Consider the following 52,069-nt stretch of genomic DNA (forward strand, 5'->3'; position numbering starts at 1 on the left):
GCGAGGGAGGTCAGCAGCAGCGGCAGGGCGGCCACCGCGGCGAAGGCGGTACGGCGGCGCGTGGTGCGGGGTGTGGCAGGCACGGGAGGTGTTCCTCTCGGAGGCCCGGGGGTGCGTACGTGCGGATCAGCGGTCCGGATACGCGGCCGGGCGGGCTTTTCGTCTTCGGCGGTGCGGGGCGCGCATGCGGTGCGCGTACGTCAGGCCGCACATCGGGCCACCCCGCCCTGGCCGCTGCCGAGGGCGCCGCTGCCCACGCGGCCGCCCTCCTTGGCGAACGTCGAGTAGATGTCGGGCATGGTCAGAAGTCCCAGCCCTCGTCGTCCTGCACGGCCTCCTCGCCACGGGAGGCGAAGGACTCGCCCGCCATGCCCGCCGCCAGGGTGGTGCCGTCGGCCGGGTCGATCAGGAGGAACGATCCGGTGCGTCGCGAGTCGGCGTACGCGTCCAGCGCCAGCGGCTCCGCGGTGCGCACGACGACCCGGCCGATGTCGTTGGCCACCAGCTGCCCCGGGTTCGGGTGCTGGGAGAGGTCGTCCAGCGTCAGCCGGGACGGGATCTCCTTCACGATCGCCTTGACCGTCCGCGTCGTGTGCTTGATCAGCACCCGGGCGCCCACGCTCAGCGGCTGGTCCGCCACGTGGCAGACCGTCGCCACGACGTCCTGCGTGGTGGCCGGCGCGCTCGCGGTCGGCGCGATCAGGTCGCCGCGCGAGATGTCGATGTCGTCCGCCAGCCGCAGCGTCACGGACTGCGGGGCCCAGGCGATGTCCACGCTCTCACCGAGCGCGTCGATGCCCGCGATCACGCTGGTCCGGCCCGACGGCAGCACGGTGACGGCCTCGCCCACGCGCAGCACGCCGGAGGCGATCTGGCCCGCGTAGCCGCGGTAGTCCGGGTGCTCGGCGGTCTGCGGCCGGATCACGTACTGCACCGGGAACCGGGCCGGGCAGGACGCCAGGTCGTGGCTGACCGGGACGGTCTCCAGGTGCTCCAGCACCGTCGGGCCGCCGTACCAGTCCATGTTGGCGGACGGGTCCACCACGTTGTCGCCGGCCAGCGCCGAGATCGGGATCGCGGTGATCTCCGGGACGCCCAGCTCGGTGGCGTACGAGGTGAACTCCTCGGCGATCTCCGCGAAGACCTCCTCCCGGTAGTCCACCAGGTCCATCTTGTTGACGGCCAGGACCACGTGCGGCACGCGCAGCAGGGCGGCCACCGCCGCGTGCCGGCGGGTCTGCTCGACCACGCCGTTGCGGGCGTCGACCAGGACCACGGCCAGCTCGGCGGTCGAGGCGCCGGTGACCATGTTCCGGGTGTACTGCACGTGCCCCGGCGTGTCGGCCAGGATGAACCGGCGGCGCGCGGTGGCGAAGTAGCGGTACGCCACGTCGATCGTGATGCCCTGCTCCCGCTCGGCCCGCAGGCCGTCGGTCAGCAGCGCCAGGTCGGGGGCGTCCTGGCCGCGGTCGGCGGACACCCGCTCCACGGCCTCCAGCTGGTCCTCCAGGACCGACTTGGAGTCGTGCAGCAGACGGCCGACCAGGGTGGACTTGCCGTCGTCGACGGAACCCGCGGTGGCGAAGCGCAGCAGCGTGGTCGTGCTGAGCTGCTCGGTGGTGCTGGTCATGGCTAGAAGTACCCTTCGCGCTTGCGGTCTTCCATCGCGGCCTCGGACAGCTTGTCGTCGGCGCGGGTCGCGCCCCGCTCGGTGAGGCGGGAGACGGCGATCTCGGCGATCACCGCGTCGAGCGTGGTGGCGTCGGAGTCGACGGCGCCGGTGCAGGACATGTCGCCGACGGTGCGGTAGCGGATGAGCCGCTTCTCCACCGTCTCGGTGTCCTTCGGGCCGCCCCACTCGCCGGCCGTGAGCCACATGCCGTTGCGCAGGAACACGTCCCGCTCGTGGGCGAAGTAGATCTCCGGCAGCTCGATGCCCTCGCGGTCGATGTACTGCCACACGTCCAGCTCGGTCCAGTTGGACAGCGGGAAGACGCGGACGTGCTCGCCGGGGGCGTGCCGGCCGTTGTAGAGCTGCCACAGCTCGGGGCGCTGGCGGCGCGGGTCCCACTGGGAGAACTCGTCGCGCAGCGAGAACACCCGCTCCTTGGCACGGGCCTTCTCCTCGTCGCGGCGGCCGCCGCCGAACACCGCGTCGAACTTCAGCTGCTGGATCGCCTCGGTCAGCGGGACGGTCTGCAGCGGGTTGCGGGTGCCGTCCGGGCGCTCCTTGAGCTTCCCGGCGTCGATGTACTCCTGCACCGAGGCCACGTGCAGCCGCAGGCCGTGCTCGGCCACGGTGCGGTCGCGGTACTCGATGACCTCGGGGAAGTTGTGGCCCGTGTCGACGTGCAGCAGTGCGAAGGGCACCGGAGCCGGCGCGAACGCCTTCAGCGCCAGGTGCAGCATGACGATCGAGTCCTTGCCGCCGGAGAACAGGATCACCGGCTTCTCGAACTCGCCCGCCACCTCGCGGAAGATGTGCACCGCCTCGGACTCGAGGGCGTCGAGGTGCGACAGCGCGTACGGCGCGTCCGCGTCGGCGGCGGTGTCATGCAAGTGCGCGGCGGTGGTCATGCTGCGTTCCCTTCGTTCGCTTCTCCGCCCGCGCGGCGCGCAGCTGCGGCTTTCGTGGTCGTCTGCGGCCCGGTGGCCGCGCGTGCGTCGCTCACGCGAGCCCTTTCTCAGCAAGCAGCGCGAACAGAGACGCCGCGGACTCCTGGACGGTCTGGGTGTGGGACTCGATGCGCAGGTCCGGGGACTGCGGCGCCTCGTACGGGTCGTCCACCCCGGTGAGGCCGGAGATCTGGCCCGCGGCCTGCTTGGCGTAGAGGCCCTTGACGTCGCGCTCGGAGCACACCTCGACCGGGGTGGCCACGTGCACTTCGAGGTAGCCGGTGCCGGCGGCGGCGTGCCGCTCGCGGACCGCCTCGCGGCTGTCGGCGTACGGGGCGATCACCGGGACGAGCGCCTTGACGCCGTTGCTCGCGAGGAGTTCGGCGACGAAGCCGATCCGCTGCACGTTGGTGTGGCGGTCCTCGCGGGTGAAGCCCAGCCCGGCGGAGAGGAACTCGCGGATCTCGTCGCCGTCGAGGACCTCCACCCGGTGGCCCTCGGCACGCAGCCGCTCGGCCAGCGCGTACGCGATGGTGGTCTTGCCGGCGCTCGGCAGACCGGTCAGCCACACCGTGGCCCCCTGGCCGGTCACGCTCATCTGGTTCTCCGTGGTGTCCGTAACGTCGGTCGTCATCAGCCGTGCAGCCCGCATTCGGTCTTGGTCCGGCCCGCCCAGCGGCCGGCCCGGGCGTCCTCGCCCGCCGCCACCCGGCGGGTGCAGGGGGCGCAGCCGACGGAGGCGTAGCCGTCCATGAGCAGCGGGTTGGTCAGGACGCCGTGCTCGGCCACATAGGCCTCGACGTCGTCCTGGGTCCAGCGGGCGATCGGCGAGATCTTGACCTTCTGCCGCTTCTCGTCCCAGCCGACCACCGGTGTGTTCGCCCGGGTCGGGGACTCGTCGCGGCGCAGGCCGGTGGCCCAGGCGTCGTAGCCGGCCAGGCCGTCTTCGAGGGGCTTGACCTTGCGCAGGGCGCAGCACAGGTCCGGGTCCCGGTCGTGCAGCTTCGGGCCGTACTCGGTGTCCTGCTCGGCGACGGTCTGCCGCGGGGTGAGGGTGATGACGTTGACGTCCATCACGGCCTCGACCGCGTCCCGGGTGCCGATGGTCTCCTCGAAGTGGTAGCCGGTGTCGAGGAAGACCACGTCCACGCCGGGGAAGGCCCGGGAGGCGAGGTGGGCGACCACGGCGTCCTCCATGGAGGAGGTCACGCAGAACTTCGCGCCGAAGGTGTCGGCGGCCCACTTCAGGATCTCCAGCGGGGCGGCGTCCTCCAGGTCGCGGCCCGCCTGCTCGGCCGTCCCCCGGAGTCCGGACTTCTGCTGAGGGCTCGTCATATCTCTTCCCCTCCGGTGCCGTTGGACTGAAAACCGCGGGCCAGCAGCCCGAGGTACTTCAGCTGGAAGGCCCGGTTGCAGGCCCGGCATTCCCAGGCGCCGTGGCCCTGCTCGCTCGGGAACAGGTCCTCGTCGCCGCAGTACGGGCAGTAGAACGGGGCGGCGCGCTCGCTCATGACAGGGCCTCGTCGCTGGCACGGCCGACCCAGGTGGCGAACCGCTCGCCGTCCTCGCGCTCGGCCTCGAAGCGCCGCACGACCCGCTCGACGTAGTCGGGCAGCCCCTCGGAGGTGACCTTCAGGCCGCGGACCTTGCGGCCGAAGCCGGCCTCCAGGCCCAGGGCGCCGCCCAGGTGCACCTGGAAGCCCTCCACCTGGTTGCCGTCGTCGTCCAGGACCAGCTGGCCCTTGAGGCCGATGTCGGCGACCTGGATGCGGGCGCAGGCGTTCGGGCAGCCGTTGATGTTGATGGTGAGCGGCTGGTCGAACTCCGGCAGGCGGCGCTCCAGCTCCTCGATGAGGGTCTGGCCGCGGCCCTTGGTGTCGACGATCGCGAGCTTGCAGAACTCGATGCCTGTGCAGGCCATCGTGCCGCGCCGGAACGGGGACGGATTGACCCGCAGGTCCAGCGACTCCAGGGCGGCGACCAGCGACTCGACCTGCGGCTCCTCGACGTCGAGCACGATCATCTTCTGCTCGGCGGTGGTGCGCACCCGGCCGGAGCCGTGCTGCTCGGCGATGTCCGCGATCTTGGTGAGCGTGGTGCCGTCCACCCGGCCGACGCGCGGCGCGAAGCCGACGTAGAAGCGGCCGTCCTTCTGGCGGTGCACGCCGACGTGGTCGCGCCAGGTCTGGACGGGCTGCTCGGGCGCGGGGCCGTCGGCCAGCTTCCGGCCGAGGTACTCGTCCTCCAGGACCCGGCGGAACTTCTCCGGGCCCCAGTCGGCGACGAGGAACTTCAGGCGGGCGCGGTTGCGCAGCCGGCGGTAGCCGTAGTCGCGGAAGACCGAGATGACGCCGGTGTAGACGTCCGGGACCTCCTCCAGGGAGACCCAGGCGCCGAGGCGGACGCCCAGCTTGGGGTTGGTGGAGAGGCCGCCGCCGACCCAGACGTCGAAGCCGGGGCCGTGCTCGGGGTGGTCGACGCCCACGAACGCCATGTCGTTGATCTCGTGCGCCACGTCGAGGAGCGGCGAGCCGGAGACCGCGGACTTGAACTTGCGGGGCAGGTTGGAGAAGTCCTTGTTGCCGACGATCCGGCGGTAGATCTCGTCGATGGCGGGCGTGCCGTCGATGATCTCGTCCTCGGCGATGCCGGCGACCGGCGAGCCGAGGACGACGCGCGGGGTGTCGCCGCAGGCCTCGGTGGTCGACAGGCCGACCGCCTCCAGGCGGTTCCAGATCTCCGGGACGTCCTCGATGCGGATCCAGTGGTACTGCACGTTCTGGCGGTCCGTGATGTCGGCGGTGCCGCGGGCGAACTCCTCGGAGATCTCGCCGATCACGCGCAGCTGCTCGGTGGTCAGCCGCCCGCCGTCGATGCGGACGCGGAGCATGAAGAACTCGTCGTCCAGCTCCTCGGGCTCCAGGATCGCGGTCTTGCCGCCGTCGATCCCGGGCCGGCGCTGCGTGTACAGGCCCCACCAGCGCATGCGTCCGCGCAGGTCGTTGGGGTCGATCGAGTCGAAACCGGCCTTGGAGTAGATCGTCTCAATGCGTGTCCGCACATTGAGACCGTCGTCGTCCTTCTTGAACTGCTCGTTTCCGTTGAGGGGCGTGAAGTGGCCTACGGCCCACTGGCCTTCGCCGCGGTGACGCGTGGTCTTGCGGCGCGTTGCAGCGGTCGGCTTCTCGGGGATGGCGGCCATGGCAATACGTCCTTCGGTGGCGGCTCAAGGCAGGGGCGGGGGAGTGCTGAGACAACCCCTGTACTGCGGTGACCTGCGAAGATGTGCTTGCAGGTGCGGCAAAGCGAGGCCCCCCGGCGGTGTGCGGGGCAGCTTGCGGCCTCAGGGGTTCGACGCGTCCGCGACGGCGGGGACGGCGAGGTGTGTGGCGGTGCTGGTTCCGTCAGCGCACGCGACAGATGGCGCTGGCCATGCGGCCGAGGTCGACGTGCCGCCGACTCACCAAGGCAATTCCAGCTCCATTCATGCCCGAAGCGTGGCATGCGGGTCTTGGAGGAGTCCACTAGTGTCCATCATGCGGACCAAAGCGTCTCGATGTGTGGGACGCTGTGGCGTGGGTCACTTTCCGTGGCGGCCGGGACGGCCGTGGCGTACGGGCGTTACGGGCGATTCCCGCCGGCCGGCGGAAGAGGGCGCGGGGCGGGGCCGGGCGGGGCCGGGCCGGCGCAGCCCGGGCCCGCGCCGCCCCGCCGCGCGGGGGCGTACGCCAGGAGGACGTCAGGCCCCGGGCCAGGGTCCCGGCGTCGGCGGCTGCGTCTTCTCCTCGGTCTCGGTCCGGAACACCCGGAAGCCCCGCCGCAGGTAGTTGTCCATCGCCGTCGGCCCGTCCCAGCTGCACGTGTGCAGCCAGACCCGCTTCGTCGGCTCCCGGTCCGGCCAGCGCTCCGCCAGGTCCCAGGCCCGCGCCGTGCCCACCGACAGCAGGTGCCCGCCGATCCGGCGGCCCCGGAACGCCGGCAGCAGCCCGAAGTACACGATCTCCACCGCGCCCTCCGGCTGCGCCTCCAGCTCGACGTACCCCGCCGGGGTGCCCCGGTCGTACGCCACCCACGTCTCCACCCCGGGCCGCTCCAGGTGCTCCCGCCACTGGGCGTACGTCAGCCCCAGCCGGTCCGTCCAGTGGATGTCGCCCCCCACCGACGCGTAGAGGAAGCGGCTGAACTCCGGCGAGGGGACCGCGGCCCGCTCGATCCGGATGTCGTCGCCGTCCGGCTCGACGGCGGGCCGCAGGTCCGCCGGCGAGGTCTGCTCCAGCGACCAGGTGGTGAGATCGGTGTCCATACCCGTCAGGGAATCACGACTCGCCGCCGCGCCCCAAGCGGGCCCTGATCACCGACGGCGCCTGCGAGTGCGGCAGCAGCTCCGCCGCCTCCCGCGGCACCCTGACCTCGACCTCCACCCCGTCCGCGAACCGGTACGGCCGGTGCGCCAGCACCCCCGCCAGATGCCGCCGGACCCGCGACAGCTCCGCCCGTACCGTCACCGTCCGGCCCGGGTCCCCGAACACCTCGGCGGCCAGCTGCGCCGCCGTCCGCCCGCCGGGGTGCTCGGCCAGCAGGAACAGCAGCTCCGCATGGCGCGGGCTCAGCTCCTGCCCCCAGCTGCCGGCCGCCCCGTGCACCGCGACCGACCAGCGGCGCGGCCCGGACAGGTCCAGCACCACCCGGCCCGCCACCGCCGCGGCGCCCGCCCCGTCCACCCGTATCAGCCAGCCGCCCGGCAGCGGCTCCGCCGTGCAGTGCCCCAGGTTCGGCAGCCACACCGGACCGGCGGCCATCTCCTTCGGCAGCGGCACGCGCTCCACCGGCGCCAGGCCCGCCACCGCCGCCGTCCAGCCGTGCGGGTCCACCACCAGCGCCCGCCCCGGCAGCCGCGCCAGCAGCGGCGCCGCCACCGCCCGCAGCCCGCCCAGCGCACCCAGGTGCCGGATCCGCAGCTCGCTCTCCGCCAGCCGGGCCACCGACGACACCCACGACAGCGTCGCCGGGTGCATCGTCGCCAGCGGGCCGCTCACGTCGATCACCCCGAGCAGACGTCCGTCCCGCGGATCGTGCACCGGGGCCCCCGCACAGGTCCACTCGTGGTGGCTGGAGACGAAGTGCTCCGCCGAGAACACCTGCACCGGCCGCCGGGTCACCAGCGCCGTCCCCACCCCGTTGGTGCCCACCACCGACTCGTCCCAGTGGGCCCCCACCTCGAACCCCAGCCGGTCCGCCTTCCGCAGGATCGACGCGTGCCCCTCCCGCCACAGCAGCCGCCCGTCGGCATCCGCGACCACCATGATGTGCAGGGCCTCGTCCAGTGCCGGCAGCAGCCCCTCCCGCAGCACCGGCAGCACCTCCCGCAGCGGCGACTCCCGCCGCCGCTGCTCGGTCTCCGCCACCGACAGCGTCCGCGACCGGGCGTCCACGTCCGGATGCACCCCGCCCGCCAGCATCCGCCGCCACGAGGCCGCGATCTCCGGCCGCGGTGCCGCGGGCGGCCGCCGGCCCGACAGCGCCGCCTCCCGCACCCCCTTCAGCAGACGCGCCGCCTGCCGGGTGTCCATGGCCGAAAGCTGTGTCAGGCCGAGCATGGAACTGGTCACCGGATCCTCCCCGTACGAACCGGACGTGCCGTGCCGCCGGACCCTCCCACCGGCCGGTGCCACACCCCTGGCACCACCGCGGGACGGAACCGGCCCCGACAAGTGCAACGCCTTGCAACCCTCGCCGACTCCCGGTCCGCCGACCGAAACTGTGCGGGCGCCGCACAGCGGCGCGCAGCTCCTCCTCGGGGCTCTCTGCGGCAGGGGTGGTGCCGAGTCGGCGCGGCGCCACCTCCGTCCGCACCGGGCCCGGATCCGGGGCCGCGGCGGTTGGGGCCGCCGTCAGCCAGGGATCCGCGCCCGCTCCACCACTGCCCCCAGGCCGAGCGTGTGCGGCAGCGTACCGAAGGCGCCGCCCCAGTCCCCGCCCAGCCGCGAGGCACAGAACGCGTCGGCCACCTCGGGCGGCGCCCAGCGCACCAGCAGCGCCCCCTGGAGCACCAGCGCCAGCCGCTCCACCACCCGCCGGGCGCGCGCCTCGATCCCCTCCAGGTCGGCGAGCTCCGCCAGCAGGTCCCGGATCGCCCGGTCCAGCCGGTGGTCGGCGCCCCTGGCCCGCCCCACCTCCTGCAGGTACGCGTGCAGCGCCATCGGCTCCCGCTGCAGCGCCCGCAGCGCATCCAGGGCCTGCACGTTGCCCGAGCCCTCCCAGATCGAGTTCACCGGCGACTCGCGCAGCAGCCGCGGCAGGCCCGACTCCTCCACGTACCCGTTGCCGCCCAGGCACTCCAGCGCCTCCGCCACCATCGGCGTGCACCGCTTCGTCACCCAGTACTTCGCCGCCGGCACCGCGAGCCGCAGGAAGGCCCGCTCCTCCGCCGTGTCCGCGTCGCAGGCCGCCGCCAGCCGCAGCATCAGCACGGTCGCCGCCTCCGACTCCACCGCAAGGTCCGCCAGCACGTTGCGCATCAGCGGCTTGTCGGCCAGCTTCCCGCCGAACGCACTGCGGTACGAGGTGTGGTGCACCGCCTGGGTCAGCGCCTGCCGCATCACCGCCGCCGAACCCGCCACGCAGTCCAGCCGGGTCGCCGCCACCATCTCGACGATGGTCCGCACCCCGCGGCCCTCCTCGCCGACCCGCTGCGCCCACGTACCGTCGAACTCCACCTCGGCCGACGCGTTCGACCGGTTGCCCAGCTTGTCCTTCAGCCGCTGGAGCAGGAACACGTTGCGGCTGCCGTCCGGCAGCACCCGCGGCACCAGGAAGCAGGTCGGCCGCCCCTCCCCGGTCCCGCCCGGGCCCACCGCCTGCGCCAGCACCAGGAACGCGTCCGACATCGGCGCCGAGCAGAACCACTTGTGACCCGTCAGCAGGTACTCGCCCGGCGCGTCCAGCGGCACCGCCCGCGTGGTGTTCGCCCGGACGTCGCTGCCGCCCTGCTTCTCGGTCATCGCCATCCCGAACAGCACCCCGGACTTCTGTGCGGGCGGCCGCAGCCCCTGTTCGTACACGTGCGACGTGAGCAGCGGCTCCCAGCGCGCCGCCAGCTCCGGATCGGCGCGCAGGGCGGGCACCGCCGCGTGGGTCATCGACACCGGGCAGCCGTGCCCGGCCTCGGCCTGCGACCACACGAAGAACCCGGCGGCGCGCCGCAGGTGGCCGTACTCGCGGCCCCACGCGTCGGTCAGCCCCGAGGACACCGCCTTGCCCAGCAGCCGGTGCCAGGCCGGGTGGAATTCCACTTCGTCGATGCGGTGCCCGTACCGGTCGTGCGTCCGCAGCTCCGGCGGGTGTGCGTTGGCGAGCGCCGCCCACTCCTGGACCTGGGCCGAGCCGGCGGCGTGGCCGAGCAGGCCGAGCTCTGCGGCCGATTCCGCTTGTACCTCGGCGGGTGCCCCGGCCAGATGCCGGGCCATGCCCTCGACGAGGACCCGGTCGTCGCCGTACACGTTGTGACCCGCCAGCGGCGGGGCCTGGTTGCTCACGGTATGGGTGGTGGCTGCCATGCCGATACGGTAAAGACGTGCAGCCAGCAAATGAAACACCCGAGCGTCCCCCCGGCATGCTCCACCGGGCCCGCTCCCTGTACCGCAACGTCTCGAAGCGCAAGATGGCCTGGCTGCTGCTCAAGGACACCGTCAACTCGTGCATCGAGTACCGGATCCTGGGCCTCGCCGCCGAGGCCGCCTTCTTCACCCTGCTGTCGCTGCCGCCGCTCTTCCTCGGCCTGCTCGGCCTCCTCGGCTACGTGGACAACTGGACCGACACCACCACCGTCGCCAGCATCGAGGAGAACATCCTGCGCGCGGTCGGCACCGTGCTCTCCGACCGCGGCGTCAACGACATCGCCAAGCCGCTCCTCGACGACGTCACCAGGCGCGGCCGCCCCGACATCATCTCCCTCGGCTTCGCGTTCGCCCTGTGGTCCGGCTCGCGCGCCGTCAACGTCTTCATCGACACCATCACCGTCATGTACGGGCTCGACGGGCAGCGCGGCATCGTCAAGACCCGGCTGCTGGCCTTCCTGCTGTACATCGTCGCCCTGCTGATCGGCGCTGTCGTGCTGCCGCTCATGGTGGCCGGGCCGGACGCCGTGGTCCGGCTGGTGCCCTGGGGGACCGAGGTGATCGCGGTGCTGTACTGGCCGACCGTCACCCTGCTGTCGATCGCCTTCCTCACCACCCTCTACCACGTGTCCGTGCCCGTGCGCTCGCCGTGGATCGAGGACGTGCCCGGGGCGCTGGTCGCCCTCGCCATGTGGGTGCTGGGCAGCTTCCTGCTGCGCCTCTACCTCACCAACACGGTCGAGGGCCCCACCATCTACGGCTCGCTGGCCGCGCCCGTCGCCGTCCTGCTGTGGATCGGCATCTCCGCCTTCGCCGTCCTCGTCGGTGCGGCCGTCAACGCGGCCATCGACCGGGTGTGGCCCTCGGTGGCCACCGCCGCCGCCCGCGAGGCCAACGAGCGGGTCCGCGAGGCCGAGGCCGCCCAGCTGGTCGCCCGCGCGGCCGCCTGGCGGGCCCTGGCCGAGGGCGAGTCCGAGGACGACGAGGACTCCGGCATGCCCTCCGAGTTCCCGGAGCGCTGGTCGAGGTTCCTGCCCCCGGACGACTACCAGTCGCGGCTCCGCAAGCACACGGAGCGGCACCCGCACTGAAGGGGAGGGCACCCGTTCAGCGGGGTGTACGCCGGTGCCCGGCCGGGCTCCGCGATTAATTCGGTGGCGCCCCGCGCGGCGCCCTCCGTACCATCCGAGACGCACGTCCCCGCGGACGGCGGTCCGGACCGACGGACCGCGCCGCGCGCACCGGAACCAGGAGGTGGGACTTCGATGACTGTCGCCACGCAGGGCACCGCCCGCATTCGAGCCTTCATCCCCGCTTCTTCCGTGGCTTCCGGCTGACACCGACCTGCGACACCCACCGCATCTCGCCGGGGCCGCCCTCCGAAGGGTTCCCCCTTGTCTCACGAGACGTTCGACCTCTCTGCTTCTGCTTCTGCTGCTTCCTCCGCCCCCTCCGACGCCCTCGCCCCCTACGGCTGGGACGCGCAGTGGGCTGCCGAGTTCGCCCCGTACGCCGCCCAGGGCCTGGTGCCCGGACGGGTGGTCCGGGTCGACCGCGGCCAGTGTGACGTGATCACGGCGGACGGGCCGGTCCGCGCCGACACCGCCTTCGTCACCCCGCACGACCCGCTGCGGGTCATCTGCACCGGCGACTGGGCGGCCGTCGATCCCGCCGGCAACCCGCGCTACGTCAAGGCGTACCTGCCGCGCCGTACCGCCTTCGTCCGCTCCACCTCCTCGAAGCGCTCCGAGGGCCAGGTCCTCGCGGCCAACGTGGACCACGCCGTCATCGCCGTGTCCCTGGCCGCCGAACTCGACCTGGGCCGCATCGAGCGCTTCCTCGCCCTCGCCTGGGAATCCGGGGCCCAGCCGATGGTCGTCCTGACCAAGTCGGACCTGGTGCCGGACCCGGCCGCCCTGTCGTACCTGGTCCAGGACGTCGAGCAGGCCGCGCCCGGCACGCAGGTCCTGCCCGTCTCCTCCCACAGCGGCGAGGGCATGGACGTGCTGGGCGCGATCCTGGGGGAGGGCACCAGCGTGCTGCTCGGCGTCTCCGGCGCCGGCAAGTCGACCCTGGCCAACGCCCTGCTCGGGGCGGACGCCATGGAGGTCCAGGAGATCCGCGAGGTCGACGGCAAGGGCCGGCACACCACGACCACCCGCAACCTGCTGCGGCTGCCGGGCGGCGGGGTCCTCATCGACACGCCCGGGCTGCGGGGGGTGGGGCTGTGGGACGCGGAGACCGGCGTCGGGCAGGTCTTCTCGGAGATCGAGGAGTACGCGGCGCAGTGCCGGTTCCACGACTGCGCGCACGAGGCGGAGCCGGGGTGCGCGGTGCTGGCCGCCCTGTCCTCCGGTGAACTGCCGGAGCGGCGCCTCGACAGCTACCGGAAGCTGCTGCGCGAGAACCAGCGCATCGTCGCCAAGACGGATGCGCGGCTCCGCGCGGAGATCCGCCGCGACTGGCGCCTCAAGTCGGCCGAAGGCCGCGCCAACCACGCCGCCAAACGAGGCCCCGTCCGCTGACCTCCGCCCCGCCGGCGCCCCAAGCGCCGGCGGGGCTTGAGGCGCCGTGCGGCCGGCAGTCGAAGTCCGGGCGGGGGAAAATCCAGCCCGTCCGGCGTTCGAGGACCGGGGTGCGGGGCGGAGCCCCGGGGCTTGGGCCTTGCCGGGTACGGAGGCGTGGGGGCCTCCGGGCAGGGGAACAACCACCCGCTCACCCCCACAGCACCGCCCCCAGCCACGCCCCGACCACCACCAGGCACCCGAACAGCTCCACCAGCACGCTCGTCCCCACCGCCCGCATCACCACCCGCGTCCCCGCCACCGCCTCCCCGTGTCCCCCCAGGCGCACCCGCTCACACAGATAGATCCCGCCCACGAACCCCGGCACCGCCCCCACCACCGGCAGCAGGAAGAACCCCAGCACCGCCCCCACCCCCGCGTAGACGGCCATCCGCCGGGTCACCCCGGTCCCCCGCAGCCGCCGCACCGGCAACTGCCACTTCACGACCTGCACCACCAGCAGCAGCCCGGTCGCCGACACGAGCAGCACCCACGCCAGCCCCGTCTTCTCGTGCAGCGACCACCACAGCAGGGCCGCCCACACCAGCAGCGTCCCCGGCACCCCCGGCACCATGACCCCCGCCACCCCGAGCAGCATGACGAGCCCCACCAGGAATTGCTGAGGCCCATCCACCACCCCAGCCTGACCCACGCCCCCACCCGCCGCGACTCCGACCGCCGTGGCAGCCCGCCCACTCCGCGGGCTCCGCCCCCCCGGCCCCGCCCCGCCCCAAGCGCCGGCGAGGCCGGAGTGGCCACGCCGGGCGATCCCGCCGGGCAGATCCAGCCCCGCCGGCGTTCGAGGCGCGGGGTCGGGGGCGGAGCCCCGAAGCCCGGCGCAGCCGGGGACTACCGGGCCACCCAGCCCCGCTCGTGAGCCTGCCAGCCCAACTGCAGCCGCGTCGTCACCCCGGTCACCTCCATCAGCCCCTTCACCCGGCGCTGAACCGTACGCAGCCCCAGATCCAGATGCTTCGCGACGCTCGCGTCCGTCATCCCCGCCAGCAGCAGCGACAGGATCTCCAGATCCGTCGCGTCCGGCGCCGGCGCGTCCTCCGCCACCACCCCCGCCGCCCCCAGCCGCAGCGGCAGCGCCTGCCGCCACACCGCCTCGAAGAGACCCATCAGGGACTCCAGCAGCCCGCTCGCGTGGACGACCAGCGCCGCCGGCTCCGCGTGCGCCCCGCGGGCCGTCAGCGGCACCATCGCCAGGCTGCGGTCCGCGATCACCAGCTTGGTCGGGACCTCGTCGACGACCCGTACCTGCTCGCCCCGGTTCAGCGCCGCCGACGCCTCCGTCAGCCCGTCCGGCAGCGACAGCACCTCCCGCTCGATCACCACCCGGAACTCCACCCCCCGGTGCGCGGCCTGCTCCTCCGCCTCGTTGTCCATCCCCGTGACCACCTGCGGCCGCCCGCTGACCAGCGCACACACCTCCTCCACGGCCCCCAGCTGGAGCTGCACGAAGCGGTGCGCCACCGCACTCGCCCCCGTGACCACCTCCACCAGGTCGTGCACCGCAGGCTCGGCGGCCTCCATCCGGTACTCCTCGGCCAGCAGCGCCGCCGCCAGCTCCGCCTGCTCCAGCTCGTGCCGCTGCTGCGTCAGCAGCGCCCCCAGCGCCACCCCCGGCGGCGCGGCCACCCACCGGCCCGGCCGGGCCGAGGACTGGGCCGCCAGCCCGTGCCGCTCCAGGTGCCGCAGCGCCCGCTCGGTCTGCCGCACCGGCAGCGTCAGCCGGTGCGCCAGATCCGGCACCTCCGCAGCCCCCAGCGCCACCAGAGCCCGGTAGGCCGACTCCTGCCCCTCGTCCAGCCCTATCGCACCCAACACCCGGACCACCCCATTCCGCACGTTCGCCTGGCGGGAAACGGCCACGGCGCAAACCCGCCGAGGACATCATCACCGCACCCCCCGCCCCTCTGCCAAGGTCGAGCCACCGCAGCACCAACATCCGCTGGCCAGAACCCATTTGTGCGGCTGCTTTGCCGTGCAATGAGCGCTTGGCCGGAATTCACCTGGGGAGAGCGATGCGCCCGATATCGCGCACGGCACTGGGGGCGGCGACAGCCGCGGTCCTCGCCGTCACGGCAGTCGCCCCGTCGTCGGCACAGCCGCACGGCGGGACGTCGGGGAAGAGACCACTCGTCGGCAGCGCGGCGGCCGGAAAGCAACCCTCCGGCCCCGTCACCGTGACCCTCGTCACCGGTGACCGGATCCTGGTCTCCACCGACGCCGCCGGCCGCACCGCCGCCACCGCCATGCCCCGCGCAGACGGCTCCCAGCCGCTCGTACAGACCCGCCGGACCGGCAAGGACCTGTACGTCTACCCCCAGGCCGCCACCGCGGCCCTCGCCGCCGGCCGGGTCGACGAGGAGCTCTTCAACGTCACCGGCCTCATCCGGCAGGGCTACGACGACGCGCACACCGGGAAGCTCCCGCTCATCGCCGTCTACGAGGACACCCCGGTCACCGCCCGCAGCGCCCCCGCCGCCCCGCGCGGCGCCGCCCGCACCCTGGTCCTGCCCTCCGTCGGCGGCACCGCCCTCAGCGCCGACAAGGCCCGCGCCGCCGACTTCTGGTCCGACGTCACCCGGCCCCGCGCCCGCGCCGCCGGGCAGCTGAAGAAGCTGTGGCTCGACGGCAAGGTGCAGGCCACCCTGGAACACTCCACCCGGCAGGTCAACGCCCCCGCCGCCTGGGCCGCCGGCCTCGACGGCACCGGCACCAAGGTCGCCGTCCTCGACACCGGCAGCGACCTCGGCCACCCCGACCTCAAGGGCCGGATCGCCGCCGCCGAGAACTTCACCGACTCCGACACCGCCGAGGACCGCCAGGGCCACGGCACCCACACCATCTCCACCGTCGGCGGCTCCGGCGCCGCGAGCGGCGGCGCGAAGAAGGGCGTCGCCCCGGGGGCGCAGCTCCTCAGCGGCAAGGTCCTCAACGACCACGGCCACGGCCAGGACTCATGGATCATCGCCGGCATGGAATGGGCCGTCGCCCAGCGGGCCGACGTCGTCTCCATGAGCCTCGGCAACCCGTCCGAGACCGACTGCACCGACCCGATGAGCACCGCCGCCGAGAAGCTCGCGCAGACCAGCGGCACCCTCTTCGTCATCGCCGCCGGCAACTCCGGCCCCGGCAACAACACCGTCTCCTCCCCGGGCTGCACCCCCGGCGTGCTGACCGTCGGCGCCGTCGACCGCGACGACACCACCGCCTCCTTCTCCAGCCGCGGCCCGGCCGGCCTCGCCCACACCCTCAAGCCGGAGATCACCGCCCCCGGCGTCGGGATCTCCGCGGCCGCCGCCGGCGGCCGGGGCGTGTACGCGTACCAGTCCATGTCCGGCACCTCGATGGCCACCCCGCACGTCGCCGGCGCCGCCGCCGTCGTCAAGCAGCGCCACCCCGACTGGACGCCGCAGCAGATCAAGGCGGCCCTCACCGGCTCCGCGCACACCGCGATCCCCGGCGACGTGCGCCAGACCGGCGCCGGGCGGCTCGACGTGAAGGCAGCCGCCCGCACCACCGTCACCGGCGCTCCCGCCGTCCAGGGCGGCACCCACCGCTGGCCCCAGCACAGCAGCGACCGCACCACCGTCGACCTCCCGTACACCAACCACGGCGCCCGGCCCGTCACCCTCCGGCTGGCCGTCGCCAAGGTCACCGGCAACGACGGCTCCGCCGTCCGCAGCCCGCTGGCCCGCCTCGGCCGCAGCACCGTCACCGTGCCCGCCGGCGCCACCGTCAAGGTCCCGCTGGCCCTCGACCCGGCCGCCCGCCTCGACCGCGCCCAGTACGGCGACGTCACCGGCCGGGTCCTCGCCACCGCGGACGGCGTGCGCGTCTCCACCCCCTTCGCCCTGTACGTCGAACCGCAGACGGTCACCCTGCGCGTCAAGCTGACCGACCGCGCGGGCAAGCCGGCCGCCGGCCCCTCGTCCGTCGACGTCATCGGCACCGACGACGCCTCCGGCGAGCGCCGCTTCAACGAGGGCGCCGCCGAGCAGGTCTACCGGATCCGACCCGGTGCGTACTTCCTCTCCGCGTTCGTCGCCACCCCCGACGCCGGCGAGGGCGCCGAGCTGATCGACTCGCTCACCTACCTCGGCCGCCCGCAGGTCGAGATCCGCAAGGACACGACCGTCGTCCTCGACGCCCGCACGGCGTCCCGGCTGCGGATCGCCGCCGACCGGCCCACCGAGGCCCGCTCCACCACCCTGTCCTTCGCCCGCAGCTGGGACGACACCTGGCTGCACTCCGGCACCGCCATGGGCGGCCGCACCATCCGCGGCTACTACGCCTCCGTCGACGGCCGCCCGGCCGACGGCGGGTTCGAGTTCGGCAGCCACTGGCGGGCCAGCGCACCGCAGATCGCCGCGCTGAAGGTGGCCGGCGGCCCGGTCCTGCACCCGCTGACCGCCTCCCTCGGCAGCGACAACCTCGACGGCACCGGCAGCGCCCCGCTCGTCGACGCCGGCACCGGCACCCCCGCCGAGCTGGCCGCGGCCGGCGCGAAGGGGGCCGCGGTCCTCGTCAAGGCGACGGACGGCGGCCTCGCCGGCCTTGCCCGCGACGCCAAGGCCGCCGGTGCCCGGGTCCTGATCGCGCACCGCGACGCCCCCGGCCGCTGGACCGGCTTCACCGGCTACGGCGGCGGTGCCCTGCCCGCCCTCACCATCGAGCGCACCGAGGCCCGCGAGGTCCTCGGCCGCCTCGCCACCGGCCCGGCCACCCTCACCTGGACGGCCACCGCCAACAGCCCGTACGTCTACAACCTCGCCCAGACCGAGACCGGCGCGGTGCGCGGCGACCGGACCTACCGGGTGCGCGACCGCGACCTGGCCGCCGTCCGCGCCCGCTACGGATCCATGGGCGTGGCCGCCGACTACGTCGACGTCGTCGGCGCCTACCGGCCGCTCGGCAACGCCGTGTTCTTCGGCGCGCTGGAGACCGTCGCCGCGCCCTCGCAGCGCACCGAGTACTACAGCGCCGGGGACACCTCCTGGGACCACCTGGTCTCGTCCAGCTTCCCCTGGGGCGAGTTCATGACCGACCGGCAGCGCACGTACGCCGGGGGCGAGCGGCGCAGCGAGCGCTGGTACGACGGCGTGATCGCCCCGGTCGCCGCGCGGGACAGCGCCGGCAGGCGGATGCTCGCCGCCGAACGCCAGGGCAACCTGATCGGCTTCGGCTCCGCGATGTGGGGCGACAGCGGCCACTACGCGCAGCAGGGCGGCTTCGGAGACATCGGCAACGTGGTCCTCACGCGGGACGGCGAGCAGATCGGCGAAAGCCCGTACCCGTCCGGCGTGTTCGAGGTGCCTGCCGAGCCGGGACGCTACGAACTCACCCAGTCCGTCATGAAGTTCGGCGCACCGGCCCGGGTCTGGAAGCGGTCCACCGCCGTGCGGACCACGTGGGCGTTCACCTCGCGGCTCGACGAGTCCGCGTACTCGCAGCCGCTGCCGGTCCTCTTCCCCGGCTACGCGCTCCCCGAGGACGGACTCAAGACGCTCGCGGCCGCCGACGGCCAGGTCATCGGACTGACCGTCACCGGCCACGGCGGGTACGCCCCGGCGCCGATCGCCGCCGCCCGGCTGTCGTACTCGTACGACGGCGAGCACTGGACCGCGGCGAAGGTCACCGAGCGCCACGGCCGGTGGACCGCGCTGGTCGACCACGCCGGCGCAGCCGGCAAGCAGGTGTCCCTCAAGGCCGAACTGACCGACAGGAACGGCGCATCCGTCACCCAGACGGTGGAACGCGCCTACGACGTGCGCTAGTCGCGTCCGCACAGGCGGATCCGCCGGGTGGCCTTCCCGTGGGGGGTGTGGCCGCCCGGCGGATCTTTTCTGCTGCATCACGGTGCCGCGGATTTTGCCGATGACCCGTTTTCACCCGCCCCGTGCGGCCGACAATAAGGGCATGAGTCAGCAGGAGGGCACGGACGACTGGTGGCAGCGCCTCTACGCGGACCCCGCCCCGGACCCCGCCCCACCCCCGGCCCCCCGCGAGCCCGCACCCCCGGACACGGTGGACACCCGCTTCGCCACCGCCGCCCGCCTCGTCTCCGACACCCCCCTCCCGCCCGAGCCGGACGGAGCCCCGGCCGATCCTCCGCCGCAGCCCGCGGCTGCGCCGGGCGCGGATCCCGTCGTCTCGTCCGCCGGGCAGGGCGTGCCCGGGCCGGTTGGAGGCCCGGCCGATCCGCCGGTGACCCCGCCGTCGTCCGCGGCTGCGCCGGGCGCGGATCCCGTCGCTACGTCCGCCGGGTATGGTCCACCCGCGCGGGGCGGCGTCCCAGCTGATCCGCCGGCGCCGGCTCCCGGCGTCGCGTCGACCGCTCCGCATGCGGGCCACGCCCTGCCCACGCCGGGCGCGGGTCCCGCCGGCTCGCCTCCCGGCTTCGGTCCGGCCGTGCCCGGCGACATCCACGCCGACCTGCCCGCGTCCCCGCCGGACGCAGAACCCGCAGGCCTGGACGCCGGGTTCGGCCCGCCCGTGCCCGGCGACATCCCCGCCGACCTGCCCGCGTCCCCGCCGCAGTCCGCGGCGGCGCTGGGTGTGGCTCCCGCCGGGTACGGCCGGCCCGCGCCGGGCGGCGTTCCCGTCGGCACCCCCGCACCCCCACCGCACCCCGCGGCGGCTCCCGCCGGGTACCGCCCGCCCCCGTCTGGCGGGGCCACTGCCGGCCGGGTCCCGCCCGGGGAGGGGAAGGTCCCCGCCGGTCCGCCGCGGTCGGCGGCCGCGCCCGGTGCCGGGAGCGCCCCGGCCGCGCCCACCGCTCCGCCACTGGTTCCGCCGCAGCCCGCTGCGCCCGTGGCCGGGTACGGCCCGCCTCCGGTGATGCCGGAGGCGACGGCCCGGCACGGCGCCGAGGACGCGCTGCGTGCGGCGGACCGAAGTGCCGCCGAGCCAGGGGCGGTTGCGCCGCGGAGCGCAGCCGCCGGAGATGCCGAGACGGTGGGGGACGCGTTGTCCGGACAGACGGTACCGGCGCCGGACGGGACGCCCGCCGGTCCGCCGCTTCCTCCGGCGGAGCGCGACGCGGACGGACCGGGCCCGCGGACCGCGACACTGCCCGACGGCGCCCTGGCCGTGGGCGGCACCGGGCAGGGCGCGCCGCCGGGACCGGCCGCTGACGGCCCGGCGGCCGTGCCCCGGCCGCCCGCGCCCCGCGCCGCCCCGGACGACGACCCCGCCGCATACCCGCGCGCCGCCCCGGAAGCCCGGCCCCTCATCCCCCCGCAGCAGGGCCCCGTCGCCGACGGGACCGGGTTCGCGTGGGGGCGGCTGAACCTGCCGCCGGCGGAGGCGGCCGGGCGGGGGGAGCGGTTCGACGTACGGCACCTGGGGGAGCGGCCGCCCACCTACGAAGGGGAGCCTGGGGCGCTGCCGTACGCCGATGCCGCGGACCTGGACGCCCTGGTCCCGGACACCGTCCTCGAAGGGGCCCGGCACGGTACGTACACCCTGCGGGCCGTGTCCGTGCGCGGGGACTCCGCCCGCTACCGCGGCGAGGCGCGCCGGGACTTCCTGCTCACCGCCCGCTTCGGCACCGGCGACGACGCCCTGGTGCTCATCGCCGCCGCCGGCGGGGACCGGGCCGCCGAAGGGGCCCGTGAGGCCGACGCCGAGCTGTGCAGGTGGATCGCCGGGGCCATCGGCCGCAGCCAGCAGCGGCTGGGCGCCGACATCCGGGCCGGCCGTCGCGACGACCTGCGGTCCGGGCTCCAGCGGCTCACCGACCGCGGCTACGGCCGGCTGCGCGCGGACGGCGCCCCGCAGCCCGCCGGGCTCCGCTGTCTGCTGCTGCCCATCGACCCGGAGTGCCGCACCCGCATCGCCTTCGGCACCGGTCAGGGCGGCCTGTTCCGGCTCCGTGACGGCACCTGGCAGGACCTGGAGAACCCGGCCTCCGCCGAGGACGCCTTCCGCTTCCGGGCTTCCGTGGCCCGGGCCGGCGACACCCTGCTCCTGTGCACCGGCGGCCTCGCCGCACCGATGCGCGAGGAGCCCGTGTTCCCGGCCGAACTCGCCACCCGCTGGGGCCCGGACTCCGACGTCCCGCCCGGCCTCGCCGCCTTCCTCGCGGACACCACCGTCCGCCTGAAGGGCTACGCCGACGACCGCACCGCAGTCGCCGTCTGGGAGACATAGACCGCCGGCCCGGCCACCGCCGGGTCCCCGTTGCCGGGTGGGAAATTTCCTCCCCCTCGTGCAGTACGGCCGCCCCGTCCGAGAAGTCCGGTCCGGCGGCCCGGCCCCCGGGGCCGGCCGGACCGCCCGCCGGCACCCGTCGCATCCCGGCCGCGCCCGCAAAGGCCCTGCTCCCGCGGGCGTCGCGGCCGTTCGAAGGGCCCCCGGCGCCCCGCCGGCGGCCGGTGCCGGGCCGGCTGCCCGGCCGCTGCTCCGGACCTCCGGCCCGGCCCGTGGAATGTGCCCAGGCCATAGGCCGCCCGCCGGCCACCGGCGGCGCGCCGTGACCCGGTCGTTACCGGCAGGAGTGGGCCCGCCCGAGCGGGGCATGCATCCCGTAGACCTGTTCGACCAAGGGGATGTGAGTCGCCGTGCGGGTGGGGGCGAAAGCCGGAAGCCAGCCAAGGAGAGCGCGACCGGCGGCACGGGAGCCGGCCGAGGGTGAGGGCACGGAAGTGGAGGGGGTGACGGGGAGTCGCGGGAAGCAGCCCGGCCGCCGGCTGAGCCGCTCGGTGCGGAAGGCCGACCTGCGGGCCGTGGGCGAGGTCCGCAGGGCGTTACGGGAACTCCTGCGGCACGGCGGCCGGTCCCCGTGCACCTCGGTGGCCGAGCTCCTGACCACGGAACTCGTCACCAACGCGCTGGTCCACACCGACCAGGGTGCCGAGGTCACCGCGAGCCTCGTCGGCTCCCGGCTCAGGGTGGAGGTCCGGGACTTCACGACCCGGCACCCCCGGCCCTACGTACCGTCCGCCGACGACGGTACGCACGGCAGGGGACTCCTCCTGGTCGAGTCGCTCGCCGAGGCCTGGGGCGTCAGCGCACTCGGCTCCGGCAAGGTCGTCTGGTTCGAACTGGACGGCTTCGGGCCCGGGTCGGACCACGAGCACCACAACGGCAGCGGCACGAGCTGACGTCCGGGCGTCGCCGGAGCAGCCGGCGACGCATCAGGGGTCCGGCCCGGGCGAGCACCCGGTCCGGACCCCTCTGGGCCGCACGCCTGCAGGATCAGCCGAACTGCTGCTCCAGATCCTTGAGTTTGCGCTCCAGCGAGTCGAGCCGCGGAATCGTCTGCGTGTCGTCCTCAGCGGTGAGGTCGACCGTCCGCGGCCCGTCCTGGCCGTTCCCGCCGACGGCCTGCAGGGAGGGCCGGCCGGGTGCCCCGGAGGCGGGCAGCGGTGAGAGATGGGGCAGTTGTCCCGACTCCGCTATGGCGGGCTCCGCGCCGACCGGCGCGGAGCCCGACCCCGAGGTGAGTTCCGGGATGTCCAGCTGCCGGGCCCGCTGCCGCCCGAACGCCCGGTGCTGGCGCCCCAGCGCCCTGATCCGGGCCCGGTCGAGCCGGTGCTGCTCGCGGCGCCGGTGCCGGTCCTGCTCCTTCTCCCGCTTGTCCTCGCGCACTTCCTCGACCGCCTCGTCGAGTGTCCGTACGCCCTCCAGCAGCATCAGCGACCAGGCACCGAACGTCTCGCGGGGGGCGCGCAGCCAGCGGACCATGCGGATCTGCGGCAGCGGCCGCGGGATCAGGCCCTGCTCGCGCAGTGCGGCCCGGCGGGTCTGCTTGAGCGCCCGGTCGAAGAGCACAGCCGCGGAGAGGGACATCCCGGCGAAGAACTGCGGGGCCCCGTCGTGGCCGATGCCGCGGGGCGCGTGCACCCAGTTGAACCAGGCCGCCGCCCCGGCGAACATCCACACCAGCAGGCGGGAGCCGAGGGCCGCGTCGCCGTGGCTGGCCTCGCGGACTGCGAGCACCGAACAGAACATGGCGGCGCCGTCGAGGCCGAAGGGGACCAGGTACTCCCAGCCGCCGGAGAGGTTGAGGTTCTGCCGGCCGAAGCCGACGAGTCCGTGGAACGAGAGCGCCGCCGCGACCGCGGCGCAGCAGAACAGCAGCACGTACGAGGCGGTCCCGTAGATCGCCTCCTTGCGGCGCCGGCGCTCCTCGCTGCGCTCCCAGCTGTCCTCCGCCGCCGCCTTCTCCCCCTCGCGCTTGCCGCGGGCCAGCACCGCCACTGCCGCAAGTACGCCCAGGATCAACAGGCTGCCGGGAAGCAGCCAGTCCAGCGATATGTCGGTCAGTCTCATCCGGTGTCCTTGCCTCGCGACTGCGGCTTTCCGGGCGCCATAGTGGCGGATCGGATCAGGGCCGCATGCGGGATTCGGGGCAAGAGGACGCCTTCGGGGGGCGGGGCCCTCCGGATAGGGTGATCTGTTCCGAACTGCTTCTCGAATGCTCGGAGTTGCGTTCGAATCGGGGTCGCCCGGGCGGGTGGCGTGAGACCCCGGAGGACTACGGGGTGGCGGCCGCGGACAGCCGTGCGATCCGGTCCGCGTCGCACGTGCGCGGGCAGGTGGTGCAGGTGTCCTCGGGGCGGACTGTGTAGAAGAAGCAGCAGCTGGCCCGGTCCCGGGTCGCCAGCTCCTCGCCCTGCGGCCCGGTCAGCTTCCGGAACGCCGCGCCGCCCGTGTACGGGGCGGTCGAGCCGGGCAGCAGCAGCTCCAGCTCCGCCATGGCCCGCTGCTCCTCGCCGAGCAGGTGCGCCACGTACCAGAGGCTCTCGGCGACCTCGTCGGTCACCATGCCCCACAGCGCCCGCCGGCCCCGCCGCATCCGCGGGCCGAATCCTTCCAGCACCGGTTCGAGGTGCCGGGACACCGCTGCCCGCACCTCGCCCCGCAGCGCCTCCTCGTCGGCGACCACCCGTGCCCGCGGGCTGTCCGCCAGCGGGTCGGAGGGCAGGCACGCGAAGGTCCCGGCGCGCACGGCCATCCGGCCGCGCACCCGGTGGAAGGCGACCGCGTCCACCGGCAGGTCCGGCACCCGCCGGTCCAGGAACCAGGGCACCGTCACCAGCAGGCAAGCCGGCCAGGCGTACCGGTGCAGGCCGAAGCCCGCCACCACGTCCGGCCGGGCCTGCCGCCCGTAGTCCGCCAGCACCTGGGCGTTGTCCCAGGCCAGGAAGGCGTCGAGGGCCGGGCCCCCGGCCGCCAGCTCGGCCGCGCCGACCCAGCCCGCACCGCACGGGAGGGAGGCGTCCGCCGGGAGTTCCACGACCCGCAGGCCCGAATAGACCCCGGCCATGCGTGCGTACGCGTCCGCCGCCGGAGAGCCGGCCGGGGCGGAGGTGACGGGGAGCAGAGCGGGGACGGTCATGGCAGGACCACCGAATCGCACGATCGTTAACAGGTTAGCCTTACCTTACCCGAATCCTGGCCGGTCCTATCAACGCCGTCCCATATCCTCGGAACGTGCACAGCGAAGCATCCGTCCCGGCCCAGAAGGTGGTCCGCCACTCCGTACGCGGTCAGGTCCTCGAAGCCCTGCGCGCGGCGCTGGTGGACGGCGACCTGGTGCCCGGCGAGATCTACTCGGGGCCGGCGCTGGGGGAGCGGTTCGGGGTCTCGGCGACACCCGTGCGCGAGGCCATGCAGCAGCTGGCCCTCGAGGGCGCCGTGGAATGCCTGCCGAACCGCGGCTTCCGGGTGATCGTACGGACCGCCCGCGAGCTCGCCGAGCTGGTCGAGGTCCGGGCCCTGCTGGAGGTCCCCGTCATGCTCCGGCTGGCGCGTACCGCCCCGGTCTCGGCCTGGACCGCCCTGCGGCCCGCCGCCGCGGCCACCGCGGCCGCCGCCGCGGCCGGGGACGTGCCCGGCTACGCGGAGTCCGACCGCGCGTTCCACCGCGCGGTGCTCTCCCTGGCGGGCAACGAGCAGCTCGTCCACGTCGCGGACGACCTGCACCGGCGCGCCCAGTGGCCCGCCCCCGGCGCCCCGCGGATCCGCCGGGCCGACCTGGTCGCGGACGCGGCGGAGCACTCCGCCCTGCTGGAGGCGCTGATCGCCCAGGACCTCCAGGTCGTGGAATCACTCGTACGGGAGCACTTCACGGGCGCGCCGCGCTGACCCGGGCCGCCGGGCGCCGCCCCGGGCATGCCGAACGGCCGTCCGGCCGGTCGGCCCCCGTACCGTCGACGGGACGGGGACCGGCAGGCCGGCGGCCGCCGACGCGCCGTGCTAACCGCGGCCTCACCCGCGCCTCACCACAGCGCCCGGTAGATCCGGGCCCACGGGCGCGGCCGCTCCGCCTCCCGGACCCCGGCTTCGGAGTACCGCCCGGTCAGCAGCGACCAGTCGCGGGTGGCCCGCATCCAGTCCTCCATGCAGCGCACCAGGGTGCGCACCGCCTCCTCGTCCTCGTCGGTCAGCCGGTACTCGTGGCACAGCTCGGGAATGCCGGCGGCGAGCGTCCGGAACTCGGCGACCCGGACGGCAACCATCCGGACCGCCTCCGCGGCGGCCTCCTCCGCCGTACAGCCGGTCGCGGACTGCAGCACCGGCACGATGTTGTGGAACTCGCCCGAGGCCAGCTCCTTGCCGAGGGAGGCCAGGTCGTTCGTGAGCGCCACCACCTCGCTGCTCAGATCGGCCATCCGGGTGAGCCGGGCCGAGCGCCGCACCTCCGCGGGCACCTCCAGCCCGGTCAGCCGCTCGACCAGGTCGAAGCAGGAGTCGGTGCCGATCGTCGCCCGGCGCACCGCCATGTACCGGGCCGGGGCCGGCGGGCCGGGCGCGTCCCGGTCCGCCGCCTCGCCCGCGTACCCGCCGATGAAGCGGGTCCAGCTGGCCCGGTGCCGTTGCCGCCACCCGGGTGACATGCCGACCACCGACCGCTCCCACAGCTCGCGGAAGGCGTCCTTGAGGGGGTCGGGCGGCCCGCTGCGCGGCCCGCCGTCCATGACCTCGACCGTGGCGGCGGCGATCTCCGCGACCCGCGCGGGATCCCGCCCCAGCGGACTGTCGAACTGGTCGTCGAAGACGAAGTACCAGCCCATCCAGTCCGTCATCAGGTCCAGCGAGGCGCCGGTCGCGAACGGGTACGCGCGCGCCGCGAGCTGGTCCAGCCGCAGCACGTCGTACGCCGCCAGGTCCCGCTCCGACAGCAGCGCGCGGTCGCGCATCCAGCCCAGGCTGCGCCGCCGGGCCCGGTCCGCGTCCGGACTCACCCGCTCCGGGAAGGGCAGGTCCAGTTCGTGGAGGTGTCCCCGGGTGTCCACCGGGTCCCTGCGTATCGTGCTCACCGCGCACGCAGCCGGATGCCGAGCCGGCGTGGCCGCAGGATGGTCGCCAGCCGGGCAGGGCGCAGGTCCGCCCCGGGAGCCACTTCCAGCCGCCAGCGGCTCACCGTGCTCGCCAGGGCCAGGGCCGTCTCGCCGAGTGCGAAGGTGTCGCCGATGCACTTGCGGGCCCCGCCGCCGAAGGCGGAGAACGCGCCGCGCGGCAGCCCCGCGGCCCGCTCCGGAAGCCACCGGTCCGGGTCGAAGGCGTCCGGCTCCGTGTACAGGTCGGCCCGCCGCTGGACCACGTACGGGCTGAAGACGACGGTGCTGCCGGCGGGGATCCGGCGGCCGGCGAGTTCGGCGCCCGCGGGGGCCGTCATCCGGGTCAGGAGCCAGCCCGCCGGGTACAGGCGCATCGTTTCGGTCAGCACCCGCTTGGTGAACTCCAGCCGCGGCACGTGCTCCCAGCGCGGTGATCCGCCGTCCAGGACCTCGTCCACCTCGGCCCGCAGCCGGTCCTGCGCCTCGGTGTCCTGGGCGAGCAGGAGGCAGGCCCAGGTGAGGGTGGCGGCCGAGGTCTCGGAGCTGGCGGCCAGCAGGGTCACCATCTGGTCGTGCAGCTCGGTGGGGGTGGGCTCACGGCCCATCCGGCCGCCGGAGGCGAGCACGACGGAGAGCACGTCGCCGTGGTCCTCGCCGGTCTCTCGGTAGTCGGCGATCAGTTCGTCGATGGCCCCGTGCAGGTCGGCGATGGCCTCGGCGTAGCGGCGCCGGCTCGGCGTGGGCAGCTTCTGGAGGGGGCCGGGCACCAGCATCCGGGCGAAGATGTTGCCGAGCATGACGTTGAACGACTGCTCGATCCGGTGGGCCGTCCCGGCGGCTATCTCCGTGGAGAACAGGGCGCGCACGGCCGTGCCCAGGGTGAACCGGTACCAGGTGCTGAAGGCGTCGATGACGCACCCGTCGTACCAGGACTCCTGCAGCGGGCCGAGCCGCTTCTCCATGGCTGCGCCGTACTGCGCCAGCCGGTCCGGGCGGAACGCCGGCTGGAGCAGGCGGCGTTGGGCCCGGTGCTCCGAATGCGGACAGCTGCCGAGGCCGTTGCCGAGGAAGTCCCGGGCCTTCTCGTAGAGCAGGCCGCCCTTGTCGAACGTGCGGTCGTCGGCCAGCACCTGGTGGAGCAGGTCCTGGTGGCAGGGGACGTACGCGGTCTGCGGGCCCAGCTTGATCTCGACCAGGTCGCCGTACCGGGGGAGTTCCGCGAGGAACTGCAGGGGACGGTGCAGCAATTGCCGTCCGTGTCCGACCAGGGGGAGCGCTCCGGGGGCGCTTCCCGCCGTGAACTGCGTCTTCACTGACATGCCTGGCAGGGTGCCCAACAGTCCCGCAGCCACAAACACTGATCTTGCGGCGCATGGGCGCCCGCGGAGGAGCACGGTGCACCCGAGCGCCCCCGGGCCCCCGGGGGCGCTCCCTGCCCGTCCGGCACCGGGCCGGACCGGCCCCGATGCCGGAACGTCCGGGTCCGCACGAGGCCGGACCGGCGCGCGGCAGGCGTCGCGCGCCGGTCCCGGACCGTCCCCGGTCAGGCCGTGGACGGCGACAGGCTCGCGGCCAGCCAGGTCGGCACGCCGCCCAGCAGGTGCACCAGCCGGCGGGCCTCGGCCCGCAGCCGGCCCGCCTCCGGCTCCTCCTCCGCCTCCGCGAGCGCGGCCAGCGCCGGTGCGGTCCCGATCAGGTAGCCCAGCTCCTCGCGCAGCCGCAGCGACTGGGTGAACCCCTTGCGGGCCTCGCCGAGTTCGCCGTTGCGCAGCGCCAGCCCGGCCAGGTGGCGCCAGGTGAAGGAGAGGAGCAGGGCGTCGCCCTGGGCCGCGGCCGCGGTGTGCGAGCGGTGGTAGGCGGCCCGGGCCGCCTGCGGGGAGCCCGCGATGTTCTCCGCGACCAGTCCGCGCCGGAAGTCGAGCAGCGCCCGGCGCGGCGAGGCCAGCGGGATCAGGGTGGCCGCCCGGCCGAGCGCGGACCGGGCCTCGTCGCCGCGGTCGCGCACGCCCAGGAGGGTCGCCGCGTACGCCAGGTAGCCGCGTTCGCAGGCCGCCTGGCCGCGCTCGTCGTCCGTACCCGCGGTGGCCTCGGCGGCCCGCAGGGCCTCCTCGGCCTCGGTCCAGCCCGCCTCCGTGTAGAGGCACCGCTCGATCAGCAGGGACGCCCGCTGGAGGGCGGGTCCCGGGGCGGCCGCGTGCGGCTCCAGGAGGGCCGCGGCATCCGTCCAGCAGCCGCGGGACCGCAGCCGCCATATCGCCCGCTGCAGGGGGTCGTCGCCCCCGGCCGTTCCGGTTTTCGACATGGCGGTGTCCGCCACATTGCCCTCCCCAAAGCGCGCCGTTGAGCCCTGGGGCGAATCCCAGCACACACCGGCGTGACGCGCCAAGGGGTCTGGTGAACCCTTTCACAAAGTCTGAATCAGACCATGTGATCATCCGTCAGGCGGTACCGGTTCCCCGTCAGCTCATACGCAGGGCGAGGAAGAAATCGAGCTTGTCCTCCAGCCGCGAGAGGTCCCGCGCCGTCAACTGCTCGATTCGCCCGACGCGGTAGCGCAGGGTGTTGACGTGCAGGTGCAGACGGGTCGCGCAGCGGGTCCACGAGCCGTCGCAGTCGAGGAACGCCTCCAGCGTCGGGATCAGCTCGGCGCGGTGGCGCCGGTCGTAGTCCCGCAGCGGGTCCAGCAGCCGCGCGGTGAACGCCCGGCGCACGTCGTCCGGCACGAACGGCAGCAGCAGCACGTGCGAGGCCAGCTCGTGGTGCCCGGCCGCACACACCCGGCCGGGGCGGGCCGCCGCCACCCGGCGGGCGTGCCGGGCCTCCTCCAGCGCACCGCGCAGCCCCTCCGCGGAGTGCACGGCCGCACTGACGCCCAGCGTCAGCCGCCCGTCGTCGGCCAGCCCGGCCGCCAGCGGCTCGCGTACGGTCGCCAGCAGCGCGTCCGCGTGCAGCGCGGCGGTCTCCGCCTCGCCCTCGCCGGCCAGCGCGGGCAGCGGCACCAGCGCGATCGCCTCGTCCCCGGAGTGCGCCACGGCGATCCGGTCCGAGGGCTCGGGACCCGAGACGCCCGGGTCGACCAGGATCTCCTCCAGCAGCGACTGGGCCACCGGGCCGCCGGGGATGTCCCCGCCGTCCCAGTCGACCCGCGCCACCACGACCTGCCAGTGCGGGGCCGTGCCCAGCCCCGGCAGCAGCACCGGGGCCGCCACCCGCAGGCGGGCCGCGATCTCGGCCGGGGGGGCACCCGTCTGGACCAGCTCCAGCACCTCCTGGGCCAGCCGGCGGCGCACCGTGCGGGCCGCGTCCCGGCGGTCCCGCTCCACCGCGATCAGCTGGGTCACGCCCTGCAGCAGGTCCAGTCGCTCGGCCGGCCAGTCGCCGGCGTCCGCCTCCACGGCCAGCAGCCAGTCCGACAGCACGCTCTCCCGGACGTCGCGCACCGCGGGGGCCGCTCCCCGCGCCTGTCCCTTGATCGGGAAGAGCGAGTACGTAATACCCTGGATGGAGATCCGGTGCGGCCCCCTGCGGCCGGTCCGGACCGCTGCCAGGTGCTCACTGGCGAGCGCCGCGCACACGCCCGGCGTCAGGGGCTCTCCGGCCCCGGCGATCTGCCTGCCCGTGGGGGACAGCACCCACGCGCGCAGATCGAGGTCGGTGGTGAGGAGATCGAGCACCACATCCGGACCGCCGCCGGCGGGACCCGAGGTCATGAGCCGCCGGTGCCGGTCCACGACGGCCGCGAGGTCGCCCGCGCGCTCCCCGGACACCTGCCGGACCACGTACTCGGTGATCGTGGCGAATGCAACGTCCTCGTTCACTGCGAACAGCGGCAGGCGGTTGCGGCGGCAGGCCGAAACGAGGTCGTCGGGAATGTCCCCCAGCTCCGCCTCGCCGGCCGCCAGACCCGCGACCCCCGCACTCGCGAGGATTCGTACGAACGGCTCGGAGTCGGCCGAATTCTTTCGCCAGGCGAGCCCCGTCAGCACCAATTCGCCGCCCGAGAGGTACCGGCTCGGGTCACGGAGGTCGGTCGTCATGACCCCGCGAACCGTGCGGTCGAGCTCCTCCTCGCCGCCCAGGAGCCGCAGGCCCAGTGCCTCGGTTTCCAGTAGTGCGCGCAGCCTCATGGGGTCGCCGCCGATCTGTCTCGATGTTGCCGTTGAAAATCGGAGAGGCTGCTCGGCCTCGCCTTTCATACGAATCTACAAGACAGGGGAGGTGCCCAGCCAACTCCTTCATGGTTTCGGTGACTGCACCCGAGGGACGCGCGGCTTGTGTACTGACTCCACACCGCGTTAACAGCACGTGAACGACCAGTCGAGGGCCTTTGGGCCTCCTGGCTTGAAGTGAACGACCCGATTAAGAAGAAGAGAGCCGACATGGACTTCCTTCGCCCCGCCAGCTGGGAGGAGGCGCTCGCCGCTAAGGCAGAGCACCCCACAGCTGTGCCGATTGCGGGTGGCACCGACATCATGGTCGAGATCAACTTCGACCACCGCCGTCCGGAGTACCTCCTTGACCTCAACCGCATCGAGCTGCTGCGGGAGTGGGAGGTAGGCGAGGAGGTCACCCGGATCGGTGCCTCCGTCCCATACACCCAGATCATCGAGAACCTCCGCGCCACGGTGCCGGGGCTCGCGCTCGCCTCGCACACGGTCGCGTCCCCGCAGATCCGCAACCGCGGCGGTGTCGGCGGCAACCTGGGCTGCGCCTCCCCGGCCGGCGACTCGCACCCGGCCCTGCTGGCCGCGGGCGCCGAGGTCGAGGTCGAGTCGGTGCGCGGCTCCCGCCTCATCCCGATCGACGAGTTCTACACCGGCGTCAAGCGCAACGCGCTGGCCCCGGACGAGCTCATCAAGACCGTGCACGTGAAGAACGCGGACGGCCCGCAGCAGTACTCCAAGGTCGGCACCCGCAACGCGATGGTCATCGCGGTGTGCGCCTTCGGCCTGGCCCTGCACCCGGAGACCCGTACGGTCCGCACCGGCATCGGCTCCGCCGCGCCGACCCCGATCCGGGCGAAGGCCGCCGAGGAGTTCCTGAACGCCGCACTCGAAGAGGGCGGTTTCTGGGACAACGGCAAGGTCGTCACGCCGTCGATCGCCAAGCAGTTCGGTGAGCTCGCCTCCGGCGCCTGCAACCCGATCGACGACGTCCGCGGCACGGCGAAGTACCGCCGTCACGCCGTCGGCATCATGGCTCGCCGCCAGCTCGTCTGGACGTGGGAGCAGTACCGCGCCGGCAACGGCCGCACGCTGGAAGGAGCTGCGTAACCATGCGCGTCAATTTCACTGTCAACGGCCGCCCGCAGGAAGCGGACGACGTGTGGGAGGGCGAGTCCCTTCTCTACGTGCTGCGCGAGCGCCTGGGCCTGCCCGGCTCCAAGAACGCCTGTGAGCAGGGCGAGTGCGGCTCCTGTACGGTCCGCCTCGACGGCGTGCCGGTCTGCTCCTGCCTGGTCGCGGCCGGCCAGGTCGAGGGCCGCGACGTCGTGACCGTCGAGGGCCTGGCGGACTTCGCCAAGCAGCGCGAGGAGCACGGCCACGCGTGCGGCACCGGAGCGTGCGGCGGCGCCCAGGGCGTCTCCACCGACGAGGCCAAGCAGTGGACGGCCAAGGGCACCGACTCCCAGACCGGCGAGGGCGTCGAACTCTCCCCGATCCAGCAGGCGTTCATCGACGCCGGCGCCGTCCAGTGCGGTTTCTGCACCCCGGGTCTGCTGGTCCAGGCCGACGCCCTGCTGGAGAGCAACGCGTCGCCGTCCGACCAGGACATCCGCGAGGCCCTGTCCGGCAACCTCTGCCGCTGCACGGGCTACGAGAAGATCCTCGACGCGGTCCGCCTGGCGGCCGCCCGTCAGGGAGAGGCGGTCTGATCATGGCCAACACCCGTACCACCCCTTCCGGTACGCCGACGAACGTCTCCCAGAAGCACAACCAGGGCGGCATCGGCGAGTCCACGCTCCGCCCGGACGGCACCCTCAAGGTCACCGGCGAGTTCGCGTACTCCTCGGACATGTGGCACGAGGACATGCTGTGGGGCCAGACCCTGCGCAGCACCGTCGCCCACGCCGAGATCGTCTCCATCGACATCTCCGAGGCGCTGGCCATGCCGGGCGTCTACTCGGTCCTGACGTACGACGACCTGCCGGCCGAGATGAAGAACTACGGCCTGGAGATCCAGGACACCCCGGTGCTCGCCAACGGCCGGGTACGCCACCACGGTGAGCCGGTCGCCCTCGTGGCCGCCGACCACCCGGAGACCGCCCGCCGCGCGGCCGCCAAGATCAAGATCGACTACCGCGAGCTGCCGGTCGTCACGGACGAGGCCTCCGCCCTCGCCCCCGACGCGCCGCTGATCCACGAGGGCCGCGACGACCACCACTCCGGTCACGTCCCGCACCCGAACATCGTGCACCGCCAGCCGATCATCCGCGGCAACGTGGAGGAGGCCCGCAAGCGGGCCGACGTGATCGTCGAGGGAGAGTACACCTTCGGCATGCAGGACCAGGCGTTCCTCGGTCCGGAGTCCGGCCTCGCCGTGCCGTGCGAGGACGGCGGCGTCGACCTCTACGTGGCCACCCAGTGGCTGCACTCGGACCTCAAGCAGATCGCCCCGGTCCTCGGCCTGCCCGAGGAGAAGGTCCGCATGACGCTCTCCGGCGTCGGCGGTGCCTTCGGCGGCCGCGAGGACATCTCGATGCAGATCCACGCCTGCCTGCTGGCCCTCGCGACCAACAAGCCGGTCAAGATCGTCTACAACCGGTTCGAGTCCTTCTTCGGTCACGTGCACCGCCACCCGGCGAAGCTCTACTACGAGCACGGCGCCACCAAGGACGGCAAGCTCACGCACATGAAGTGCAAGATCGTCCTGGACGGGGGCGCCTACGCGTCGGCCTCACCGGCGGTCGTCGGCAACGCCTCCTCCCTCTCCGTCGGCCCGTACGTCATCGACGACGTCGACATCGAGGCCGTGGCCCTCTACACGAACAACCCGCCCTGCGGCGCGATGCGCGGCTTCGGCGCCGTCCAGGCCTGCTTCGCGTACGAGGCCCAGATGGACAAGCTCGCCGCCAAGCTGGGCATCGACCCGGTCGAGTTCCGCCAGCTGAACGCCATGGAGATGGGCACGCTCATGCCCACCGGCCAGGTCGTCGACTCGCCCGCCCCGGTGGCCGAGCTGCTGCGCCGCATCAAGGCCCGCCCGCTGCCGCCCGAGCGCCAGTGGGAGACGGCCGGCGAGAGCGCGGACGTCCGCGCCCTGCCCGGCGGCCTGTCGAACACCACCCACGGCGAAGGCGTCGTCCGCGGCGTCGGCTACGCGGTCGGCATCAAGAACGTCGGCTTCTCCGAGGGCTTCGACGACTACTCCACCGCCCGGGTCCGCCTGGAGGCCATCGGCGGCGAGCCCGTCGCCATGGTCCACACGGCCATGGCGGAGGTCGGCCAGGGCGGTGTCACGGTGCACGCCCAGATCGCCCGTACCGAGCTGGGTGTCACCAACGTGACCATCCACCCGGCCGACACGCAGGTCGGTTCCGCCGGCTCCACCTCCGCCTCCCGGCAGACGTACATGACCGGTGGCGCCGTGAAGAACACCTGCGAGGCCGTCCGCGAGAAGCTCCTGGAGATCGGCCGCCGCAAGAACGGCTCCTACCACCCGGCGTGGGCCACCGCCGAGCTGCTCCTGGAGGGCGGCAAGGTCGTGACCGACGGCGGCGAGGTGCTGGCGGACATCGCCGACATCCTGGAGGGCGAGGCGATCGACCTGGAGCTGGAGTTCCGGCACCGGCCGACCGTCGCCTTCGACCTGGTCACCGGCCAGGGCGACGGCCACGTGCAGTACACCTTCGCCGCGCACCGCGCGGTCGTCGAGGTGGACACCGAGCTCGGCCTCGTCAAGGTCGTCGAGCTGGCCTGCGCGCAGGACGTCGGCAAGGCCCTCAACCCGCTCTCCGTCGTCGGCCAGATCCAGGGCGGCACCACCCAGGGTCTCGGTGTCGCGGTGATGGAAGAGATCATCGTGGACCCGAAGACCGCGAAGGTGCGCAACCCCTCCTTCACGGACTACCTGATCCCGACGATCCTCGACACGCCGAGCATCCCGGTCGACTACCTGGAGCTCGCCGACCCGAACGCGCCGTACGGCCTGCGCGGTCTCGGCGAGGCCCCGACCCTCTCGTCCACCCCGGCCGTGCTCGCGGCCATCCGGGCGGCGACGGGCCTGGAGCTCAACAAGACGCCCATCCGTCCCGAGGCCCTGACCGGCACCCTCTAGGGACCAAGGCTCTCCGGGCGGTGTGACGGGGAACGTCACACTTCGCGGTCACACCGCCCGGAGCACGAAGTACCGCACCGCTCGCGGTCCGCTTCCTCTGCACCACCGCTTAACCCCCGCAGCACCCCGCAGGTAGAGCAGTAGAGCAGTCAGTGCACCACAGCAGTACCCGCTTCGTCTCGGGCCGTCACCCCGGGTCGTGCAGCCAACGTTTCATCCCAAATCCCGCGCTTTCCCCCTTCCCCAATGCGGGTGCCCCTTTGAACCTTGGGAGTTAGGCACCATGACCCAGTCGTCAGTGGAGCCCAAGACCACCGCGGAAGACGCGGGCTCCGGCTCGCCCACCCCCGCCGGACGGTCCTGGCTCGACCGGTACTTTCACATAACCCACAGAGGATCCAACGTCGGCAACGAAGTCCGTGGCGGTGTCACGACCTTCATGGCGATGGCCTACATCCTCCTGCTCAACCCCCTGATCCTGTCGGGCAAGGACGTCGCGGGCGACACCCTGAGCCAGAAGGCCCTCATCACGGCCACCGCGTTCGCCGCGGCCGTGACCACGCTCCTCATGGGCTTCGTCGGCAAGGTGCCGCTGGCCCTGGCCGCCGGCCTCTCGGTGTCCGGCGTGCTGGCCTCGCAGGTCGCCCCCGAGATGACCTGGCCGCAGGCCATGGGCATGTGCGTGATGTACGGCGTCGTGATCTGTCTCCTGGTCGTCACCGGCCTCCGCGAGATGATCATGAACGCGATCCCGCTCGCGCTCAAGCACGCGATCACCATGGGCATCGGCATGTTCGTCGCCCTGATCGGCCTGGTGAAGGCCGGGTTCGTGCACGCCTCGCAGGGTGGCGGCCCCGTCACCCTCGGTCCGGCCGGCGAGCTCGCGGGCTGGCCCGTGCTGATCTTCTGCATCACCCTGCTGGCCATCTTCATGCTGCAGGCCCGCAAGGTCCCCGGCGCGATCCTGATCGGCATCGTCGGCGGCACCGTCCTCGCGATGATCCTCAACGCGGTGGCCGGGATCGACCCGAAGGCCTGGCGCAGCGGCCCGCCGGAGCTGTCCGGCTCCGCGGTCTCCATGCCCGACTTCTCGCTCTTCGGGAAGGTCGAGTTCGGCGGCTGGGGCGAGGTCGGCGCCATGACGGTCGGCATGATCGTCTTCACCCTGGTGCTGGCCGGCTTCTTCGACGCGATGGCCACCATCATCGGCGTCGGCACCGAGGCCAAGCTGGCCGACGACAAGGGCCGCATGCCCGGCCTGTCGAAGGCCCTGTTCATCGACGGCGCCGGCGGCGCCATCGGCGGCGTCGCGGGCGGCTCCGGCCAGACCGTGTTCGTCGAGTCCGCCACCGGAGTCGGCGAGGGCGCCCGTACCGGCCTGGCCTCCGTGGTCACCGGCCTGTTCTTCGCCGCCTGCATCTTCTTCACCCCGATCACGCAGATCGTCCCGGGTGAGGTCGCCTCCGCGGCCCTGGTCGTCATCGGCGCGATGATGATGCAGAACGCCCGCCACGTGGACTGGGCGGACAGCTCGGTCGCGATCCCGGTCTTCCTGACCGTCGTGATCATGCCGTTCACCTACCAGATCACCGCCGGCGTGGCCGCGGGTGTGATCTCGTACGTCGCCATCAAGCTCGCCCAGGGCAAGGCCCGCGAGATCGGCGGCTTCATGTGGGGCCTGACCGCGATCTTCGTGGTGTTCTACGCACTGCACCCGATCGAGGGCTGGCTCGGCATCAACTGAGCCGAGACGCCGTCCGGGCCCCCGACAGGGCCCGGACGGCGCCTTCGCCGGCCCGCATCCGATACTGGAAACCAAGCGCCGAGGAGGCCGACATGCTGGACATCGCCGAAGAGCTGAACCGGTGGGTCGAGCAGGGACGAGACTTCGCCGTCGCCACCGTCGTGGCGGTGGGCGGCAGCGCGCCCCGGCAGCCCGGCGCGGCCCTCGCGGTCGACGGCGAGGGCACGGCCATCGGCTCGGTCTCCGGCGGATGCGTCGAAGGGGCCGTCTACGACCTGTGCCGGCAGGCGCTGGAGGACGGCGAGACCGTCCTGGAGCGCTTCGGCTACAGCGACGACGACGCCTTCGCCGTGGGCCTGACCTGCGGCGGCATCATCGACATCCTCGTCACCCCGGTCCGGGCGGACGACCCGCAGCGGGCCGTGTTCGCCGCCGCGCTGGCCGCCGCCGCCGCGGGCGAGCCGGCCGCCGTGGCCCGGATAACCGCCGGCCCGGCCGAGCTGACGGGCCGCGCCGTGCTGGTCCGCTCCGAAGGCGGCTTCGAAGGCGGCCTCGGCGGCCACCCCGAGCTGGACCGCACCGTCGCCGAAGAGGCCCGCGCCATGCTGGACGCCGGGCGCACCGGCGTGCTGGAGATGGGAGCCGACGGAAGGCTCTGCGGCGAGCCGGTCAAGATCCTGGTCGAGTCCAGCGTGCCCGCCCCCCGCATGATCGTCTTCGGGGCCATCGACTTCGCCTCCGCCCTCGTGCGGATCGGCAAGTACCTCGGCTACCACGTCACCCTCTGCGACGCCCGGCCCGTCTTCGCGACCAGGGCCCGCTTCCCCGAGGCCGACGAGATCGTCGTCGACTGGCCGCACCGCTACCTGGAGTCCACCCCGGTCGACGGCCGCACCGTGCTGTGCGTCCTCACCCACGACGCCAAGTTCGACGTGCCGCTGCTGGAACTCGCCCTGCGCCTGCCGGTGGCGTACGTCGGCGCCATGGGCTCCCGCCGCACCCACGAGGACCGCAACGAGCGGCTGCGTCAGGTCGGCGTCACCGAACTGGAACTCGCCCGCCTGCGCTCCCCGATCGGGCTGGACCTCGGCGCCCGCTCCCCGGAGGAGACCGCGCTGTCCATCGCCGCCGAGATCGTCGCCAACCGCCGCGGCGGCAGCGGCGCCTCCCTCACCGGCGCCCACACCCCGATCCACCACGACAGCTCCGAGACCACGGTCACCCGGATCGGCGTCGTCGCCTGAAGAGCACCGGGCCCCTGACGGCCCGGGCCCGCGGCAAGCGGGCCACCGGGGCGCAACCCGCACGGGTTGTGCCCTTGCGCCGCCCGGGTTGCCCGGCTTGACCCGCCCGCCGGGCCTGCACCAGCGTCGGCTGCCGTGCACCACCGACACCTCGCCCGGGCCCTGCTGCCCGCCGCCGCCCTGGCGGCCGTCCTGCTCCCCGGCGTCCCCTCCGTGCCCGCCGTACCCGCGGTGCACCGCGAGGCCGCCGCACCGGAGCTGCCCCTCTACGCGCCGCCCGCCAACCCCGAAGCGCACGCCCAGGCCCGCCGGCTGCGCGCCGCCGGCCGCGGCCGGGAGGCCGACGCGCTCACCGCCATGGCCGCCACCCCGCACGCCGTCTGGCTCGGCGACCAGAGCCCCGCCCAGGCCGAAGCCGAGGCCCGCGCCACCACCATGGACGCGGCCCGCCGCCAGAGCCTGCCGGTCCTCGTCCTCTACAACGTGCCCGGCCGCGACTGCTCCCAGTACTCGGCCGGCGGCGCCACCGGCACGGCCGCCTACCGCGACTGGATCGACGCCGTCGCCCGCGGCATCGACGACCACCGGGCCATCGTCGTCCTGGAACCCGACTCGCTGGCCCTGCTGCCACGCGAATGCCCGCCCGGCGCCGCCGGCGGCGACGAGCTCGCCCGCACCCGCACCGCCGCCCGCTACACCGAGATCGACTACGCGGTCCGCGTCCTGGAGTCCAAGCCCGCCACCGACGTCTACCTCGACACCGGGCACGCCACCTGGCACACCGTCAACAACATCGTGCCCCGGCTCCGCCAGGCCGGCATCGCCCATGCCACCGGTTTCGCCGTCAACGTCTCCAACTACAACACCGACGCCGCCAACGTCTGGTTCGCCTACCTGGTCTCCGTCTGCCTCGCCCACACCGAGGCCGGCGGCAGCAGCGCCGACTGCCCCGACCAGTGGCGCCCCCACCCCGAGGCCCAGGCCTGGATCGACTCCCGCGCCGCCCGGGCACTGGATCCGGCCAGGATGAAGCACTTCATCACCGACACCAGCCGCAACGGACTCGGCCCCTGGCAGGCCCCGGCCGGCCGCTACCGCGACCCGCAGGACTGGTGCAACCCGCCCGGCCGGGGCCTCGGCGCCCGCCCCAGCACCCGCACCGGATACGTCCTCCACGACGCCAGACTCTGGATCAAGACCCCGGGGGAGTCCGACGGGGCCTGCCTGCGCGGCACCCGCGGCCCGCTCGACCCGGAGCGCGGCGTGCAGTCCCCGAAGGCCGGCGACTGGTTCCCCGAGCAGGCCCTCGAACTGGTCCGACTGGCAAATCCGGCCATTATGGGGTGAGCCGTACCCAATGAGGGATTAGGGTCCGATCATGGTGGACATCCGTGACGTACCCGACGACGACATCGACCGCGCACTGGAGCTCGGCCACCTGGTCTTCCACGAGCGGCCCGGGGAAGAAGAACGCGCACACCACCGGGAACTCCTCGCAGGCTGCGAGCGGATCGGCGCCTACGACGGCGGGACGCTGGTGGGCCTCATGGCGGCCCACCCGTTCCGCCTGTCGGTGCCCGGAGCCGAACTGCCCTGCCCCTCGCTGGCGTCGGTAGCCGTGGCCCCCACCCACCGCCGGCGCGGCGTGCTCTCCGCGCTGATGGCCGAGCAGCTGGCCCGGGCCGCGCGCACCGGCCGGCCGCTCGCCGCGCTGTGGGCTTCCGAGGCCGCCATCTACGGCCGGTTCGGCTTCGGAGCCGCCACCCAGGGCGTCGCGGTCGAGATCGACTCGACCCGGCCGCTGGCCCTGCGCATCACCCCCGACGACCGGCCGCTGCGGCTGGTCGACCCGGCGCAGGCGCCCGGGCTGCTGGGCCCGTACTACGACCGCACCCGCGCGGACCGGGCCGGCCGGCCCGCCCGGTCCGCCGAGCGCTGGCGCACCGAGTGGCTGCGCGAGAAGGACCCCGAGGACGACACCCTGGGCCCGCCGCGGATCCTGGCCCTCGGTGAACCCCTCGCCGGATACGCGGTGTTCCGCACCAAGGGCGAGGACGACAGCGGCCCGGTACGCGTCCCCGGCGTGGTCCGCGTCGACGAACTGGAGGCCGACACCCCGCAGGCGGCCGCCGCGCTCTGGCAGTGCCTGGCGGCCGTCGACCTCACCGGCCGGGTGACCGCCTGGGGCCGGCCGCCAGACGACCCGCTGCTGCTCTTCGCCGCCGACCGCGACCAGGTCCGCACCACCGGGCAGTACCCTGCGCTGTGGCTGCGGCTGGTCGACGTCCGCGCCGCCCTCACCGCCCGTGCCTGGGCGGCGCCGGTGGAACTCGCCCTGGACGTCACCGATGCACAACTCCCCGCCAACGCAGGCCGGTTCCGGCTGAAGGCGGACCCCGGCGGCTGCACGTACGAGCCGTCCCGGGCCCCGGCCGATCTCGCCGTCGAAGCCCGCGACCTTGCCGCCTGCTACCTCGGCGGCACCCGGGCCGGCGACCTGGTCCGGGCCGGCCTGGCCGCCGAACACACCCCGGGCGCCGCAGCCGCCCTCGACGCCGCCCTGCGGACCCCCCGACTCCCGCACACCCTGGAGGACTTCTGATGCCGCCACGGTGGAACAGGAGCCTCCGCCGGGTCTGTGTGATCATCCTCCGATGACTTCTGAGGCGATCCCTGCACCCTCGTCCGCATCCCCGTCCGCGGCCGCATCCGGCAGCTGGACCCTGGGCGACCTGGTCGTCCACCGCATCGGCTTCGGCGCGATGCGCCTCCCGCAGACCGGCGAGGCGTTCGCGCCCGGCGCCGCGCCCCGCGACCGCGACCAGGCGGTGGCGGTGCTCCGCAAGGCCGTCGAACTCGGCGTCAACCACATCGACACCGCCGCCTTCTACTTCTCCTCCCTCCGCTCCGCCAACGAGCTGATCAACCGGGCACTGGCCCCGTACCGCGACGACCTCGTCATCGCCACCAAGGTCGGGCCCGGCCGCGGCCCCGCCGGGGACTGGCTGGACCACGCGGGCCCGGCGCAGCTGCGCGGGCAGGTCGAGGAGAACCTTCGCCAGCTCGGCCGCGACCACCTCGACCTGGTCAACCTCCGCGTGCTGGGCACGGCCTCGGTCGCGGAGCGCTTCGGGGTCCTCGCCGAGCTGCGCGAGGCGGGCCTGATCCGGCACCTCGGGGTGTCCAACGTGAGGCCCGAGCAGCTCGCCGAGGCGCAGGCCATCGCCCCGGTGGTCTGCGTGCAGAACCGCCACGGCCTGGGCGTCGCCCCCGAGACCTACGCGTTCGTCCGGCACTGCGGCGAACAGGGCATCGCCTACGTGCCGTTCTACTCGATCGCCGGTGCCGGGCGGGAGGCGGGCAAGACCGCCGCAGAGGCCGAGGAGGTGCTGACCGTGGCCCGCGCCCACGGCGCGAGCCCCGCCCAGATCCGGTTGGCCTGGTCCCTGCACCAGGGGCCGCACGTCCTGGCCATCCCCGGCACCGGTGATCCGCGGCACTTGGTGGACAACGTCGCCGCCGGTGCGCTGAAGCTGACGGCGGAGGACCTGGCCCTGCTGGACTCCGTCCACGCCAGGGCCGTGTGACCCCCCGGGGCGGAGCCCCGGGGCGGGCAGGCCCCGCAGGGTCAGGGGAGGCGGGCCGCGGCCCAGCCGAGGGCCGGGCTCCAGGCGCCGGGGGCCAGCCCGGTCGGCCGCTCGTACAGGTCCTCCTCGCGGTAGCGGCGGGTCCGCTCGTGCCAGAGCTGCACCCCGGCGAACCAGTTCTCCAGCCCGTGCACGTAGCCGTCCACCGCGGCCCGGTCCGCCGCCCCCAGCCGCAGGTCCTCGTACAGCACCGGCAGCCGGGTGGCGGCGATGTGCCGGAACTCCTCCAGGCGCTGGAGCAGCAGCCGGTGGCAGATGTGCACCGCCTCGGGGGCGCCGATGCCGAAGAAGTTGCGGGTGACGAGCACGTGGTTGTGCAGCTCGCCGTCCACCTCGATCTCCTTCTGGTACGACCAGAGGTCGTTGAGCAGGCAGCCGGCGTCGGCGACCGCGTTCTCCAGCGACCGGACCGCGCCCGAGTCCAGCGCCTGCACCGGGACGGCGTGCGCCGTCCGGGCGAGGTGCATGGTGAGCGGGGAGCCGAAGGTGCGGCGGCGCATCTCCGCGTAGTCCACCGGGTCCGGGATGCGGTTCTGGAACTCGTTGCCGAGCTCCCACAGCCAGCTCTCCAGCATGTCCGCCACGGCGGCCCGGAACGCGGCCCGGCCGGCCGGCGCCATGCCCGGTGCGGTACGCCCCCACAGGTCGGCGAGGGCGCGCTCCATCGCGGTGACCGGCTCGGGTGCGCCGTCCGGCTCGTCCGCGGGCATCAGGGCGGTCAGACGGTCGACGGCCAGCCGGGCGCCCGGCAGGTCGTTGCCCCGCCCGAACACCAGCGGGAAGTAGTCGTCGGCGTACGTCCCCCAGGTCAGCCAGGCGGCGTTGAGGAACAGCTCCTCCGGGGCGGCGTCCGGGGCGATCCCGGCCGAGCAGAGGGCGAAGTCGTAGCCGCGGAGCCGCCGTTCGGTCCAGATCGCGGAGCCGGGATCGCCCGGCTGCGGGTCGACGAGCCCCATCCGGCGGGCCCACGCGACGGACTCCTCACGGGCCCGTGCGTGGTGCGGGCTGAGCCGCAGCGGGAACGGCGCGGGCACCTCCGGCACCACGGACGGCCCGGTCCGCTCGTACGGCACGTGGCTGAAGGACCGCCGCCGCAGGGCGGTCGAGCGGGGCGTGACCACCGACCGGAGGTCCAGAGCACTGGTCCCCAGGCCCTTCGGCAGGAAGGGCAGCGTCAACGGGGCGGTGGGCCGGGCCCCTTCGTTCATGTAGCGGCTGGAGACCATGTGCCACTCGTGGCCCCCGGACTGCCAGTCCTGCAGCCCCTTCGCGTACGCGAGGACCGCCGCGGTCTCCGCCGGGGTGAGGGCCTCCTCGGCGCACAGCGCGGGGAGTTCGGTGAGCGCGGTGTGCTCGAACTGGTGCAGCCGCGAGGTCAGCAGGTCGTTGCAGATCTCGGCGGCCTCCTGCGTCGGACAGCCGAGGAAGGTCTCCAGCACCAGGACCGCGTTGGACAGCTCGCCCTCGTCGGTCACCTCGCGCTCGTAGGAGAACAGGTCGTTGCGCAGGTGCACGGCGTCCGAGAACGCGTCCCGGAGCACGGTGAGCGGCCGCGAGCGGGCCACCCTTGCCGGCACCTCGGCGGCGGCGTACTCCACCAGACCGGCCGACCACGGGGCGCCGCCCACCTTGCGGCGCATCTCGACGTACTCCAGCGGGTTCGCCACCCGCCCGATGTCGATGTTCGCGAGCTCCCACATCGACTCGTCCAGCAGGTTGCGGGTGCTCTCGGAGAACCGTTCCCGCCAGTCCGCGGTCATCGCCGGGACGGTGCGCGCCCACAGGTCGGCGAGGCCCGCCTCCACCGGATTGGTCGCCTCGGGGAAGCCGGCGGCGAGGTCCGCCGGCATGAACGCCGCCAGCCGCTCCAGGTAGGCCTGGGCGCCCGCCCGGTCCTGGGTGCGCTTGAACACCTCCAGGAAGTGGTCGTCGAAGAAGAACACCCACACGTACCAGTCGGTGATCAGCGACAGGACCGCCGCATCGCAGTCCGGGTGGGTGTGCGCACACAGCAGGGCGTAGTCGTGGGCTTCGAGGTCCTCCGCGGTCCACACCCCGGAACCCTCCAGCATCCCCATCCCGCGGGCCCACCGTCTGGTGTGCTCCCGCGCCTCCTCCAGGTGCGGGTTGAGGCGCGCCGGATAGGGCACGTAGAACTCCGGCAGTCGGAACGGCTGCGTCACTTCGGGCTCGGCCTTTCGTCTGAGGGCGCGGGAGCCGGCGCACCCCCGCGCGGGAGCCGTGCCGTGCGCCCCCGCACGAGAATCAGCGGGGCACTACCCCCACCGGCCGTGCCCCATGGGGGAATTCACCGCATCAGGTGACCCGGGCGCCGATCCCGGGTGCGGCGGGCCGGTGACGGGGTACGGAAGAGGGGCGGAGCCGCCACGGCCCCGCCCCTCACCTGCTCCGACCGGTCAACCGGTCACGCACACGGCGGACTTACTCCGCCTCGCCCTCCAGGCTGCCCTCGGTGTCGAGGAACACCTGCCGCAGCGCCTCCAGCGTCTCCGCGTCCGGCTTCTCCCACATACCGCGGGACTCCGCCTCCAGCAGCCGCTCCGCGATGCCGTGCAGCGCCCACGGGTTGGCCTCCTGCAGGAACGCCCGGTTCTCCGGGTCCAGCACGTACGTCTGCGTCAGCTTGTCGTACATCCAGTCCGCGACCACGCCCGTCGTCGCGTCGTACCCGAACAGGTAGTCCACCGTCGCGGCCAGCTCGAAGGCACCCTTGTAGCCGTGGCGGCGCATCGCCTCGATCCACTTCGGGTTCACCACCCGGGCCCGGAAGACCCGCGAGGTCTCCTCCACCAGGGTGCGGGTGCGCACCGTCTCCGGGCGGGTCGAGTCACCGATGTACGCCTCCGGAGCCGTGCCCCGCAGCGCCCGCACCGTCGCCACCATGCCGCCGTGGTACTGGAAGTAGTCGTCCGAGTCCGCGATGTCGTGCTCGCGGGTGTCCGTGTTCTTCGCGGCCACCGTGATCCGCTTGTACGCGGACTCCATCTCCTCGCGCGCCGGACGCCCGTTCAGCTCCCGGCCGTACGCGTAGCCGCCCCACACCGTGTACACCTCGGCGAGGTCGGCGTCCGTGCGCCAGTCCCGGCTGTCGATCAGCTGGAGGATGCCCGCACCGTACGTGCCCGGCCGCGAGCCGAAGATGCGGGTGGTGGCCCGCCGCTCGTCGCCGTGCTCCGCCAGGTCCGCCTGCGCGTGCGCCCGCACGAAGTTGGCCTCCGCCGGCTCGTCCAGCGAGGCCGCCAGCCGTACCGCGTCGTCCAGCAGCCCGATCACGTGGGGGAACGCGTCACGGAAGAAGCCCGAGATGCGCAGCGTCACGTCGATGCGCGGCCGGCCCAGCTCCTCGTACGGGACGGCCTCCAGGCCGGTGACCCGGCGCGAGGCCTCGTCCCACACCGGGCGAACGCCCAGCAGGGCCAGCGCCTCCGCCACGTCGTCGCCCGCCGTGCGCATCGCACTCGTGCCCCACAGCGACAGGCCCACCGACGCCGGCCACTCGCCGTTGTCCGTGCGGTACCGCTCCAGCAGCGAATCGGCCAGCGCCTGCCCGGTCTCCCACGCGAGGCGCGACGGCACCGCCTTCGGGTCCACCGAGTAGAAGTTGCGGCCCGTCGGCAGCACGTTCACCAGGCCGCGCAGCGGCGAACCCGACGGGCCCGCCGGCACGAAACCGCCGTTCAGCGCGTGCACCGCGTGGTCGATCTCGTCGGTCGTCGCGGCCAGCCGCGGCACCACCTCACGGGCCGCGAACGCCAGGACGTCGGCCACGCCCTGCGGGTGCCCGGCCGCCACCGAGGCCACCGCGTCCGGCGCCCAGCCGGCCGCCTCCATCGCCTCGACCAGGGCCCGCGCCGTCTCCTCCGCGGCGTCCGCGGTGGTGCGGGTGGCCGCCGACTCGTCCAGGCCCAGCGCCTCGCGCAGGCCCGGCAGCGCCGTCGTACCGCCCCAGATCTGGCGGGCCCGCAGGATCGCCAGCACCAGGTTCACCCGCTCCGGGCCGGTCGGCGCGCCGCCCAGCACGTGCAGGCCGTCGCGGATCTGCGCGTCCTTGACCTCGCACAGCCAGCCGTCGACGTGCAGCAGGAAGTCGTCGAAGCCGTCGTCGTCCGGACGCTCCTCCAGACCCAGGTCGTGGTCCAGCTTCGCGGCCTGGATCAGCGTCCAGATCTGCGCCCGGATCGCCGGCAGCTTCGCCGGGTCCATCGAGGAGATCTGCGCGTACTCGTCGAGGTGCTGCTCCAGCCGGGCGATGTCCCCGTAAGAGTCGGCGCGCGCCATCGGCGGCACCAGGTGGTCGACCAGCGTCGCGTGCACCCGGCGCTTGGCCTGGGTGCCCTCGCCCGGGTCGTTCACGAGGAACGGGTACACCAGCGGCAGGTCGCCCAGCGCCGCATCGGGCGCGCACGCCGCAGACAGGCCCGCGTTCTTGCCCGGCAGCCACTCCAGGTTGCCGTGCTTGCCCAGGTGGATCATCGCGTCGGCGCCGAAACCGCCGTCCGCGGCCGCGGCCTGGATCCACCGGTACGCCGCCAGGTAGTGGTGCGACGGCGGCAGGTCCGGGTCGTGGTAGATCGCGATCGGGTTCTCGCCGAAGCCGCGCGGCGGCTGGATCAGGATCAGCAGGTTGCCGCGGCGCAGCGCCGCCAGCACGATGTCGCCGTCCGGGTCGCCGCCTCTGCCCACCCGCGAACGGTCCAGGAACATCTCGCCCGGCGCCGGACCCCAGTGCTCCTCGACCGCCTCGCGCAGCTCCGCGGGCAACCCGGCGTACCAGCGGCGGTAGTCCGCCGCCGGGATCCGCACCGGGTTGCGGGCCATCTGCTCGTCGGTCAGCCAGTCCTGGTCGTGACCGCCCGCCTCGATCAGCGCGCGGATCAGCTCGTCGCCGTCGCCCGAGACCAGGCCGGGGATCTCCTCCTCCGGACCGAAGTCGTAGCCCTCGGCGCGCAGCCGGCGCAGCAGCGCCACCGCACTCGCCGGGGTGTCCAGGCCGACCGCGTTGCCGATCCGGGAGTGCTTCGTCGGGTACGCCGACAGCACCAGCGCGATCCGCTTCTCCGCGTTCGGGGTGTGCCGCAGCTTCGCGTGCCGCAGCGCGATGCCCGCCACCCGGGCGGCCCGCTCGGGGTCGGCCACGTACGCCGGCAGGCCGTCCCGGTCGATCTCCTTGAAGGAGAACGGAACCGTGATCAGGCGGCCGTCGAACTCCGGCACCGCGACCTGGCTGGCGGCGTCCAGCGGCGACAGCCCCTCGTCGTTCTCCTCCCAGGCGCTGCGCGACCCGGTCAGGCACAGGGCCTGGAGGATCGGCACGTCGAGCGCGGCCAGCGCACCCGCGTCCCAGGCCTCCTCGTCACCGCCTGCGGAGGCGTCCGCCGGGCGGGTGCCGCCGGCGGCGAGCACCGTGGTGACGATGGCGTCGGCGTGCGCCAGTTCGGCCAGCAGCTCGGGCTCGGGGGTGCGCAGCGAGGACACGTACAGCGGGGCGGGCGTGCCGCCGGCCTCGGTGATCGCATCGCACAGGGCGTGCACGAAGGCCGTGTTCCCGCTCATCTGGTGGGCGCGGTAGTACAGCACCGCGATCCGCGGGCCGTACGCGCGGACCGGGGTGCGCTCCAGCGGGCCCCAGGTCGGGGCGGCGGCTGGGGCGTCGAAGCCGTGGCCGGTCAGCAGCACGGTGTCGGAGAGGAACCGGGCCAGCTGCGCCAGGTTCGCGGGGCCGCCGTGCGCCAGGTAGGCGTGGGCCTCGGCGGCGATGCCGATCGGCACCGTGGAGGCGGCCATCAGCTGGGCGTCGGGGGCCTGTTCGCCGGTGAGGACCACCACCGGCCGGTCCTGGCCGGGCGCCAGCAGCACGTCCAGCCCCTCCTGCCAGGCGCGCAGGCCGCCGAGCAGCCGTACGACGACCAGCTCCACGCCGTCGAGCAGACCGGGCAGGTCGTCGAGGGGGAGCCGGGAGGGGTTCGCGAAGCGGTACGGAACCGGGCCCTCCGCAGCGCGGGCGCTGAGCAGATCGGTGTCGGACGTCGACAGCAGCAGGATCATGCGGCGGCAGGCCTTCCTCGGGGTTTCCGCGCCCCGGGCAGTGAGGACGACGGGAGTTCCTGACTCACCCGGCCGCCGCAGGGGCAGCCGCCGGGCTCACAGTGGCGGGACCGCGCCGGAGTCTCACCGGGCTTCCTCCCATGTCGCCGTCCTCGGCGATGACGGACCAGTCGGCCCGCCGAGGGGCATCCTATGCGCCGCCCGCACCGTGCGGGAGAGGGGGTTGTCCCAGGTCGAGGCGCGACCCGGGGGCACGGGAGGTGGCGTCGGCCACAGGCCGGGCCCGCGGAATCGTGGGTATGCTCGCCGCCATGCCACCGCCCCCCTCCGACGCATCCCGTGACGAACCCGTCATACGGGAGCGCGGCGACGCCTGCCCCGGTGCGCTGCGACTGCACGCGGCGGACGACGGGTTCCTGGCGCGCGTCCGGATCCCCGCCGGACTGCTCGGCGTACGGCAGGCCGGACTGCTCGCCGACGCTGCGGACCAGTTCGGTGACGGGCAGCTGGAACTGACCTCCCGGGGCAACGTGCAGCTGCGCGGCCTCGCCGACGGCTGCGTCGCGGCCCTCGCCGGCCTGCTGGACGAGGCCGGACTGCTGCCGGCACCCGGCCACGAGCGGATCCGCAACATCGTGGCCGGTCCGCTGTCGGCACCCGGCGATCCGCAGTGGCCCCACGTGCGGCCCTGGGCGCTGGAGCTCGACCGGCTGCTGTGCGCCAACACCCGGGTCACCGCACTCTCCGGCCGCTTCCTGTTCGCCTTCGACGACGGCCGCGGCGACGTGGCGGCACTCGGCCCCGACATCACCGTGCTGGGCCGTCCGCAGCAGCGCGCCCTGCTGCGGACGGGAGCCGCCGCCGACGGCGTCGAGGTGGCCGCCGCGGACGCGGCCCGGGCCGCGCTGATCGCCGCCGAGTACTTCCTCGACGCCGCCGAAGCGGCCGGCACCCGGGCCTGGAGGGTCCGCGAACTCCCGCCTGAACACGGCCTTGCCGCAAGGGAGTTGGCGGACCGACTGGAGGCTGCCGGGATCGCCGCCGAGCCGGTCGGCACCGTGGACTGGCCGCGGTCGGGGGCACCCCGGCCGGGAGTGGCGCGGGACGGCTCGCTCTGCGCACTCGTCCCCCTCGGGCGGCTGACGTCAGGGCAGTTGAGGCTGCTCGCGCGGGCCGCCGCCGAACGCGGCGGAGAGCTGCTGATCACCCCGTGGCGGAGCGTGGTCCTGCCGCCGGGAGCCGGATCCGGGTCCGACGCGGGCACCGGAGCCGGGAGCGGCGTGGCCGACGACCTGGTCCGCGGTGGGCTCGTCGTCGCCGGCGGCAGTGACTGGCAGGGCGTCACCGCCTGTACGGGCCGGCCCGGTTGCGCCAAGGCGCTGGCCGACGTACGAGCCGACGCCGCCGCCGTCGCCCCCCGGTCCCGCGGGCCGCTGCCCGTCCACTGGTCCGGCTGCGAACGGCGCTGCGGTCATCCGCAGGGCACCGCCTGGGTCGATCTGGTGGCCACCGGCGGCGGGTATGAACTCGCCGTCCATGGGCAGGAGTTGTCCGCCGCACCCGCATCCGTGCCCGACCTGGCGGCGGCCCTGGCCGCCGCCCGCGCCACCCCGGCACCCGGCTCCGCCGGGCTGCCCGTTTGCCCGCCGAGACCGGCACCTCCCGCAGGACCGGCAGGCACGGCACGTCCCGAGAGTTCCGCAAGTTCCGAATCCGACGCAGTGCAGAGATGAGCGAGTACACAGTGTTTGAGTACGAGAAGGACGGGGCGGCCATCTACCGCCAGTCCTTTGCCACGATCCGCGCCGAGGCGGACCTCGCCGGGCTGCCGGCCTCGGTCGCGCAGGTCGCCGTACGCATGATCCACGCCTGCGGAATGACGGACCTCACCCGCGACCTCGGCTACACCGACGACGTCGTGCTGAACGCCCGCGCGGCGCTGCACGCCGGCGCGCCGGTCCTCTGCGACGTGCAGATGGTCGCCAGCGGCGTCACCCGCAAGCGGCTGCCCGCCGGCAACGACGTGCTGTGCACCCTCTCCGACCCCGAAGTCCCGGCGCTCGCCGCCAAGATGGGCACCACGCGCAGCGCCGCCGCGCTCGAACTCTGGCGCGACCGCGGCCTCCTGGAGGGCTCCGTCGTCGCCGTCGGCAACGCGCCGACCGCCCTGTTCCGGCTGCTGGAGATGATCGAGGAGGGCGCCCCGCGCCCGGCCGCCGTCATCGGCGTCCCCGTCGGCTTCATCGGCGCCGCCGAGTCCAAGGACGCGCTGGCCGCCCACTCCTCCGGCCTGCAGCACCTGATAGTCCGGGGCCGCCGGGGCGGCAGCGCCATCGCCGCCGCCGCGATCAACGCGATTGCGAGCGAAGAAGAGTGAGCGGGCGTCAGGCAAACGGCGAACAGCAGCCCGGCCGTCTCTACGGCGTGGGCCTCGGACCCGGCGACCCCTCGCTGATGACGCTGCGCGCCGTGCAGATCATCGCCGAGGCCGACGTGATCGCCTACCACAGCGCACGGCACGGGCGGTCCATCGCCCGCTCCATCGCAGCCGAGCACCTGCGCGCCGACCACATCGAAGAGCCGCTGGTCTACCCGGTGACCACCGAGACCACCGACCACCCCGGCGGCTACCAGGGCGCCATGGACGAGTTCTACGCCGCGTCCGCCGCCCGGCTCGCCGCCCACCTCGACGCCGGCCGCACGGTGGCGGTGCTCGCCGAGGGCGACCCGCTCTTCTACGGCTCGTACATGCACATGCACAAGCGGCTCGCCGACCGCTACCCGACCGAGGTCGTGCCCGGCGTGACCTCCGTCAGCGCGGCCGCCGCCCGCCTGCAGACGCCGCTGGTCGAGGGCGAGGAGGTGCTGACGATCCTGCCCGGCACGCTGCCCGAGGAGGAGCTCACCGCCCGGCTCGCCGCCACCGACTCGGCCGTCGTCATGAAGCTCGGCCGCACCTTCCCCGCCGTGCAGCGGGCGATGGACAAGTCCGGCCGGCTGGCCGAGGCCCGCTACGTGGAGCGCGCCACCATGGCGGGCGAGCGCACCGGGATGCTCGCGGACACCGACCCGGAGACCGTGCCGTACTTCGCGGTCGCCGTCGTGCCCAGCCGCGTCGGCAACCCCGGCACGCCCGGCACGCCCGCGGTGGAGCCCGGTCCGGGCGAGGTCGCGGTCGTCGGCACCGGGCCGGCCGGCCCGCTGTGGCTGACCCCCGAGACCCGGCGGGCCCTCGCCGACGCCGACGTCCTCGTCGGCTACACCACCTACCTCGACCGGGTGCCCCGCCGCCCCGGCCAGATCCGGCACGGCTCCGACAACAAGGTGGAGTCCGAGCGCGCCGAGTTCGCCCTCGACCTCGCCCGCCGCGGCCACCGGGTGGCCGTGGTGTCCGGCGGCGACCCGGGCGTGTTCGCCATGGCCACCGCCGTGCTGGAGGTGGCCGCGCAGGACCCGTACCGCGAGGTGCCGGTGCGGGTGCTGCCCGGTGTGACGGCGGCGAACGCGGCGGCCGCCGCGGCCGGCGCCCCCCTCGGCCACGACTACGCGACCATCTCGCTCTCCGACCGCCTCAAGCCGTGGGACGTCATCGCCGAGCGGCTCACCGCGGCCGCCCGCGCCGACCTGGTGCTCGCGCTGTACAACCCGGGCTCCCGCAGCCGCACCTGGCAGGTGGAGAAGGCCCGCGACCTGCTGCTGGACCTGCGCTCCCCGCAGACCCCGGTGGTCGTCGCCCGCGACGTCGGCGGCCCCGAGCAGTCCGTCCGCATCGTCACCCTGGCCACGCTGGAGCCGACCGAGGTCGACATGCGCACGCTGCTGCTCATCGGCTCCTCGCAGACGCAGGTCACCGAGCGTGCCGACGGCAGCCGGGTCACCTGGACGCCCCGCCGCTACCCGGAGGCCTGACCTCCGGCGACGGCGTCGGGCGGCACCTGCCGTGCCGCCTGACGCCGTCCCGGTTCAGCACTGCCAGAGGAACGCCGCGCGCCCGCACGGCTCGCACGCGTGCAAGTACGCCGTGCCCGAGCCGAAGTTGGGCGCGGTGAGCGGGTCAGGTCCCTCGTCCAGCTGGGCCACGAACGCCATCGGCGTGCCGCAGCCCGCGCAGCCGGGCGTCTCGTCGAACTGCAGCCAGTCCGGCTCCCCGCCGAGCTGCCCCAGCACCTCGCTCTGCGGCCGGCCGGTCCGCGCCGACCAGGCCGCCGCGGCGTCCTCGTGGCCTGCCGGGTCCACGCGTACCGGCTCGGCGATGCGGACCGCACCGAGCAGCCGCACGTCCTCCGGCTCCGCCGGGTCCGCCGGATGCATCGGCACCAGGCCGGCCGCCGGGAACAGGAACGCCCGGTTGCCGCCGGCGCCGGCGTCCCACTCCTCGCACATGCCGGGGTCGTTGGCGCACATGAACGCCGAGACGACGCCGCGGTCGCCGTCCAGGACGATCTGCGCGATGAACTGGAGTGCGCCCAGGCACGACGCGCACACCGGCCAATCCGTCCCGGCGGGCACCAACGGCACTCCGCCGACCCGACTGACCGCCGCATCGGCCTCGCCGGCCCCACCGTGAATCAACAACGTGGCAATGCTCATACCCCGACCCTATGCGCCCCCACCAACACCCCCAAACCCCCGCCTCCCGGCGTCCGCGACGCATGCCCAGGACCCCGCCGCCCCCAGCCCCACCGGCGCCCCCGGCGCGGGGCCCGGGCTCCGCCGCACCCTTCAGCCTGTCCGGCGCTCGGGGCGCGGGGTCCGGGTTCCGCTGCACCCTCCGGCCTGTCCGGCGCTCGGGGCGCGGGGTCCGGGTTCCGCTGCACCCTCCGGCCTGTCCGGCGCTCGGGGCGCGGGGTCCGGGTTCCGCTGCACCCTCCGGCCTGTCCGGCGCTCGGGGCGCGGGGTCTGGGCTCCGCTGCACCTTCCAGCCCGTCCGGCGTTTGAGGCGCGGGGTCGGGGCTGCGCTGCACCCTCCGGCCTGTCCGGCGCTCGGGGCG

38 protein-coding genes and 1 riboswitch are annotated in these 52,069 nt (G+C 74.0%); of the genes, 17 read left to right on the forward strand and 21 right to left on the reverse strand.

The window, feature by feature from the left end:
• Nucleotides 1-301: 301 nt before the first annotated feature.
• The 10 genes from LG634_RS28575 to LG634_RS28615 all read right to left on the reverse strand — a co-directional run bounded on the left by LG634_RS28575 (nt 302) and on the right by LG634_RS28615 (nt 10,172).
• The gene (locus tag LG634_RS28575; protein ID WP_226737822.1) at nt 302-1,630 is read right to left on the reverse strand and encodes a sulfate adenylyltransferase subunit 1; all 1,329 of its coding nucleotides are present in this window, start codon (nt 1,628-1,630) and stop codon (nt 302-304) included.
• Nucleotides 1,631-1,632: 2 nt separating this feature from the next.
• The gene (cysD, locus tag LG634_RS28580) at nt 1,633-2,577 is read right to left on the reverse strand and encodes a sulfate adenylyltransferase subunit CysD (RefSeq protein WP_226737824.1); all 945 of its coding nucleotides are present in this window, start codon (nt 2,575-2,577) and stop codon (nt 1,633-1,635) included.
• 91 nt (nt 2,578-2,668) lie between these two features.
• A complete protein-coding gene (gene cysC, locus LG634_RS28585) occupies nt 2,669-3,214 on the reverse strand; it encodes an adenylyl-sulfate kinase (RefSeq protein WP_226737886.1) in 546 nt (181 codons plus the stop codon).
• 35 nt (nt 3,215-3,249) lie between these two features.
• The gene (locus LG634_RS28590; RefSeq protein ID WP_226737826.1) at nt 3,250-3,951 is read right to left on the reverse strand and encodes a phosphoadenylyl-sulfate reductase; all 702 of its coding nucleotides are present in this window, start codon (nt 3,949-3,951) and stop codon (nt 3,250-3,252) included.
• Nucleotides 3,948-4,127, reverse strand: a complete 180-nt coding sequence (locus LG634_RS28595) for a DpnI domain-containing protein (RefSeq protein WP_226737828.1) — start codon at nt 4,125-4,127, stop codon at nt 3,948-3,950. The genes LG634_RS28590 and LG634_RS28595 overlap by 4 nt, the downstream gene beginning before the upstream one ends.
• On the reverse strand, nt 4,124-5,818 hold the full coding sequence (locus LG634_RS28600; RefSeq protein ID WP_226737830.1) for a nitrite/sulfite reductase: 1,695 nt from the start codon (nt 5,816-5,818) through the stop codon (nt 4,124-4,126). Before LG634_RS28600 ends, LG634_RS28595 begins: the two co-directional genes overlap by 4 nt.
• A gap of 202 nt (nt 5,819-6,020) precedes the next feature.
• The gene (locus LG634_RS38515; RefSeq protein ID WP_372482511.1) at nt 6,021-6,104 is read right to left on the reverse strand and encodes a putative leader peptide; all 84 of its coding nucleotides are present in this window, start codon (nt 6,102-6,104) and stop codon (nt 6,021-6,023) included.
• A gap of 251 nt (nt 6,105-6,355) precedes the next feature.
• A complete protein-coding gene (locus tag LG634_RS28605) occupies nt 6,356-6,919 on the reverse strand; it encodes a GNAT family N-acetyltransferase (RefSeq protein WP_226737832.1) in 564 nt (187 codons plus the stop codon).
• Nucleotides 6,920-6,932: 13 nt separating this feature from the next.
• Entirely contained in the window at nt 6,933-8,225 is a 1,293-nt protein-coding gene (locus LG634_RS28610) for a helix-turn-helix domain-containing protein (RefSeq protein WP_372482509.1), read from the reverse strand.
• Between the two features lie 282 nt (nt 8,226-8,507).
• Nucleotides 8,508-10,172, reverse strand: coding sequence for an acyl-CoA dehydrogenase family protein (locus LG634_RS28615; RefSeq protein WP_226737834.1), 1,665 nt, complete (start codon nt 10,170-10,172; stop codon nt 8,508-8,510).
• A 17-nt stretch (nt 10,173-10,189) separates the two neighbouring features.
• Here LG634_RS28615 and LG634_RS28620 point away from each other — a divergent pair, with 17 nt between their 5' ends.
• Nucleotides 10,190-11,323, forward strand: a complete 1,134-nt coding sequence (locus LG634_RS28620) for a YihY/virulence factor BrkB family protein (RefSeq protein WP_226737836.1) — start codon at nt 10,190-10,192, stop codon at nt 11,321-11,323.
• Nucleotides 11,324-11,626: 303 nt separating this feature from the next.
• Entirely contained in the window at nt 11,627-12,757 is a 1,131-nt protein-coding gene (rsgA, locus tag LG634_RS28625; RefSeq protein ID WP_226737838.1) for a ribosome small subunit-dependent GTPase A, read from the forward strand.
• Between the two features lie 190 nt (nt 12,758-12,947).
• Here the strand turns inward: rsgA and LG634_RS28630 are convergent, their stop codons facing one another.
• Both LG634_RS28630 and LG634_RS28635 read right to left on the reverse strand, forming a co-directional pair.
• Nucleotides 12,948-13,430, reverse strand: a complete 483-nt coding sequence (locus tag LG634_RS28630; RefSeq protein ID WP_504967655.1) for a DUF456 domain-containing protein — start codon at nt 13,428-13,430, stop codon at nt 12,948-12,950.
• Nucleotides 13,431-13,645: 215 nt separating this feature from the next.
• Nucleotides 13,646-14,629, reverse strand: coding sequence for a helix-turn-helix domain-containing protein (locus LG634_RS28635; protein WP_226737839.1), 984 nt, complete (start codon nt 14,627-14,629; stop codon nt 13,646-13,648).
• A gap of 197 nt (nt 14,630-14,826) precedes the next feature.
• Between LG634_RS28635 and LG634_RS28640 the strand changes: the two genes are divergently transcribed.
• The 3 genes from LG634_RS28640 (at nt 14,827) to LG634_RS28650 (ending at nt 21,915) form a co-directional block, all read left to right on the forward strand.
• Nucleotides 14,827-18,585 carry a S8 family serine peptidase gene (locus tag LG634_RS28640; RefSeq protein ID WP_226737841.1) on the forward strand — a complete coding sequence of 1,253 codons (3,759 nt, stop codon included), beginning with the start codon at nt 14,827-14,829 and terminating at the stop codon, nt 18,583-18,585.
• A 142-nt stretch (nt 18,586-18,727) separates the two neighbouring features.
• Complete coding sequence (locus LG634_RS28645; RefSeq protein WP_226737843.1) at nt 18,728-20,962, forward strand: PP2C family serine/threonine-protein phosphatase; 2,235 nt, start codon at nt 18,728-18,730, stop codon at nt 20,960-20,962.
• A gap of 494 nt (nt 20,963-21,456) precedes the next feature.
• Nucleotides 21,457-21,915 carry an ATP-binding protein gene (locus LG634_RS28650; RefSeq protein WP_372482510.1) on the forward strand — a complete coding sequence of 153 codons (459 nt, stop codon included), beginning with the start codon at nt 21,457-21,459 and terminating at the stop codon, nt 21,913-21,915.
• A gap of 94 nt (nt 21,916-22,009) precedes the next feature.
• Here the strand turns inward: LG634_RS28650 and LG634_RS28655 are convergent, their stop codons facing one another.
• Together LG634_RS28655 and LG634_RS28660 are read right to left on the reverse strand one after the other, a co-directional pair.
• Complete coding sequence (locus LG634_RS28655; RefSeq protein WP_226737847.1) at nt 22,010-23,086, reverse strand: DUF2637 domain-containing protein; 1,077 nt, start codon at nt 23,084-23,086, stop codon at nt 22,010-22,012.
• 205 nt (nt 23,087-23,291) lie between these two features.
• Nucleotides 23,292-24,155: a (2Fe-2S)-binding protein gene (locus LG634_RS28660; RefSeq protein ID WP_226737849.1), complete on the reverse strand. Its 864-nt coding sequence runs from the start codon at nt 24,153-24,155 to the stop codon at nt 23,292-23,294.
• A 95-nt stretch (nt 24,156-24,250) separates the two neighbouring features.
• Between LG634_RS28660 and LG634_RS28665 the strand changes: the two genes are divergently transcribed.
• Nucleotides 24,251-24,904: a GntR family transcriptional regulator gene (locus LG634_RS28665; RefSeq protein ID WP_226737851.1), complete on the forward strand. Its 654-nt coding sequence runs from the start codon at nt 24,251-24,253 to the stop codon at nt 24,902-24,904.
• Nucleotides 24,905-25,038: 134 nt separating this feature from the next.
• Here LG634_RS28665 and LG634_RS28670 read toward each other — a convergent pair whose 3' ends face one another.
• The 4 genes from LG634_RS28670 to LG634_RS28685 form a co-directional block, all read right to left on the reverse strand.
• Nucleotides 25,039-26,055: a terpene synthase family protein gene (locus LG634_RS28670; protein ID WP_226737853.1), complete on the reverse strand. Its 1,017-nt coding sequence runs from the start codon at nt 26,053-26,055 to the stop codon at nt 25,039-25,041.
• A 20-nt stretch (nt 26,056-26,075) separates the two neighbouring features.
• Nucleotides 26,076-27,419 (reverse strand): cytochrome P450, encoded by a 1,344-nt coding sequence (locus LG634_RS28675; RefSeq protein WP_226737854.1) that lies wholly within the window; start codon nt 27,417-27,419, stop codon nt 26,076-26,078.
• Nucleotides 27,420-27,643: 224 nt separating this feature from the next.
• Nucleotides 27,644-28,402, reverse strand: coding sequence for a hypothetical protein (locus tag LG634_RS28680; protein ID WP_226737856.1), 759 nt, complete (start codon nt 28,400-28,402; stop codon nt 27,644-27,646).
• A 157-nt stretch (nt 28,403-28,559) separates the two neighbouring features.
• A complete protein-coding gene (locus LG634_RS28685; protein ID WP_226737858.1) occupies nt 28,560-30,227 on the reverse strand; it encodes a PucR family transcriptional regulator in 1,668 nt (555 codons plus the stop codon).
• Between the two features lie 252 nt (nt 30,228-30,479).
• Between LG634_RS28685 and LG634_RS28690 the strand changes: the two genes are divergently transcribed.
• The 8 genes from LG634_RS28690 to LG634_RS28725 all read left to right on the forward strand — a co-directional run bounded on the left by LG634_RS28690 (nt 30,480) and on the right by LG634_RS28725 (nt 40,952).
• Nucleotides 30,480-31,373, forward strand: a complete 894-nt coding sequence (locus LG634_RS28690; protein WP_226737860.1) for an FAD binding domain-containing protein — start codon at nt 30,480-30,482, stop codon at nt 31,371-31,373.
• A 2-nt stretch (nt 31,374-31,375) separates the two neighbouring features.
• Entirely contained in the window at nt 31,376-31,975 is a 600-nt protein-coding gene (locus LG634_RS28695) for a (2Fe-2S)-binding protein (RefSeq protein ID WP_226737861.1), read from the forward strand.
• A 2-nt stretch (nt 31,976-31,977) separates the two neighbouring features.
• Complete coding sequence (gene pucD, locus LG634_RS28700) at nt 31,978-34,377, forward strand: xanthine dehydrogenase subunit D (RefSeq protein WP_226737863.1); 2,400 nt, start codon at nt 31,978-31,980, stop codon at nt 34,375-34,377.
• Nucleotides 34,378-34,660: 283 nt separating this feature from the next.
• Nucleotides 34,661-36,121, forward strand: coding sequence for an NCS2 family permease (locus LG634_RS28705; protein WP_226737865.1), 1,461 nt, complete (start codon nt 34,661-34,663; stop codon nt 36,119-36,121).
• 92 nt (nt 36,122-36,213) lie between these two features.
• Nucleotides 36,214-37,365: an XdhC family protein gene (locus LG634_RS28710; RefSeq protein WP_226737867.1), complete on the forward strand. Its 1,152-nt coding sequence runs from the start codon at nt 36,214-36,216 to the stop codon at nt 37,363-37,365.
• A gap of 135 nt (nt 37,366-37,500) precedes the next feature.
• Complete coding sequence (locus tag LG634_RS28715) at nt 37,501-38,712, forward strand: glycoside hydrolase family 6 protein (RefSeq protein WP_226737869.1); 1,212 nt, start codon at nt 37,501-37,503, stop codon at nt 38,710-38,712.
• Nucleotides 38,713-38,743: 31 nt separating this feature from the next.
• Entirely contained in the window at nt 38,744-39,967 is a 1,224-nt protein-coding gene (locus LG634_RS28720; protein ID WP_226737871.1) for a GNAT family N-acetyltransferase, read from the forward strand.
• A 52-nt stretch (nt 39,968-40,019) separates the two neighbouring features.
• The gene (locus LG634_RS28725; RefSeq protein WP_226737873.1) at nt 40,020-40,952 is read left to right on the forward strand and encodes an aldo/keto reductase; all 933 of its coding nucleotides are present in this window, start codon (nt 40,020-40,022) and stop codon (nt 40,950-40,952) included.
• Between the two features lie 41 nt (nt 40,953-40,993).
• On the opposite strand, the gene LG634_RS28730 is transcribed toward LG634_RS28725, so the two are convergent.
• A complete protein-coding gene (locus tag LG634_RS28730) occupies nt 40,994-43,195 on the reverse strand; it encodes a terpene synthase family protein (RefSeq protein ID WP_226737875.1) in 2,202 nt (733 codons plus the stop codon).
• Between the two features lie 259 nt (nt 43,196-43,454).
• On the reverse strand, nt 43,455-47,078 hold the full coding sequence (cobN, locus tag LG634_RS28735) for a cobaltochelatase subunit CobN (RefSeq protein ID WP_226737876.1): 3,624 nt from the start codon (nt 47,076-47,078) through the stop codon (nt 43,455-43,457).
• Between the two features lie 40 nt (nt 47,079-47,118).
• Nucleotides 47,119-47,250: riboswitch (cobalamin riboswitch) on the reverse strand.
• Nucleotides 47,251-47,389: 139 nt separating this feature from the next.
• On the opposite strand from cobN, the gene LG634_RS28740 reads away from it, so the two are divergent.
• Genes LG634_RS28740 through LG634_RS28750 form a run of 3 tightly spaced genes read left to right on the forward strand, consistent with a single transcriptional unit; the run spans nt 47,390 to nt 50,987 of the window.
• Nucleotides 47,390-48,811, forward strand: coding sequence for a ferredoxin-like domain-containing protein (locus LG634_RS28740; RefSeq protein ID WP_226737878.1), 1,422 nt, complete (start codon nt 47,390-47,392; stop codon nt 48,809-48,811).
• On the forward strand, nt 48,808-49,455 hold the full coding sequence (locus tag LG634_RS28745) for a precorrin-8X methylmutase (protein ID WP_226737880.1): 648 nt from the start codon (nt 48,808-48,810) through the stop codon (nt 49,453-49,455). The genes LG634_RS28740 and LG634_RS28745 overlap by 4 nt, the downstream gene beginning before the upstream one ends.
• Nucleotides 49,452-50,987 (forward strand): precorrin-2 C(20)-methyltransferase, encoded by a 1,536-nt coding sequence (locus LG634_RS28750; protein ID WP_226737882.1) that lies wholly within the window; start codon nt 49,452-49,454, stop codon nt 50,985-50,987. Before LG634_RS28745 ends, LG634_RS28750 begins: the two co-directional genes overlap by 4 nt.
• A 54-nt stretch (nt 50,988-51,041) precedes the next feature.
• On the opposite strand, the gene LG634_RS28755 is transcribed toward LG634_RS28750, so the two are convergent.
• Complete coding sequence (locus LG634_RS28755) at nt 51,042-51,668, reverse strand: DUF1963 domain-containing protein (RefSeq protein ID WP_226737884.1); 627 nt, start codon at nt 51,666-51,668, stop codon at nt 51,042-51,044.
• Nucleotides 51,669-52,069 lie beyond the last annotated feature (401 nt).

Origin of the sequence: Streptomyces bambusae, assembly GCF_020532645.1 — a bacterium.
GTDB classification, from domain to species: Bacteria; Actinomycetota; Actinomycetes; order Streptomycetales; family Streptomycetaceae; genus Streptomyces; species Streptomyces bambusae.

Excerpts from the sequence above, each read along its gene's own strand:
- LG634_RS28710 (WP_226737867.1), top strand. The coding sequence starts at position 36,214 with ATGCTGGACATCGCCGAAGAGCTGAACCGGTGGGTCGAGCAGGGACGA.
- LG634_RS28755 (WP_226737884.1), bottom strand. The coding sequence starts at position 51,668 with ATGAGCATTGCCACGTTGTTGATTCACGGTGGGGCCGGCGAGGCCGAT.
- LG634_RS28640 (WP_226737841.1), top strand. The coding sequence starts at position 14,827 with ATGCGCCCGATATCGCGCACGGCACTGGGGGCGGCGACAGCCGCGGTC.
- LG634_RS28685 (WP_226737858.1), bottom strand. The coding sequence starts at position 30,227 with ATGAGGCTGCGCGCACTACTGGAAACCGAGGCACTGGGCCTGCGGCTC.
- LG634_RS28595 (WP_226737828.1), bottom strand. The coding sequence starts at position 4,127 with ATGAGCGAGCGCGCCGCCCCGTTCTACTGCCCGTACTGCGGCGACGAG.
- pucD (WP_226737863.1), top strand. The coding sequence starts at position 31,978 with ATGGCCAACACCCGTACCACCCCTTCCGGTACGCCGACGAACGTCTCC.
- LG634_RS28720 (WP_226737871.1), top strand. The coding sequence starts at position 38,744 with ATGGTGGACATCCGTGACGTACCCGACGACGACATCGACCGCGCACTG.
- LG634_RS28680 (WP_226737856.1), bottom strand. The coding sequence starts at position 28,402 with ATGTCGAAAACCGGAACGGCCGGGGGCGACGACCCCCTGCAGCGGGCG.
- LG634_RS38515 (WP_372482511.1), bottom strand. The coding sequence starts at position 6,104 with ATGAATGGAGCTGGAATTGCCTTGGTGAGTCGGCGGCACGTCGACCTC.
- LG634_RS28590 (WP_226737826.1), bottom strand. The coding sequence starts at position 3,951 with ATGACGAGCCCTCAGCAGAAGTCCGGACTCCGGGGGACGGCCGAGCAG.
- cysD (WP_226737824.1), bottom strand. The coding sequence starts at position 2,577 with ATGACCACCGCCGCGCACTTGCATGACACCGCCGCCGACGCGGACGCG.
- LG634_RS28600 (WP_226737830.1), bottom strand. The coding sequence starts at position 5,818 with ATGGCCGCCATCCCCGAGAAGCCGACCGCTGCAACGCGCCGCAAGACC.
- LG634_RS28575 (WP_226737822.1), bottom strand. The coding sequence starts at position 1,630 with ATGACCAGCACCACCGAGCAGCTCAGCACGACCACGCTGCTGCGCTTC.
- cobN (WP_226737876.1), bottom strand. The coding sequence starts at position 47,078 with ATGATCCTGCTGCTGTCGACGTCCGACACCGATCTGCTCAGCGCCCGC.
- LG634_RS28725 (WP_226737873.1), top strand. The coding sequence starts at position 40,020 with ATGACTTCTGAGGCGATCCCTGCACCCTCGTCCGCATCCCCGTCCGCG.
- LG634_RS28695 (WP_226737861.1), top strand. The coding sequence starts at position 31,376 with ATGCGCGTCAATTTCACTGTCAACGGCCGCCCGCAGGAAGCGGACGAC.
- LG634_RS28655 (WP_226737847.1), bottom strand. The coding sequence starts at position 23,086 with ATGAGACTGACCGACATATCGCTGGACTGGCTGCTTCCCGGCAGCCTG.
- LG634_RS28745 (WP_226737880.1), top strand. The coding sequence starts at position 48,808 with ATGAGCGAGTACACAGTGTTTGAGTACGAGAAGGACGGGGCGGCCATC.
- LG634_RS28660 (WP_226737849.1), bottom strand. The coding sequence starts at position 24,155 with ATGACCGTCCCCGCTCTGCTCCCCGTCACCTCCGCCCCGGCCGGCTCT.
- LG634_RS28615 (WP_226737834.1), bottom strand. The coding sequence starts at position 10,172 with ATGGCAGCCACCACCCATACCGTGAGCAACCAGGCCCCGCCGCTGGCG.
- LG634_RS28705 (WP_226737865.1), top strand. The coding sequence starts at position 34,661 with ATGACCCAGTCGTCAGTGGAGCCCAAGACCACCGCGGAAGACGCGGGC.
- LG634_RS28675 (WP_226737854.1), bottom strand. The coding sequence starts at position 27,419 with ATGTCAGTGAAGACGCAGTTCACGGCGGGAAGCGCCCCCGGAGCGCTC.
- LG634_RS28690 (WP_226737860.1), top strand. The coding sequence starts at position 30,480 with ATGGACTTCCTTCGCCCCGCCAGCTGGGAGGAGGCGCTCGCCGCTAAG.
- LG634_RS28605 (WP_226737832.1), bottom strand. The coding sequence starts at position 6,919 with ATGGACACCGATCTCACCACCTGGTCGCTGGAGCAGACCTCGCCGGCG.
- LG634_RS28740 (WP_226737878.1), top strand. The coding sequence starts at position 47,390 with ATGCCACCGCCCCCCTCCGACGCATCCCGTGACGAACCCGTCATACGG.
- LG634_RS28645 (WP_226737843.1), top strand. The coding sequence starts at position 18,728 with ATGAGTCAGCAGGAGGGCACGGACGACTGGTGGCAGCGCCTCTACGCG.
- cysC (WP_226737886.1), bottom strand. The coding sequence starts at position 3,214 with ATGAGCGTGACCGGCCAGGGGGCCACGGTGTGGCTGACCGGTCTGCCG.